Source organism: Microbacterium sp. NPDC087591, assembly GCF_044743625.1.
GTDB lineage: Bacteria > Actinomycetota > Actinomycetes > Actinomycetales > Microbacteriaceae > Microbacterium.
On the sequence record NZ_JBIUWU010000001.1, the window covers coordinates 112,882 to 168,308 of the forward strand.

56 protein-coding genes and 1 pseudogene (1 of these 57 running past the window's edge) are annotated in these 55,427 nt (G+C 68.9%); 27 read left to right on the forward strand and 30 right to left on the reverse strand.

The annotated features are described in order from the left end of the window. Positions 1-11: 11 nt before the first annotated feature. The gene (locus ACIOVG_RS00520) at positions 12-416 is read left to right on the forward strand and encodes a hypothetical protein (RefSeq protein ID WP_400868007.1); all 405 of its coding nucleotides are present in this window, start codon (positions 12-14) and stop codon (positions 414-416) included. On the opposite strand, the gene ACIOVG_RS00525 is transcribed toward ACIOVG_RS00520, so the two are convergent. After that, positions 393-2,831 carry an HAD-IC family P-type ATPase gene (locus ACIOVG_RS00525; protein ID WP_400868008.1) on the reverse strand — a complete coding sequence of 813 codons (2,439 nt, stop codon included), beginning with the start codon at positions 2,829-2,831 and terminating at the stop codon, positions 393-395. The two genes, ACIOVG_RS00520 and ACIOVG_RS00525, sit on opposite strands and share 24 nt — an antisense overlap. Before the next feature lie 100 nt (positions 2,832-2,931). Between ACIOVG_RS00525 and ACIOVG_RS00530 the strand changes: the two genes are divergently transcribed. The 4 genes from ACIOVG_RS00530 to ACIOVG_RS00545 all read left to right on the forward strand — a co-directional run bounded on the left by ACIOVG_RS00530 (position 2,932) and on the right by ACIOVG_RS00545 (position 5,366). Continuing rightward, on the forward strand, positions 2,932-3,402 hold the full coding sequence (locus ACIOVG_RS00530; RefSeq protein ID WP_400868010.1) for a MarR family winged helix-turn-helix transcriptional regulator: 471 nt from the start codon (positions 2,932-2,934) through the stop codon (positions 3,400-3,402). 26 nt (positions 3,403-3,428) lie between these two features. Further along, a complete protein-coding gene (locus tag ACIOVG_RS00535; protein ID WP_400868012.1) occupies positions 3,429-3,851 on the forward strand; it encodes an organic hydroperoxide resistance protein in 423 nt (140 codons plus the stop codon). Between the two features lie 25 nt (positions 3,852-3,876). Then, a complete protein-coding gene (locus tag ACIOVG_RS00540; protein ID WP_400868014.1) occupies positions 3,877-4,854 on the forward strand; it encodes a zinc-binding dehydrogenase in 978 nt (325 codons plus the stop codon). A gap of 110 nt (positions 4,855-4,964) precedes the next feature. Continuing rightward, positions 4,965-5,366 carry a RidA family protein gene (locus ACIOVG_RS00545; RefSeq protein WP_400868016.1) on the forward strand — a complete coding sequence of 134 codons (402 nt, stop codon included), beginning with the start codon at positions 4,965-4,967 and terminating at the stop codon, positions 5,364-5,366. 13 nt (positions 5,367-5,379) lie between these two features. Here ACIOVG_RS00545 and ACIOVG_RS00550 read toward each other — a convergent pair whose 3' ends face one another. From ACIOVG_RS00550 to ACIOVG_RS00565, 4 genes are all read right to left on the reverse strand, one after another. Continuing rightward, positions 5,380-5,772 carry a DUF1304 domain-containing protein gene (locus tag ACIOVG_RS00550; protein ID WP_363552933.1) on the reverse strand — a complete coding sequence of 131 codons (393 nt, stop codon included), beginning with the start codon at positions 5,770-5,772 and terminating at the stop codon, positions 5,380-5,382. 71 nt (positions 5,773-5,843) lie between these two features. Beyond that, entirely contained in the window at positions 5,844-6,677 is an 834-nt protein-coding gene (locus tag ACIOVG_RS00555) for a CPBP family intramembrane glutamic endopeptidase (RefSeq protein ID WP_400868018.1), read from the reverse strand. After that, positions 6,674-7,399 carry a tRNA (guanosine(46)-N7)-methyltransferase TrmB gene (gene trmB, locus ACIOVG_RS00560; RefSeq protein WP_400868020.1) on the reverse strand — a complete coding sequence of 242 codons (726 nt, stop codon included), beginning with the start codon at positions 7,397-7,399 and terminating at the stop codon, positions 6,674-6,676. The genes ACIOVG_RS00555 and trmB overlap by 4 nt, the downstream gene beginning before the upstream one ends. 46 nt (positions 7,400-7,445) lie before the next feature. Beyond that, on the reverse strand, positions 7,446-8,285 hold the full coding sequence (locus ACIOVG_RS00565; RefSeq protein ID WP_400868022.1) for a DUF3097 domain-containing protein: 840 nt from the start codon (positions 8,283-8,285) through the stop codon (positions 7,446-7,448). A gap of 122 nt (positions 8,286-8,407) precedes the next feature. Here ACIOVG_RS00565 and ACIOVG_RS00570 point away from each other — a divergent pair, with 122 nt between their 5' ends. From ACIOVG_RS00570 to ACIOVG_RS00585, 4 genes are all read left to right on the forward strand, one after another. Continuing rightward, a complete protein-coding gene (locus ACIOVG_RS00570) occupies positions 8,408-10,450 on the forward strand; it encodes a TPM domain-containing protein (protein WP_400868024.1) in 2,043 nt (680 codons plus the stop codon). Between the two features lie 55 nt (positions 10,451-10,505). After that, positions 10,506-11,249: a PspA/IM30 family protein gene (locus ACIOVG_RS00575; RefSeq protein ID WP_400868026.1), complete on the forward strand. Its 744-nt coding sequence runs from the start codon at positions 10,506-10,508 to the stop codon at positions 11,247-11,249. A 73-nt stretch (positions 11,250-11,322) separates the two neighbouring features. Beyond that, complete coding sequence (locus tag ACIOVG_RS00580; RefSeq protein WP_400868028.1) at positions 11,323-12,126, forward strand: arginase family protein; 804 nt, start codon at positions 11,323-11,325, stop codon at positions 12,124-12,126. Beyond that, entirely contained in the window at positions 12,123-12,560 is a 438-nt protein-coding gene (locus ACIOVG_RS00585) for a Fe-S oxidoreductase (protein ID WP_400868030.1), read from the forward strand. The genes ACIOVG_RS00580 and ACIOVG_RS00585 overlap by 4 nt, the downstream gene beginning before the upstream one ends. A gap of 4 nt (positions 12,561-12,564) precedes the next feature. On the opposite strand, the gene ACIOVG_RS00590 is transcribed toward ACIOVG_RS00585, so the two are convergent. From ACIOVG_RS00590 to ACIOVG_RS00600, 3 genes are read right to left on the reverse strand one after another with little or no spacing between them, the layout of a single operon-like run. After that, on the reverse strand, positions 12,565-13,041 hold the full coding sequence (locus ACIOVG_RS00590; protein WP_400868032.1) for an SIP domain-containing protein: 477 nt from the start codon (positions 13,039-13,041) through the stop codon (positions 12,565-12,567). A gap of 51 nt (positions 13,042-13,092) precedes the next feature. After that, positions 13,093-13,818: a tyrosine-protein phosphatase gene (locus ACIOVG_RS00595; protein ID WP_400868034.1), complete on the reverse strand. Its 726-nt coding sequence runs from the start codon at positions 13,816-13,818 to the stop codon at positions 13,093-13,095. Beyond that, on the reverse strand, positions 13,815-14,291 hold the full coding sequence (locus tag ACIOVG_RS00600) for a carboxymuconolactone decarboxylase family protein (RefSeq protein WP_400868036.1): 477 nt from the start codon (positions 14,289-14,291) through the stop codon (positions 13,815-13,817). The genes ACIOVG_RS00595 and ACIOVG_RS00600 overlap by 4 nt, the downstream gene beginning before the upstream one ends. A gap of 171 nt (positions 14,292-14,462) precedes the next feature. Between ACIOVG_RS00600 and ACIOVG_RS00605 the strand changes: the two genes are divergently transcribed. The 6 genes from ACIOVG_RS00605 (at position 14,463) to ACIOVG_RS00630 (ending at position 20,422) form a co-directional block, all read left to right on the forward strand. Then, a complete protein-coding gene (locus ACIOVG_RS00605; protein ID WP_400872621.1) occupies positions 14,463-15,389 on the forward strand; it encodes an alpha/beta fold hydrolase in 927 nt (308 codons plus the stop codon). 93 nt (positions 15,390-15,482) lie between these two features. Continuing rightward, positions 15,483-16,994, forward strand: a complete 1,512-nt coding sequence (locus tag ACIOVG_RS00610; RefSeq protein ID WP_400868038.1) for an ABC transporter substrate-binding protein — start codon at positions 15,483-15,485, stop codon at positions 16,992-16,994. A gap of 17 nt (positions 16,995-17,011) precedes the next feature. Next, positions 17,012-17,962 (forward strand): ABC transporter permease, encoded by a 951-nt coding sequence (locus ACIOVG_RS00615; protein ID WP_400868040.1) that lies wholly within the window; start codon positions 17,012-17,014, stop codon positions 17,960-17,962. Beyond that, the gene (locus tag ACIOVG_RS00620; protein WP_400868042.1) at positions 17,959-18,828 is read left to right on the forward strand and encodes an ABC transporter permease; all 870 of its coding nucleotides are present in this window, start codon (positions 17,959-17,961) and stop codon (positions 18,826-18,828) included. The genes ACIOVG_RS00615 and ACIOVG_RS00620 overlap by 4 nt, the downstream gene beginning before the upstream one ends. Further along, positions 18,825-19,616, forward strand: coding sequence for an ATP-binding cassette domain-containing protein (locus ACIOVG_RS00625; RefSeq protein ID WP_400868044.1), 792 nt, complete (start codon positions 18,825-18,827; stop codon positions 19,614-19,616). The genes ACIOVG_RS00620 and ACIOVG_RS00625 overlap by 4 nt, the downstream gene beginning before the upstream one ends. Then, entirely contained in the window at positions 19,613-20,422 is an 810-nt protein-coding gene (locus tag ACIOVG_RS00630; RefSeq protein WP_400868046.1) for an ABC transporter ATP-binding protein, read from the forward strand. The genes ACIOVG_RS00625 and ACIOVG_RS00630 overlap by 4 nt, the downstream gene beginning before the upstream one ends. On the opposite strand, the gene ACIOVG_RS00635 is transcribed toward ACIOVG_RS00630, so the two are convergent. The 3 genes from ACIOVG_RS00635 to ACIOVG_RS00645 are packed head-to-tail and all read right to left on the reverse strand — an operon-like array spanning position 20,419 to position 22,559. Then, positions 20,419-21,039: a GNAT family N-acetyltransferase gene (locus ACIOVG_RS00635; protein ID WP_400868048.1), complete on the reverse strand. Its 621-nt coding sequence runs from the start codon at positions 21,037-21,039 to the stop codon at positions 20,419-20,421. The two genes, ACIOVG_RS00630 and ACIOVG_RS00635, sit on opposite strands and share 4 nt — an antisense overlap. 9 nt (positions 21,040-21,048) lie before the next feature. After that, complete coding sequence (locus ACIOVG_RS00640; RefSeq protein ID WP_400868050.1) at positions 21,049-21,774, reverse strand: uracil-DNA glycosylase; 726 nt, start codon at positions 21,772-21,774, stop codon at positions 21,049-21,051. Positions 21,775-21,776: 2 nt separating this feature from the next. Then, positions 21,777-22,559 carry an SDR family oxidoreductase gene (locus ACIOVG_RS00645; protein WP_400868052.1) on the reverse strand — a complete coding sequence of 261 codons (783 nt, stop codon included), beginning with the start codon at positions 22,557-22,559 and terminating at the stop codon, positions 21,777-21,779. Positions 22,560-22,706: 147 nt separating this feature from the next. Here ACIOVG_RS00645 and ACIOVG_RS00650 point away from each other — a divergent pair, with 147 nt between their 5' ends. After that, positions 22,707-24,029, forward strand: a complete 1,323-nt coding sequence (locus tag ACIOVG_RS00650; protein ID WP_400868054.1) for a bifunctional o-acetylhomoserine/o-acetylserine sulfhydrylase — start codon at positions 22,707-22,709, stop codon at positions 24,027-24,029. A 124-nt stretch (positions 24,030-24,153) separates the two neighbouring features. Continuing rightward, positions 24,154-25,116: an endonuclease/exonuclease/phosphatase family protein gene (locus ACIOVG_RS00655; protein WP_400868056.1), complete on the forward strand. Its 963-nt coding sequence runs from the start codon at positions 24,154-24,156 to the stop codon at positions 25,114-25,116. Between the two features lie 24 nt (positions 25,117-25,140). Here ACIOVG_RS00655 and ACIOVG_RS00660 read toward each other — a convergent pair whose 3' ends face one another. Continuing rightward, complete coding sequence (locus ACIOVG_RS00660; protein ID WP_400868058.1) at positions 25,141-25,617, reverse strand: hypothetical protein; 477 nt, start codon at positions 25,615-25,617, stop codon at positions 25,141-25,143. Between the two features lie 175 nt (positions 25,618-25,792). Between ACIOVG_RS00660 and ACIOVG_RS00665 the strand changes: the two genes are divergently transcribed. Continuing rightward, the gene (locus ACIOVG_RS00665; RefSeq protein WP_400868060.1) at positions 25,793-27,001 is read left to right on the forward strand and encodes a homoserine O-acetyltransferase; all 1,209 of its coding nucleotides are present in this window, start codon (positions 25,793-25,795) and stop codon (positions 26,999-27,001) included. Between the two features lie 18 nt (positions 27,002-27,019). Here the strand turns inward: ACIOVG_RS00665 and ACIOVG_RS00670 are convergent, their stop codons facing one another. The 6 genes from ACIOVG_RS00670 to ACIOVG_RS00695 are packed head-to-tail and all read right to left on the reverse strand — an operon-like array spanning position 27,020 to position 32,529. Continuing rightward, entirely contained in the window at positions 27,020-27,625 is a 606-nt protein-coding gene (locus ACIOVG_RS00670) for an NUDIX hydrolase (RefSeq protein ID WP_400868062.1), read from the reverse strand. A 9-nt stretch (positions 27,626-27,634) separates the two neighbouring features. Further along, positions 27,635-28,864, reverse strand: coding sequence for an MFS transporter (locus ACIOVG_RS00675; protein WP_400868064.1), 1,230 nt, complete (start codon positions 28,862-28,864; stop codon positions 27,635-27,637). Between the two features lie 9 nt (positions 28,865-28,873). Then, entirely contained in the window at positions 28,874-30,067 is a 1,194-nt protein-coding gene (locus ACIOVG_RS00680) for a hypothetical protein (protein ID WP_400868066.1), read from the reverse strand. Between the two features lie 38 nt (positions 30,068-30,105). Further along, the gene (locus ACIOVG_RS00685) at positions 30,106-30,441 is read right to left on the reverse strand and encodes an MTH1187 family thiamine-binding protein (protein WP_400868068.1); all 336 of its coding nucleotides are present in this window, start codon (positions 30,439-30,441) and stop codon (positions 30,106-30,108) included. Between the two features lie 4 nt (positions 30,442-30,445). Beyond that, positions 30,446-31,684, reverse strand: a complete 1,239-nt coding sequence (locus ACIOVG_RS00690) for a hypothetical protein (protein ID WP_400868070.1) — start codon at positions 31,682-31,684, stop codon at positions 30,446-30,448. Continuing rightward, on the reverse strand, positions 31,681-32,529 hold the full coding sequence (locus tag ACIOVG_RS00695; protein WP_400868072.1) for an NAD(P)H-hydrate dehydratase: 849 nt from the start codon (positions 32,527-32,529) through the stop codon (positions 31,681-31,683). The genes ACIOVG_RS00690 and ACIOVG_RS00695 overlap by 4 nt, the downstream gene beginning before the upstream one ends. A 56-nt stretch (positions 32,530-32,585) precedes the next feature. Between ACIOVG_RS00695 and ACIOVG_RS00700 the strand changes: the two genes are divergently transcribed. Next, complete coding sequence (locus ACIOVG_RS00700; RefSeq protein WP_400868074.1) at positions 32,586-33,653, forward strand: NADH:flavin oxidoreductase/NADH oxidase; 1,068 nt, start codon at positions 32,586-32,588, stop codon at positions 33,651-33,653. 66 nt (positions 33,654-33,719) lie between these two features. Here ACIOVG_RS00700 and ACIOVG_RS00705 read toward each other — a convergent pair whose 3' ends face one another. The 3 genes from ACIOVG_RS00705 to ACIOVG_RS00715 form a co-directional block, all read right to left on the reverse strand. Beyond that, entirely contained in the window at positions 33,720-34,781 is a 1,062-nt protein-coding gene (locus ACIOVG_RS00705) for a hemolysin family protein (protein WP_400868076.1), read from the reverse strand. After that, positions 34,778-36,094: a hemolysin family protein gene (locus ACIOVG_RS00710; protein WP_400868078.1), complete on the reverse strand. Its 1,317-nt coding sequence runs from the start codon at positions 36,092-36,094 to the stop codon at positions 34,778-34,780. Before ACIOVG_RS00710 ends, ACIOVG_RS00705 begins: the two co-directional genes overlap by 4 nt. A 112-nt stretch (positions 36,095-36,206) precedes the next feature. Then, positions 36,207-37,661: a GuaB1 family IMP dehydrogenase-related protein gene (locus tag ACIOVG_RS00715; RefSeq protein WP_400868079.1), complete on the reverse strand. Its 1,455-nt coding sequence runs from the start codon at positions 37,659-37,661 to the stop codon at positions 36,207-36,209. 161 nt (positions 37,662-37,822) lie between these two features. On the opposite strand from ACIOVG_RS00715, the gene ACIOVG_RS00720 reads away from it, so the two are divergent. After that, positions 37,823-41,491 (forward strand): multifunctional oxoglutarate decarboxylase/oxoglutarate dehydrogenase thiamine pyrophosphate-binding subunit/dihydrolipoyllysine-residue succinyltransferase subunit, encoded by a 3,669-nt coding sequence (locus ACIOVG_RS00720; protein ID WP_400868081.1) that lies wholly within the window; start codon positions 37,823-37,825, stop codon positions 41,489-41,491. A gap of 71 nt (positions 41,492-41,562) precedes the next feature. On the opposite strand, the gene ACIOVG_RS00725 is transcribed toward ACIOVG_RS00720, so the two are convergent. From ACIOVG_RS00725 to ACIOVG_RS00735, 3 genes are read right to left on the reverse strand one after another with little or no spacing between them, the layout of a single operon-like run. After that, positions 41,563-42,867, reverse strand: a complete 1,305-nt coding sequence (locus ACIOVG_RS00725; RefSeq protein ID WP_400868083.1) for a GNAT family N-acetyltransferase — start codon at positions 42,865-42,867, stop codon at positions 41,563-41,565. 40 nt (positions 42,868-42,907) lie between these two features. Continuing rightward, entirely contained in the window at positions 42,908-43,153 is a 246-nt protein-coding gene (locus ACIOVG_RS00730) for a zf-HC2 domain-containing protein (RefSeq protein WP_141872448.1), read from the reverse strand. After that, positions 43,150-43,812 carry a sigma-70 family RNA polymerase sigma factor gene (locus tag ACIOVG_RS00735; protein WP_141872449.1) on the reverse strand — a complete coding sequence of 221 codons (663 nt, stop codon included), beginning with the start codon at positions 43,810-43,812 and terminating at the stop codon, positions 43,150-43,152. The genes ACIOVG_RS00730 and ACIOVG_RS00735 overlap by 4 nt, the downstream gene beginning before the upstream one ends. 49 nt (positions 43,813-43,861) lie before the next feature. On the opposite strand from ACIOVG_RS00735, the gene aroA reads away from it, so the two are divergent. The 3 genes and pseudogenes from aroA to bcp all read left to right on the forward strand — a co-directional run bounded on the left by aroA (position 43,862) and on the right by bcp (position 46,733). Beyond that, on the forward strand, positions 43,862-45,187 hold the full coding sequence (gene aroA, locus ACIOVG_RS00740) for a 3-phosphoshikimate 1-carboxyvinyltransferase (protein WP_400868086.1): 1,326 nt from the start codon (positions 43,862-43,864) through the stop codon (positions 45,185-45,187). Beyond that, positions 45,184-46,254, forward strand: a complete 1,071-nt coding sequence (rsgA, locus tag ACIOVG_RS00745) for a ribosome small subunit-dependent GTPase A (RefSeq protein ID WP_400868088.1) — start codon at positions 45,184-45,186, stop codon at positions 46,252-46,254. Before aroA ends, rsgA begins: the two co-directional genes overlap by 4 nt. Positions 46,255-46,263: 9 nt before the next feature. Further along, a pseudogene (gene bcp, locus ACIOVG_RS00750) lies at positions 46,264-46,733 on the forward strand (thioredoxin-dependent thiol peroxidase). A 12-nt stretch (positions 46,734-46,745) separates the two neighbouring features. On the opposite strand, the gene ACIOVG_RS00755 reads toward bcp, so the two are convergent. After that, positions 46,746-47,132 carry a hypothetical protein gene (locus ACIOVG_RS00755; protein ID WP_400868090.1) on the reverse strand — a complete coding sequence of 129 codons (387 nt, stop codon included), beginning with the start codon at positions 47,130-47,132 and terminating at the stop codon, positions 46,746-46,748. 232 nt (positions 47,133-47,364) lie between these two features. On the opposite strand from ACIOVG_RS00755, the gene ACIOVG_RS00760 reads away from it, so the two are divergent. After that, complete coding sequence (locus ACIOVG_RS00760) at positions 47,365-47,613, forward strand: WhiB family transcriptional regulator (RefSeq protein ID WP_028503730.1); 249 nt, start codon at positions 47,365-47,367, stop codon at positions 47,611-47,613. Between the two features lie 113 nt (positions 47,614-47,726). On the opposite strand, the gene ACIOVG_RS00765 is transcribed toward ACIOVG_RS00760, so the two are convergent. Both ACIOVG_RS00765 and ACIOVG_RS00770 read right to left on the reverse strand, forming a co-directional pair. Further along, positions 47,727-49,214 carry a sensor histidine kinase gene (locus tag ACIOVG_RS00765; protein WP_400868092.1) on the reverse strand — a complete coding sequence of 496 codons (1,488 nt, stop codon included), beginning with the start codon at positions 49,212-49,214 and terminating at the stop codon, positions 47,727-47,729. Positions 49,215-49,238: 24 nt separating this feature from the next. After that, positions 49,239-49,625, reverse strand: a complete 387-nt coding sequence (locus tag ACIOVG_RS00770) for an Rv3235 family protein (RefSeq protein ID WP_400872624.1) — start codon at positions 49,623-49,625, stop codon at positions 49,239-49,241. A gap of 127 nt (positions 49,626-49,752) precedes the next feature. Here ACIOVG_RS00770 and ACIOVG_RS00775 point away from each other — a divergent pair, with 127 nt between their 5' ends. Next, positions 49,753-50,364 carry a hypothetical protein gene (locus tag ACIOVG_RS00775; RefSeq protein WP_400868094.1) on the forward strand — a complete coding sequence of 204 codons (612 nt, stop codon included), beginning with the start codon at positions 49,753-49,755 and terminating at the stop codon, positions 50,362-50,364. Here ACIOVG_RS00775 and ACIOVG_RS00780 read toward each other — a convergent pair. Next, complete coding sequence (locus ACIOVG_RS00780) at positions 50,352-50,630, reverse strand: helix-turn-helix domain-containing protein (RefSeq protein WP_400868095.1); 279 nt, start codon at positions 50,628-50,630, stop codon at positions 50,352-50,354. The genes ACIOVG_RS00775 and ACIOVG_RS00780 overlap by 13 nt on opposite strands. A 98-nt stretch (positions 50,631-50,728) precedes the next feature. On the opposite strand from ACIOVG_RS00780, the gene ACIOVG_RS00785 reads away from it, so the two are divergent. Both ACIOVG_RS00785 and ACIOVG_RS00790 read left to right on the forward strand, forming a co-directional pair. Continuing rightward, on the forward strand, positions 50,729-51,349 hold the full coding sequence (locus ACIOVG_RS00785) for an SAF domain-containing protein (protein WP_400868097.1): 621 nt from the start codon (positions 50,729-50,731) through the stop codon (positions 51,347-51,349). Continuing rightward, positions 51,346-52,596: a CpaE family protein gene (locus ACIOVG_RS00790; RefSeq protein ID WP_400868099.1), complete on the forward strand. Its 1,251-nt coding sequence runs from the start codon at positions 51,346-51,348 to the stop codon at positions 52,594-52,596. Before ACIOVG_RS00785 ends, ACIOVG_RS00790 begins: the two co-directional genes overlap by 4 nt. Here the strand turns inward: ACIOVG_RS00790 and ACIOVG_RS00795 are convergent. Together ACIOVG_RS00795 and secA are read right to left on the reverse strand one after the other, a co-directional pair. After that, complete coding sequence (locus ACIOVG_RS00795; RefSeq protein WP_400868101.1) at positions 52,520-53,746, reverse strand: pyridoxal phosphate-dependent aminotransferase; 1,227 nt, start codon at positions 53,744-53,746, stop codon at positions 52,520-52,522. The genes ACIOVG_RS00790 and ACIOVG_RS00795 overlap by 77 nt on opposite strands. Before the next feature lie 197 nt (positions 53,747-53,943). After that, positions 53,944-55,427, reverse strand: the 3' portion of a protein-coding gene (secA, locus tag ACIOVG_RS00800) for a preprotein translocase subunit SecA (protein ID WP_400868103.1). 1,327 nt of this gene lie beyond the right edge of the window; 1,484 of the gene's 2,811 nt are visible here — the last part of the coding sequence; its start codon lies off the right edge, out of view; it ends in the stop codon at positions 53,944-53,946.

Below are 55,427 nucleotides of genomic sequence, written 5' to 3' on the forward strand. Positions count from 1 at the left end.
ACAGTGAGCGCGTGGACCTCGCGACCGAACAGCTCCCGCGGAAACGGCCCGTCGTCATCACCGTCGTCATGATCCTGGTGGTGCTGAGCGGCCTGTCGAACGCACTGCTCGGCATCGTCGTGCTCCTCAGCCGATATCAGGTCCCTGATGCGGACGTCCTGCCGGTCTCCCTCATCGGCGCCGCCGTGATCCTGTTCGGGCTGCTCACGCTCGCCGTCGCCGCCGCGGTCGGTCGAGGCAGCCGTCTGGCCCGACTGCTCCTCACGATCTACCTCACCATCCAGCTCGTGCTGCACGCCGTGACGGCCGCCACGACCGACTGGGATTGGGCGGTCTTCGCACAGGCAGCGGTCGAGGCCCTGCTGCTGGTGGCGCTGTGGGCGCCGCCGGGCTCACGCCACTTCGCCGACCGCTGACTTCGCGAGCACGCGGCGGTGAACCAGCCGCACGACCTCGATCGCCAGCACCGTGAGGACGGCGATGATCGCGATCAGGTAGGCGGCCTCTTCGCCCGGATCGATGAGCTGGAAGAACGCGGTCGAGAGCGGCACCGTGAACAGCGTCGCCAGCGCGATGAACATCGCCCCCACCACCAGCACCTTGTAGCGGTTGAGCGGACGCGCCAGCACCGCGAGCACCCAGATCCCGACGATAGCGAGGATGATCGTGGAGCCGGTCCGCAACTGCGGCTCGCTGACGCCGAGCGACATCGCCGTCCGCGTGTACACCGTGAGAGCGATGGCGATCACCAGGCCAGCCGGGATCGCGAACGTCAACGAACGGCGGAGGAACCCCGGCACGTATCGCTGGGTGTTGGGCATCAGCGCGAGGAAGAAGGCCGGGATGCCGATCGTCAACCCATCGGTGATCGACAGCTGCCTCGGCAGGAACGGGAACTCCAGCACCATGATGCCGAACAGCACCGCGAGCGTCGTCGCGTAGATCGTCTTGGTGAGGAACAGCATCGAGACGCGCTCGATGTTCGCAATCACCTGTCGTCCCTCCGCGACGACATCGGGGAGGTGGGAGAACTGGCCGTCCAGCAGCACGAGTCGGGCGACGGCCTTCGTCGCGGGAGAACCGGAGTTCATCGCGATGCCGATGTCGGCCGTCTTGATCGCGAGCGCGTCGTTCACGCCGTCACCGGTCATCGCGACCGTGTGCCCACGGCCTTGCAGGGCGATCACCATCCGCTTCTTCTGCTCCGGTGTCACCCTGCCGAACACCGTATGCGATTCCAGGACGTCGCTCAGCTCGACTTCGTCCTCGGGGAGACGGTGGGCGTCGTAGCCGTCGCCGACCTCGAGGCCCACCTGACGGGCGATCGCGGCGACCGTGCGCGGGTTGTCCCCGGAGATCACCCGCACCCCCACGCCCTGCTCCCGGAAGTAAGAGAGTGTCTGCGCCGCGTCGGGTCGCACCTTCTCGCTGAAGGTGATCACGGCGACCGGCGCGAGATCGTCCGGCAGGGATTCCGCCTTCTGGGCGGCCACCGAATACGGCACTCGGCTGACGGCGAGCACGAGCGTGCGAAGCCCCTCCGCCGCGAGCCGCGTGACCGCCTCCCCGACCGCGGTACCGGCATCCGTCGCGACGTCGCCCAGCACCATCTCCGGCGCGCCGAGCACCCAGACCTCGCCGGGGACCTCCTCGAGCGCGAGGGCGCTCCATTTCCGCGCGGACGAGAAGGAGATGTACACGGAGGCCTCGCGCGGTGCCGACACCGGATACGGCGAGCGCAGGCACCGGGCCGTGGCATTCGCGTCCGGCGCGGCACCGAACCACGCGAGTGCGTCGTCCCACCCTGCGGCATCCTGATCGAGGCGCTCGAGGTCGCGGTAGGCCAGCTCACCCTCGGTGAGAGTACCGGTCTTGTCGAGGCAGATGACGTCGACGCGAGCGAGGCCCTCGACCGCGGGCAGCTCGTTCACGAGCACCTGCCTGCTCGCGAGGCGTGCGGCACCGACGGCGAACGCGATCGAGGTCATCAGCACGAGCCCGAGCGGGATCATCGCAGTCAGGGCCGAGATCGTGTTGACGATCGCCTGGGTCCAGGTCCCGCTCCGCCAGGCCGACACCCACCCTCCCGCGACCATCATCTGCGCGTTGAGCACGAGGAGTCCGATCGGACCGATCCCCCAGCCGACCCACTTCAGCACGCGGTCGACCGAGGTGCGCAGTTCCGAGGCCACCAGTGAGAACCGCTTCGCCTCCGCCGCGAACTTGTTGGCGTAGGAGTCCGCACCGACTCGGATCGCCCGGGCGACGCCATCGCCCGCCACGACGATCGAGCCGGACAGCGCGTCAGCGCCTTCCTCCTTGTCGACCGCGTCCGATTCACCGGTGAGCATCGACTCGTCGATCTGGAGCGCGCGGTGCTCCAGCACCACGGCGTCGGCGGTGACCTGGTCCCCGGCCCGCAGGATCAGGATGTCGCCGCGCACGACCTCCGCCGGGGCGATCTCGATCTCCTGCCCCTCTCGCCGCACCCGTGCGCGGGGGGCGTTCAGCAGCGCCAGACGGTCGAGGGACGCCTTGGCACGGAACTCCTGCCAGCACCCGATGATCGCATTGCCGAACGCGGCGAGACCGAACAGCGCATCCTGCCAGCGTCCGAGGAGCAACAGCACGAGGAAACAGGCTCCGACGATGCCGTTGAAGAGGGTGAAGACGTTCGCGCGGACGATGTTCCAGGCGCTTCTGCTGGAGTCGCCCGTGAATGCGTTCGTCTCTCCCGCCGCGGTCAGTCGAGCGACCTGAGCGGAGGAGAGCCCGGTGCGAGGGTCGGCATCCGTCTCGTCTTCATCCGTCACCGACACTGTGGCCTCCATGCGCTCACTGTATCGACGCGTCCGGCCGGCGCACCAGCAGAGCCGTCCGGAAGAATTCAATTAAATTGTGCACAACTCAATCGCGTGCAATACTTAACTCATGGCCGTGACCGATGAGATGGTGTGTTTCTCGCTGTACTCCGCCGCCCGCGCCACCACGCAGGCGTATCGCGCCCTGCTCGCCCCCTGGGGACTGACGTATCCGCAGTACCTGGTGCTCGCCATCCTGTGGCACGAGGGCGAGCAGACGATCGGCTCTCTGGGGGACGCCATGCAGCTCGACTCCGGAACGCTCTCCCCTCTTGTGCGCCGCCTCGAGCAGGCGGGCCTGGTGGCCAAGACGCGCAGCCCCCAGGATGAGCGGGTCGTCATGGTGCAGCTCACGGCAGCCGGCCAGGCGCTCCGCACCGACCTGGCGAAGATCCCCGCACAGATCGCGCTGCTCTCCGGCATCCGCGATGATGCGCACCGCCGACGGCTCATCACAGAACTCCACGAACTGACCGCTCTGCTCCAGAGCGGCACCTCGACGTCCGTCGCCGGCGCCACCGCGCCGCGCGCCGGCGAATGACCACCCTCCCGGAAGGAAATCCCTCAATGGAAGCTCTCTACACCGCAGAAGCCCTCGCCACCGGCGCCGGCCGCAACGGACACGTCGCCACGGACGACGGTCGCGTCGAGTTCGATCTCGCGATCCCGAAGGAGATGGGCGGCAGCGGCGACGGGGCGAACCCCGAGCAGCTCTTCGCCGCCGGATATGCCGCATGCTTCCACTCCGCACTGCAGTCCGTCGCTCGCGCACAGAAGGTGAAGATCGACCACAGCTCGGTCGGCGCCCGCGTGCAGATCGGGTCGAACGGCGCCGGCGGATTCGGACTCGCGGTCGAGCTCGAGGTGGTCATCCCCGAGCTTCCGCACGAGCAGGCGCAGGCGCTCGCCGACGCCGCGCACCAGGTGTGCCCGTACTCGAACGCGACGCGCGGCAACATCGACGTCGCGATCACCGTGTCAGACGACTGATCTCGCGAAGGATAGGAACCTCATCATGCGTGCACTCATCCATTCCCGGTTCGGCGAAGCCGAAGACGTCCTTGCGGTCGAGGAGCGCCCCGTTCCGGAACCCGGAGCAGGGCAGGTCCGCCTGCGTATCGTCCTCTCCCCCATCCACAACCATGACATCTGGACCGTCCGCGGCACCTACGGCTACAAGCCCGAGCTCCCGGCGGCCTCCGGCACCGAGGCGCTCGGCATCGTCGACGCACTCGGCGAGGGCGTCGAACACCTCACCGTCGGGCAGCGCGTCGCGACCGGCGGCACCTTCGGCGCCTGGGCTGAGTACATCGTGGCGAACGCTGCCGGACTCATCCCGGTCCCGGACGCGCTCTCCGATGAGAGCGCTGCCCAGCTCGTCTCGATGCCGTTCAGCACGATCAGCCTGCTGCAGTTCCTCGACGTGAACGAGGGCGACTGGATCGTCCAGAACGCAGCGAACGGCGCCGTCGGACGTATGCTCGCGCAGCTCGGCGCCGCCCGCGGTGTCCACGTCCTCGGACTGGTACGCCGCGCCGAGGGCGTCGAAGAGCTGCGCGCCCAGGGCATCGAGAACGTCATCTCGACCGATCAGGACGACTGGCGCGAGCAGGCCGCACGTCTGACAGGCGGCGCACCGATCGTCGCCGGCGTGGACTCGGTCGGCGGCTCGGCCTCCGGCGACGTGCTCTCGCTGCTCAGCGAGGGTGGCACACTCGTCGCCTTCGGAGCGATGAACTCTCCCGTCATGGAGATCGCCTCCTCCGATGTGATCTTCAAGCAGACCATCGTCAAGGGCTTCTGGGGCAGCAAGGTCATCCAGCAGCTCGATGCCGCCACGCGGGGAGCCCTGTTCGGAGAACTGATCCAGCGCGTCACCGACGGGACGCTGACGCTACCGGTCGCCGGGGTGTTCGACGCCGCAGACATCGCCGACGCCGTGCGTCTCAGCAAGACGCCTGGTCGCGTCGGCAAGGTGCTCGTGCGGTTCTGATCGTGTGATCGGAAGGGCCGTCCGTACGCGGGCGGCCCTTTTCTTCTGCGTGCTCGGCGGGGCACACGCGGTCGCTTGCGGATGTCCGAGGCCCGGCGCACACTCTCCGCATGGATATCGCACTCATGCAACCGCCAGGGCTCGTCGTCAGTCCCGCGTTCAGCCACGTCGCGGTCGTTCCTCCCGGCGCGACCACCATCTATGTCGGCGGGCAGAACGGCATCGATGACAACGGCGCCCTCATCTCCGACGATGCGGCGGAGCAGTCGCTTCGCGCCGTCGAGAACGCCAGAGTCGCACTCGACGCCGTCGGGGCGGGGCTCGACGACGTGATCAGCTGGACGGTGCTGATCCATCAGGATGCCGACCTGCGTGCGGCTTACGGCGCGGTGGCGTCGACGCTCGCCCGCGAGGGAGCGCCGCCGCTGGTGACGACCGCACTCGTCGCCGGGCTGGCCGTGCCCGGCGCGCTGATCGAGGTGAGCGCGGTCGCCGCGGTGATCCGCGACTGAGCGCCCGGAGCGTTCAGCCGATCGCGACGCCGACAGCGGTCGCGATGACCGCGAGCAGCGGCAGCGTTCCCTGCATCGCGGCGGCGCGGAGCTTGGTGGGGTCGGACAGCACGAGCACCAGGGCTGCGGCGACCATCATGCCGGTGCCGGCGAAGACGAGGGTCAGACCCACGGTCGCGAAGCCGACGATCGTCAGACCGATGCCGAGCAGGGCAGTCAATGCGAGGAACAGGTTGTAGAAGCCCTGATTGAAGGCGAGAGCCTTCATCGTCACGGCATCCGCTTCGCTCGCGACGCCGAAGATCTTCCTCGTCTCCGGCTCGGTCCATTTCAGCGACTCGAGCGCGAAGATGAACACGTGGAACGCGGCAGCAGCCGCGGCGAGGACGAGACCGACGATGAGCATGTGCTGATTGTCCCGCGCCGACGTGCTGCACAGCAAACCTGGATGCGCGCGGCGCGTCCGGAGCGACCGACCTAGACCAGGAAGATCGGCAGCAGGCCGGGATTGTGGGCGTGCACCAGCACGGCGAAGACGACCGCATCGAACAGCAGATGCACGGTGACCACATAGGCCAGCGAATGTGTGCGCAGGAAGATGAACCCCTGCAGCAGCGCGAACGGGATCGTCAGCAGTGGTCCCCACTCCCGGTAGCCGAGCTCCCAGAGGAACGACACGAAGACGATCGCCTGCAGCACGTTCGCGAGCGCATCCGGGAAGTGCCGACGCAGCAGCGCGAAGACGGTGCAGATGAAGAACAGCTCATCCCAGATGCCGACCGCTCCCACTCCCACGAACAGGCGGGCGATCAGGTCCGGGGTGTCGACGACCGGCCAGTTCTGGTAGACCCCGCTGGTGATGAAGTAGAAGGGCAGGATCAGCCAGCCCAGCAGCAGGACGGCCACCAGCCATCCCCACTGCAGACGCCCCCAACGACGGTGGGTACGCCACGGGAAGCCGATGGCACGGTCGCGGTACAGGTACCGGGACACTACGTAGGGCACGGCGACCGCTCCCCCGAGCGCGAGCGTGAAGCGCAGCATCGCCAGGTTGTCGAGCTCGGCCGCCAGCGGGATCACGCTCACGATCAGCAGACCGATCGCGATCAAGGAGAGGTCGCGGGTCAGCGAAGGACCGGGCGCCCTCACACGTCCGCGCTCCATCCACCAGGCCGCCGCGATGCCGAGCGCCAGCAGCGCCCACCCGAGCCAGGGGATCTCCAGCACGAAGAACGCGGGCGCCGCGGCGCACACGAGGATCGCGGGAGCGATGCCCGGCCAGACCGCCGTCGCGCTGCGCACGTCGTTCATGCGCGCGGGCGGCGCCGGTAGGTCAGATCGCGGATGTCTCGACCTTTCGCGATGCCCTTGCGCTCGAACGCGGTCATCACGCGACCGTCGAACCGCTCCGCCCATTCGCCGTCGAAGGCCCGCTCGAACAGCGGATCCGCGTCGAGCACGTCGCGCATCTGCAGCGCATAGTCCTCCCAGTCGGTGGCGAGGCGCAACAGCCCGCCGTCGCGCAACGCCCGCGCGGCGGTGGCCCCGAAGCCGGACCGCACGAGCCGGCGCTTGGTGTGCTTCTTCTTGTGCCACGGGTCGGGGAAGAAGATCCAGACTTCGCGGGCCGCAGCCTCCGGCAGGTACGACGAGAGCACCTCGGGGGCGTTCGCCTCGACCACGCGCAGGTTGCGTGCTCCTTCGCGATCGGCATCGAGCATGGTGCGAGCGAGGCCCGCACGGAAGACCTCGACCGCGAGGAAGTCGTCATCCGGCCGCGAGGTCGCGGCAGCAACGATCGCGTGCCCCTGACCGGAACCGATCTCGACATACAGGTCGGCGTCGCGGGCGTACTCCGCGGCGGGATCGAGTCGCGCCTCCGGGTGCACCGACGTCCAGGCGACGTCGCGCGGGACGTCGAGGAGGTAGTGCGGGGCGAGCTCGGTGAAGGCGCGCTCCTGCGCCTCGGACATCCGGCCGCTCCGGCGCACGAAGGACACCGGTTCGTCACGGAAGGTGCGGGGTTCGGGCATGTCTCCAGGGTAGCCGGGGACGCCGCAGCGTCCGCGCCACCGCCGGTCAGGCCTGCGGTTCCGTCACGAAGTCGATGAGCTCCTCGACGCGACCGAGCAGCGCAGGCTCCAGGTCGCGGTACGTGTGCACCTTGCTCAGGATGTGCTGCCACGCCCGCCCGGTGTCGGCCTGCGTCTCGTGCGGCCAGCCGAAGGCACGGCAGATCCCCGTCTTCCAGTCCGTCCCGCGCGGGATCTCCGGCCAGCGTGCCACCCCGAGCGCCCGCGGCGTGACGCACTGCCAGACGTCGACGAACGGATGGCCGACGATGCGCACGTGCCGTCCGTGCGGACCGCGCGCGACGGCGTCGGCGATGCGCGACTCCTTCGAGCCGGGCACGAGGTGATCGACCAGCACCCCGTAGCGGCGCTTCGCGCTCGGGGGCTCGGCATCGAGCAGTTCGTCGAGCAGGTCGACGCCCTGCAGGAACTCGACGACGACGCCCTCGACGCGCAGGTCAGCACCCCACACCTTCTCGACGAGCTCCGCGTCGTGCTTGCCCTCGACCAGGATGCGGCTGGGCAACGCCACGCGGGCGCGCTGGTCCGCGACCACGAACGATCCGGAGGCCGTACGACGCGTGCCCTGCGGTGCCGCGGCAGGAACCGTCAGGCGCACGGCCGCGCCGTCGATCAGGAAGCCGCCACCGAGGGGGAACAGGCGCTTACGGCCGAGGCGGTCCTCCAACTCCACGGTGCCGCCTTGCACCCGGGTCACCGCTCCACAGAAGCCGTCGTCCGCGACCTCCACCACGAGATCGATCTCGGCGGGCACCTGCGGCACCGGCTTCGCGGCGCGCTCGCGCCATCCCGCTGCCAGCACATCCGATCCGTACCTGTCGTCCATGCCTTCCAGCGTATGTGCCTCCGCTGAGGGCGAACGGCGATCCGCCGCGGGAAGCTGTCGCGTGTCGGGGTCTGTGCATAGACTCGGCACATGGGGTACGGCGGTCAGTCGGAGGGAACACGATGAGGTCTCGGTGGCTGGCAGCGGCTGCGGTCGTGACAGCAGTGTTCGCGGGAACGATGAGCGCCACCGCCGCTTCGGCCACGGACCCGCTGACGCTCGACTCCGGGTACGTCACCGACAGCGCGGGCGTCCTGAGCGCAGACGAGACGACGGCCGTCGAGGCACGGCTCCAGGAGCTCACCGAGAACTCCACATCGGACCTGTTCGTGGTGCTCGTCGACGAATTCGCCTCTCCGAGCGATCGGATCGAGTGGGCCGACACGGTCGCGGAGAACAACAACCTCGGCCCCGAGCAGTATCTGCTGGCCATCGCGGTCGATCAACGCAGCTACTACATCTCCGCGGCGGAGGGCGGACCGCTCAGCGGGAGCAAGCTCGACGACGTCGAGCAGAAGATCCAGCCGCTGCTCGCGCAGAACGACTGGTCAGGGGCCATCATCCTCGCGGCGGATGAGATCCAGGGCGATGGCGGCGCCGGTGCCCTGCAGGTGTTCCTGATCATCCTCGCGATCATCGCCCTCGCACTCCTGCTCTGGGTGATCATCGCCCTGGTGCGCCGTCGACGTCGTGCGGCCGAGATCCGCAAGCGCGGAGCCATGCCCGAGACCCCCGACCCGAACGACCCGTTCTCCACGCTCACCGACGACCAGGTGGCGACGCAGGCCGGTCTTGCGCTCGTGCAGGCCGACGACGCGATCACGTCCAGCCGTGAGGAGCTCGGGTTCGCGATCGCCCAGTTCGGCGACGCCGCGACCGCCGAGTTCACGCATGTCGTGGAGGCGGCGAAGACGAAGATGTCGGAGGCGTTCGACCTCAAGCAGAAGCTCGACGACGAGATCGAGGACACGGTCCAGGATCGGCGCGCCTGGCACATCCGCATCATCCGGATCGCTGAGGAGATCGACGACGTCCTCGACGACAACACCGAGGCGTTCGACGAGCTCCGCAAGCTGGAGCAGAACGCTCCGCAAGAGCTGGAGCGGGTAAGGGCCGAGCGCGCAGCGCTGCAGCCCCTCCTCGCCAGCGCACCCGCCGCGTTCGCGACACTGGTCGCCGCCTACGATCCCGCGGCCCTGACCACGGTGGCCGACAATCCCGCGCAGGCGCAGGAGCGCGCTGCCCTCGCGGATCGGTCGATCGACGCCGCAGCACAGGCCATCGCCGCGGGGAAGTCCGGTGAGGCTGCCTTCGCGATCCGCACCGCCGAGCAGTCGGTCGCCCAGGCCACCCAGCTCGTGCAGGCGATCTCCGCACTGGGAGCAGACCTTGCGGCCATCGAGGCGCAGGCTCAGGCGCTCGTCGCCGAACTGCAGACCGACGTCGCGGCCGCGCAGCAGCTTCCCGATGTCCAGGGCTCCCTGGCCGCCGCCGCGTCATCCACGCTCCAGCAACTCCAACGGGCGCAGTCCGACCTCACCGTGGCGCCCCGGAATCCACAGCGGGCCTTCGATGCCCTGACCGCGGCCAACACGCAGATCGATGCGGCCATCGCCCAGGGGCGCGAGAGTGTCGACCGGGCGCGCCGGGCGCAGCAGATGCTCGAGCAGACCCTGGCCCAGGCGGGGTCCGAGATCCGCACGGGACGGGAGTTCATCGAGACGCGCCGCGGCACGGTGGGGTCGACCGCCCGCACGCGTCTCTCCCAGGCCGACGCGAGTCTCACCCAGGCGCTGAGCCTGCGTGAGACCTCTCCCGAGGCTGCTCTGACCGAGGCGACGAGGGCGCTCGACCTCGCCCGACAGGCGATCGCTGCCGCGTCCGCGGACGTCTCCGCATACAACTCGCGCGGCTATGACGACAGCGGCTGGGGCACGGGCCCGTTCGGCGGAGGGTCCAGCTCGGGCGGATCCGGCATCGGCGGCGACATCCTGGGCGGCATCATCGGCGGACTCCTCTCCGGCGGCGGAGGCGGCGGTCGCTCCTCGTCGCGCAGCAGCAGCTGGCGTTCGAGCGGTGGCGGCGGTTTCCGCAGCTCCGGCTTCGGCGGAGGGGGCCGGTCCGGCGGAGGCCGCAGCGGCCGTTCCGGAGGGGGACGCTTCTGAACTTCATAGACACATCACGCAGACTTCGACTCAGACCATCTGAAAGGAATCACCCATGACCAAGCAGTCCATCTTCGGGCGTATCTCCACGCTCGTCCGAGCGAACATCAACTCCCTTCTGGACTCTGCGGAGGACCCGCAGAAGATGATCGACCAGCTCGTTCGCGACTACACGAACAGCATCGCCGACGCCGAGTCCGCGATCGCCGAGACGATCGGCAACCTGCGTCTGCTCGAGCGCGACCACGAGGAAGACGTGCAGTCCGCGACCGAATGGGGCAACAAGGCGCTGGCCGCCAGCCGCAAGGCCGACGAGATGCGCAAGAGCGGCGACACCGTCGACGCGGACAAGTTCGACAACCTCGCCAAGATCGCTCTGCAGCGCCAGATCAGCGCTGAGCGCGAGGCGACCAGCGCCGAGCCGCAGATCGCCGCGCAGACCGAGATCGTCGACAAGCTCAAGAGCGGCCTCAACGGCATGAAGGACAAGCTGGTCGAGCTCAAGAACAAGCGCAGCGAGCTCCTCGCCCGTGCCAAGGTCGCCGAGGCGCAGACCAAGGTGCAGGATGCTGTCGGCTCGATCAACGTGCTCGACCCCACCAGCGAGCTGGGCCGTTTCGAAGACAAGGTCCGGCGCCAGGAGGCCATCGCCCAGGGCAAGATCGAGCTCGCGGCGTCGAGCCTCGATGCCCAGTTCGAGAGCCTGGAGGACCTCGGCGAACTGACCGAGGTCGAGGCCCGTCTGGCCGAGCTGAAGGCCGGCAGCACCGCGCCGCGCACGGCCATCGAAGGTTCCTGACCCCCCTGCCGATGCCCCGGACCCGGCGTCCGGGGCATCAGCGCTTCCCCCCCCCCCCCCCCCGGAGGCACCCATGGTGCGATTCCTCGTCGTCCCGCAGTGGCAGGGCTCACCGGCGCCGCGCGCAATGCTCCTCGTCGACGGCGCGTCCGCCATCGCCGGCGATCTCCCCCGCGCGGCGACGACCGTTCTCGATGTGCCGGTCGAGGCCGGCGAATCGCTCGGCACCGGCGTCCGCCGCCTCAGCGCGCTGCTGCGCACGCGGGAGGAGATCGCGTCTCACATCACGACCGACACGGTCGTCATCGGCGGCGACTGCAGCGTGACGGTCGCGGCGCTCGATACGCTCCCCGGCGGCACCGACGACCTCGCGGTGGTGTCGTGCGATGCGCACGCCGACATGCACACCCCTGACACCTCACCCTCCGGCGCGTTCTCCGGGATGGCACTGCGTGCGCTCCTGGGCGACGGAGAGGAGCAGCTCGCGCTCTCTCCGGGGGTCGGCCGCGGGCGGATCGTGACCGTGGGCATGCGCACCCTCGACGACGCCGAAGTCGAGCAGATCGCCTCATTCACCAACCTCTCCGTCTCGGATCTCGACGACCCCGGCGCCCTCGCCACCGCCGTGCGCGCGACCGGCGCCAGCCGTGTCTGGGTGCACATCGACGTCGATGTGCTCGATCCCGCCGACTTCTCGGGGGTCTCCTCCCCCGCACCCTTCGGCCTGTCCCCGTCAGCCCTGAGCGCGGCCATCCGGCGTCTGCGCGAAGAGGTCCCGCTCGCCGGCGCGACGATCGCCGGTTTCGCCCCCCGTTCTCCCGTCGACGCAGTGGACGACCTCGGCGCGCTCCTGCGCCTCGTCGGGGCTGTCGCGTGAGCGTGGACTGGCGCCCGGCAGCCGACGAAGCCCTGGCACGCGGTCGACGATTCGACCGTCGCATCCCGTCCTTCCTGCTGCGCTCACCCCTCAGCCGCGTCGGCTACTGGTGGGGAACGTCCGTCGGATGGATCTGGGGCGCGATCTGGTCGACCGGTCCGGTGGAGCGCCGGGCGGGACTCTGGGTGTTCCGAGGCATGCCGGAGTGGACCTTCAATCGCGGAGGCGTCTGCGTCGGCGGCTGCTTCCTCACCGGCGATGCGCAACCGACCGATGCCGTGCTGCGCCATGAGGCCGTGCACAAGGCGCAGTGGCTGCGCTACGGCTTCCTGATGCCGGTGCTGTATCTGTTCGCCGGACGCGACCCGCTTCGCAACCGTTTCGAGATCGAAGCGGGACTGGAGGACGGCAACTACGTGCGTCGCACGCGCTGAGGACTCAGCGCTCCGACGGCAGCAGCCCGAAGCGCTCCGGCGCGTGGATGGTTCCGGCCTCGATGCCGAGCGTCGAGGTCAGATGGTCGACGATGTCGGCCGTTCCCAGGTATCCGCCCAGGAGCGTGACGTGCGTCTCGGTGCCGTCTTCGTCGTCGCACAGCATCTCGTCGGCCCAGGCGCAGGTCGCGCGGGCGAGAGCCTCTCCCGGTGCGCAGGAGCGACCGGACCCCGGAGCGCCGCTGCGGGCCGAGCGAGCGAGCCAGGTCACCGTCATGCGCCCCGGCGCGTCGATCACGCCGATGTCGCCGGCCTCGGGAACCTCGATGAAGATCCGTCCGGATGCGCACAACGGCAGAGTCGCCAGGAAGACCTCGAGCTCGGCGAGCGAGTGCTCATCGGCCGTCACCAGGTGGTGAGCACGTCGACGAGCGGCACGGCGCTCAGCGCGCGTGCTGCGGACATCGAGAGAGGTTTCCATGGTGCAACCATCGTACACCAAGTGAAGGCTTGCCTAACCTTGGTGAGCGGGTCAGCGCTGTGAATCCTCTGCAGGCTCGACCAGGGTCGCGGTGAGGGCATCCAGCTCGTCCTGACGCAGCCCGTGCGCGAGCAGGTAGCCGGCGGCCGAGCCCCATCGCTCATCGACCTGCTCCAGCAGACGCCGCATCACCGGAGCAGGCGACTGCGTCGCGAGTGCGACGGCATGCACGGCATCCGGATGCTGCGTCCGAAGGTACTCGACGATGCGCTGCGACCGCTGCGCAGGGAGCTGCGATTCGGTGAGGGCGTAGTCGGCGATCACCGCTTCCCGCTCGGCCCCCACCGCCGAGAGGGCTAGAGCGACGGTCACGCCGGTGCGATCCTTGCCCACCGTGCAGTGCACGAGGGTCGGCTCCCCCGCCGCGATGATGCGGATCGCATCGACGAGGCGCTCGCTGCTCTCCTCGAGCAGGTGCAGGTAGAGGTCATCGAGACTCGTGTCCGACTCGAAGAACGACCGGACCGATCCGAGGAACAGCGGCAAGTGCGTGGTATCGGGGCCATCGATCTCCGACGGCTCGGCGGCGACCTCCTCCCCGTCGCGCAGATCGACGATGTGGCGCACGCGGGCGCGCAACTCGGCGGCACCTGCCGTCGTCGCACCGGAGAGCTGGCCGGAGCGCAACAGCACTCCGGAACGGATCCGCCCGTCGGCCGCGGGGATTCCGCCGACGTCTCGGACGTTGGTGACACCGCCGACGTCGAGGATCGTCATGCCTGCGCCTGCGGCGTGCGCGGCGGAACCGGGTACCGTCCCGCGATGACGATGCGGTTGAACGCATTGATCGAGACGCAGGCCCAGCTCAGCGCGGCGTACTCCTTCTCGGTGAAGACGCTCCCGACCCTGTCGTACACCTCGTCGGATACGCCCTCGTCGGCGATGAACGTGAACGCCTCGGCGAGCTCCAGCGCCGCGCGCTCGCGTTCGCTGAACACCCCGCTCTCCCGCCACGTCGGAACCTGGGTGAGGGTGTCGGTGTCGACACCGGCGGCGAGCGCGCGATCCACATGGATCCGAGCACAGAACGCGCATCCGTTCAGCTGGGAGCAGTGGATCATCACCAGCTCCTTGAGACGCTCATCGATCCCGTTCGCCGCGCAGATCTCCCCGACGGTGCGCGAGAAAGCGTCGAGCGCCTGGTACGCGGTCGGCTCGGTCTTGGACAGGTGCACTCGCGTCTCGCTCATGTCTCCATGATATTCGCCGCGTCAGCGCCCTGAGGCGGATGCGCCCGTTGCGGAAAAATGCAGAATGCGAGCTTGAAACTCACTCGAGTAATCATCACGCAAAGAAACAGGCCGTAATCAATTGTCACATTGCTCCCGCATTTCCGACCCGGCGGGAAACGGGCGCAGAATATCCACGTGGCGATCGACATCACTGAGTTCAGCTATCTTCCCGCACAGGCCGACGCGTTGGGCGTTCCCGTGCCCCCGGTCGAGCGACTGACTCTCTCCCTCCCGGATGGACGGAGCCTGAGCGCTCTGCGTTTCGGCACGGACGCTCCGCGTGTCACCCTCCTCCACGGGGCCGGACTCAACGCCCACACCTGGGACACCACGGCGCTCGCCGCGCAGCAGCCGCTCCTCGCGATCGACCTCGCGGGCCACGGCGACTCCTCATGGCGCGACGACCTCGACTACACCCCGCGCGCGCTGGCTGCCGACGTCGCCCGCGCCCTCGACACGTGGACGACCGCACCGCAGCTCGTCGTCGGACAGTCCCTCGGCGGGCTCACCGGCGCCGCCCTCGCGTCCGCCCGCCCTGACCTCGTCGCCGAGCTCGTGGTGGTCGACATCACCCCGGGCATCGACACCTCGGCCGGACCCGCTGCACTGCGAGAGTTCTACGCCGGTCCGACCGACTTCGCGACGCGCGACGAGCTCGTCGACCGGGCCATCTCGCTCGGCTTCGGCGGCACGCGGCCGGACACCGAGCGCGGCGTCTTCCTGAACACCCGCGTGCGCCCCGACGGCCGGGTGGAATGGAAGCACCACTTCGCCCACCTCGCCGCGCAGGCGCTCTCCGCGCACGCCCCCGGTTCCGAGGCTGCCCCGTCCGTGCTGCACGAGACCGGCTGGGATGACCTCGCCGGTGTGACTGCTCCGCTCACCCTGGTGCGCGCAACGCGCGGCTTCGTGAACGAAACAGATGCCGCGGAGCTGCAGCAGCGTCTGCCGGCCGCTCACGTCATCGTCATCGACGCGACGCACAACGTGCAGGAGACCGCACCGCGGGAGCTGGCGGCACTCATCGCAACCGCGTCAGCGCGCTCCGCTTTGTGACGTTCCATTCCATCGTCTGCTCTCCCCCCGCCCACTGATCCCTAGGCTCGACCCACCGGCACACAGCACCTGCCGCACCGAGAGGAAATGTCCATGTTCCGACGCACCCGTCGTCTCGCGCTGATCTCCGCGCTCGCGGCCACAGCCGTGATCCTGAGCGCCTGCTCCGGTACCCCTGAGCCGGCCGCCACGTCCACCGGCACCCCCGACCCCGACGCCACTCTGCAGGTCGGCCTCGTGCTCGAGCCCACCAACCTCGACATCCGCCACACCAGCGGGGCAGCGATCGAGCAGATCCTGATCGACAACATCTACGAGGGCCTGGTCACCCGCACGCAGGAGAACGAGATCGAGGGGCGCCTGGCCTCCGACTACACGGTCTCCGACGACGGCCTCACCTACACCTTCACCCTCAACGACGGCATCACGTTCCACGACGGCAGCCCGCTGACGTCTGCCGATGTCGTCTCGTCCTACGAGGCCGTGCGCACCGACGAGACCGTGCAGGGCAACGCGGAGTTCGCGTCCGTCACCTCGATCACGGCCCCGGATGCGACGACGGTCGAGATCGAGCTCTCCGAGCCGAACCAGAACTTCCTGTTCGCGCTGACCGGCCCCGCCGGGCTCGTGTTCAAGACCGACGACGCCACCGACCTCAAGACGGCGGAGAACGGCACCGGCCCCTTCACGCTCACGCGCTGGAACAAGGGCAGCACGATCACCTTCGCGCGCAACGACGACTACTGGGGCGAGAAGGCCGGCGTTGCCGAGGTCGAGTTCCAGTACATCCCTGACTTCACCGCGGGCGTGAACGCCGCGCTGGCCGGGGATGTGCAGGTGCTCACCGCCGTCGACCCGAACCTCGCCTCCCAGCTCGAGGGCGACTTCACCCTGACCAAGGGCCGCACGACCGACAAGGCGACGCTGGCTTTCAACAACAAGAAGGCTCCGCTCGACGACGTCCGCGTGCGCGAGGCGCTCCGACTGGCGATCGACCACGACGCACTGATCGAGGCGGTCGGCGCGGGAACCCCGCTGTACGGCCCGATCCCCGAGCTCGACCCTGGGTACGAAGACCTCTCGGACGTCATCTCGTACGACCCCGAGAAGGCCAAGGAGCTGCTGGCCGAGGCCGGACAGGAAGACCTCGAGCTCACCCTGACCATCCCGTCGTTCTACGGGACGACCGTGCCGAAGGTGCTCATCTCCGACTTCAACAAGGTCGGAGTGACGCTCAAGGTCGACTCGGTCGAGTTCCCGACCTGGCTCGAAGACGTCTACACGAACCACGACTACGACCTGAGCTTCGTGCTGCACGTCGAGCCGCGCGACTTCGGGAACTTCGCCAACCCGGACTACTACTTCGGCTACGACAACGCCGAGGTGCAGGACCTGTACTCGCAGGCGCAGGCGGAGGTGGACCCCGACAAGTCCGCCGATCTCCTCGAGAAGGCCGCTCGCATCGTCTCCGAGGACCACGCCGCCGACTGGCTGTACAACGGCGAGACCATCACGGCCGTCGACCCCACGGTCTCCGGATTCCCGAAGGACTCGATCAACTCGCGCATCAACCTCGCCGACGTCACCGTGTCGGCCGAGAAGTAAGCAGCGGTCGCCACTTCGTGATCCGCTATGCGCTCGTCCGAGGAGCCCTGCTCATTGCAGGGCTCCTCGTGTCGAGCGTGCTCATCTTCCTCACCCTCCGCGTGTTCCCCGGCGATGTCGCGCAGCTGATCGCCGGCACGCAGGCCTCCCCCGCCGAAGTCGAGGCGCTGCGGGAATCGCTGGGTCTGAACCAGCCGCTGCTCGCGCAGTACACCGACTGGATCAGCGGCATCCTCCGCGGTGACCTCGGCACCTCGCTCCTCTCCGGCGCGTCGGTCGGCGAGGAGCTGTTCCTCAAAGCGCAGGTCACGGTGCCGCTCGGCATCATGTCGCTGCTCATCGCCGTGCTGATCGCGGTGCCGTTCGGCGTCCTCGCCGCGATCCTGCGCGGCCGCCGCGGGGGTACCGCCCTCAGCGTCGGCGCGCAGGCACTGGCCGCCGTACCGGTCGTCTGGGCGGGAATGATGCTGATCGTCGTGTTCTCCGTCTGGTTGGGCTGGTTGCCACCACAGGGATTCCCGCGCACCGGATGGTCGACTCCGGGCAAGGCCATCGAATCGCTGCTGCTGCCGGCGCTGACCATCGGCATCGTCGAGGGCGCCATGCTCATGCGCTTCGTGCGCAGCGCCACGCTGCAGGCGGCAGGGCAGGACTTCGTGCGCACCGCCGCCGCGAAGGGACTCACTCGCACACGCGCCCTCATCCAGCACGGCATCCCCGCGGTGGGACTCTCCATCATCACGGTGCTGGGACTGCAGGTCGCCGGCATCATCGTCGGCTCCGTCGTGATCGAACAGCTGTTCACGCTCCCGGGCATCGGGCGGATGCTGGTCGCCGACGTCGGCACCCGCGACCTGATCAAGGTGCAGAGCGAGCTACTTGTGCTGACCGGCTTCGTCCTCGTGGTGGGATTCCTCGTGGACCTGCTGCACCGGACGATCGATCCCCGACAGAGGGAGGCCGCATGACCCCCCTCTGGCTCCGCCGACTCTGGCAGACCGCCACCGGCCGATTCGGGCTCATCGTCGTCGCCGTGATCGCGGTGACCGCGATCGTGTCGGCGTTCTGGACGCCGTTCGATCCGCAGTCCTCCGACATCGGCGATCGCTGGCTTCCCCCGAGCTGGCCGCATCTGCTGGGCACCGATGACACCGGGCGCGACATCCTCAGCCTCATCATGGCCGGCTCTCGCACGGCCGTGTTCGTCAGCGTCGGCGCCGGCATCGTCGCCACCGTGATCGGCATCGCCCTGGCTGCGCTCGGCGCCCTCACCGTCCGGTGGATCCGTGAGACGGTCGCGGTCTTCGTCGACATCCTCATCGCCTTCCCCGTCCTGCTGATCGCCATGATGATCTCCTCGGTCTGGGGCGGATCGCTGTGGGTCGTCATCTGGGCTGTCGGCATCGGGTTCGGCGTGAACATCGCCCGTGTCACGCGACCCGAGCTGCGCCGCGTGCAGCAGAGCGACTTCGTGCTGGCGGCGAAGGCCTCGGGGCTCACTCCCACACAGAGCCTCCTGCGGCACCTGCTGCCGAACGTGGCCCCCGTGTTCATCGTGCAGCTGTCGTGGTCGATGGCGGTGGCCGTGCTGGCAGAGGCTGGACTGTCGTACCTCGGCTTCGGGGCATCCGTGGTCGAGCCGAGCTGGGGAATCCTGCTCGCCGACCTGCAGCGCTACATCGGCGTGCATCCGCTGTCGGTGATCTGGCCCGGCCTCACGATCACGATCACGGTGCTCGCATTGAACCTGCTCGGCGACGGGCTGCGCGAGGCGACCGACCCGACGCTGCGCCACCGCGCCGCCGAGACCCACATCCCGGCGGTGGTCGCATGACGCTCTCCGTGCAGGATCTGGTCATCGAGATCGACGGACGCCCTGTCGTCGACGGCATCTCCTTCGATGTGCCGGACGGCGCCCGCGTCGGCCTGATCGGTGAATCCGGATCGGGCAAGTCACTCACGGCGTTGGCCGTGCTCGGCCTGCTGCCCGACGGTGCGACCGCGAGCGGGAGCATCACCTGGAACGGCACCGAGCTGATCGGCCTTCCCGACCGCGAGCTGGCCCGACTGCGCGGGGATGACATCGGCATCGTGTTCCAGGAGCCGCGGACGGCCCTCAACCCGATCAGGACTGTGGGCCGTCAGATCGCGGAGTCCATCCGCATCCACGAGCGGATCGGTCGACGCGAGGCACGCGAACGCGCGATCGCCGAGGCAGCACGCGTGCGTCTCCCCGATCCCGCGTCGATCGTGGACCGCTACCCCCACCAGCTCTCCGGGGGGCAGCGACAGCGCGTGGCGATCGCGATGGCGCTCGCGTGCCGTCCGAAACTGCTGATCGCCGACGAACCCACCACGGCGCTCGACGTGACCATCCAGGCGGAGATCCTCTCGCTGCTGCTCTCGCTCGTCGAGGAGGAGGGGATGTCGCTGGTGTTCATCACTCACGACCTCGCCGTGCTCGCCCAGGTCGCCATCGAGGGCGTCGTGCTGGAGCACGGACGGGTGGTCGAAGCCGCCTCCGTGCAGCGGCTGCTCACGGCTCCCACGTCGCCGATCACGCAGGGGCTGCTGCGCGATGCGACGGCGACGCTCTGGCGTCCGGAAGGAGGTGAGCCGTGAGCCTGATCGAGGCACGCGGGCTGAGCCGCGACTTCTTCGTGCCGAAGCGATCGACCTTCGAGCGCACCCGTACGCAGACCGCCCTCGCGCCGACCGACCTGGATGTCATCGAAGGCTCGTCGGTCGGCATCATCGGCGAATCCGGATCCGGCAAGTCCACACTGATCCGTCTACTGCTGGGGCTCGACCGTCCGACCGCGGGCACGGTGAGCATCGATAGCCGAACGGTGGATGCGTCCGCCTCCGCGAAGTCGCTGCATTGGCTGCGCCGAGAGACGGGGCTGGTGTTCCAGGATCCCTACGCGTCCCTCGATCCCCGCATGTCGGCGGGACAGATCGTCGGCGAGCCCCTGTGGGCACTCGGCATCGAGGGCGACCACCGAGCCCGCGTGCGCGAGGTGATCGCGCAGGTGGGTCTCGAGCCCGACATGGCGGACCGCTACCCCCACGAGTTCTCCGGCGGGCAGCGCCAGCGGATCGCACTCGCCCGCGCCATCGTGCACCGCCCGCGCATCCTGATCGGCGACGAGCCGCTCTCTGCGCTCGACGTCACGGTGCGCGCGCAGATCCTGGAGCTGTTGATCGAACTGCGCCGCACCACCGACCTCACCCTGGTGCTCGTGTCGCATGACATCGGCGTGGTGCAGAACCTGTGCGACACGGTGGTCGTGATGAAGGACGGCGCGATCGTCGAGCGCGGATCCACGCACGATGTGCTGCTGCGCCCCCGGCACGACTACACCAAGGCCCTGCTCTCGGCGATCCCCGTGATCCCGTCGGGCGACTCGGGCGACGCCGCGGACTAGCGGCCGCGACTCGAGGAGAAGAGCCCGCGGCGCCGGCCGCTCGGACGCAGTGCACGCCGCATGTAGACCGTGCCGAGTTCGCGACCGAACTTGAAGCCGACGCGACCCATGCGCCCTGCCTCTTCGAAGCCGAGCTTGGCGTGCAGGCGGATCGACGCCTCCGCGCCGCTGTCGCTGATGACGGCGACCATCTCACGGATGCCGATCTGCGCGCATGCGTCGATCAACGCCTGCAGCAGGGCGGCTCCGAGCCCCTTGCCCCCCGCACCAGGGCCGAGGTAGATCGAGTCCTCCACGGTGTAGCGGTAGGCGTTCTTCCCCGCCCAGGGCTGTGCGAGCGCGTATCCCAGCACCACGCCGCCCGGTGAGACCGCGACGAGGAACGGCAGATTCAGCTTGGTGAGCAGAGCGAACTTCTCCCGCCAGTACGGGATGCTGCTGCGCCGCTCGTCGAGCGTCACCGCGGAGTTGCTCACGAAGTGGTTGTAGATCTCGCGCACATGCGGGAGGTCTGTGGCTCTGACCGGGCGGATCGTGTACGAGAAGACCTCGACCGGAGCAGCAGGGCGCAGATGACGTGGCAGCACGCGGCGTCGGTCCCCCGGTTCGAACTGCATGCGCCCAGCTTAGGGAACGAGCCGCTCTGAGGGAACGAGGGGCTCGCCCTCCACCCGCCAGTCCACCGGCGCCGCGCCCCTGCCCTCGAGCAACGCATTCGCACGCGAGAACGGGCGGGAGCCGAAGAACCCGCGGCGGGCCGACAGCGGAGACGGATGCGCCGAGGCGATCACCGGAGTGTCGCCGAGGAGCGGCTGCAGGTTCGCCGCATCCTTGCCCCACAGGATCGCGACCAGCGGTTGATCGCGCGCCACGAGGGTGCGGATCGCGAGCTCGGTCACCTTCTCCCAGCCCCAGCCGCGGTGAGCGCCCGCGACTCCGGGCTGCACCGTGAGCACGCGGTTCAGCAGGAGCACGCCCTGGTCGCTCCACGCCGTGAGGTCGCCATGCGGAGCGGGCGGGATGCCGAGGTCGGTCTCGCGCTCCTTGTAGATGTTGCCGAGACTGCGCGGCAGGGGTCGCACCTCTCGGTCGACCGCGAACGACAGCCCGATCGGATGCCCTGGCGTCGGATACGGGTCCTGTCCGGTGATGAGCACCCGCACATCCGCGAGCGGCCGCTGGAACGCGCGCAGCACGTGACGCCCTTCGGGGAGGTAGCCGCGGCCCGCTTCCTGCTCGCCCCGCAGCCGTTCCCCCAGGGCGGTGATGTCGTCCTGCACGGGAGCCAGGGCCTGCGCCCACCCGACGTCGATCAGCCCGTCGTCGGCGAGCTCCGCGAGAGTCCGCGCCATCGTCAGTCGATGGAGCGCACGCGCAGCGGCCCGCGCGCAAGGAGGTGCTGTGCCGACTGGGCGACCGGGCGCATCGTGATCAGGTCGAGGTTCACGTGACCGGGTGATTCCAGCGCGTAGCGGATGACGTCGGCCACGTCGTCGGCGAGAAGAGGTGCGTCGACACCGGCGTAGACGGCCTCGGCCGCCACCGCGTCTCCTCCCAGGCGGTTGAGCGTGAACTCCTCGGTGTGCACCATGCCGGGGGCGACCTCGACGACGCGGATCGGCTCGCCGTTCAACTCCTGGCGGAGCACTCGAACCAGCATCGCCTCCGCCGCCTTCGCCGCGTTGTACCCCGCACCCCCGGCGTACGCGGACTGCGCGGCCGTGGAGGTGACGAAGATCGTGTCGGCGTGACCGTCCGCCTCGGCGGCACGGCGCAACGACGGCAGCAGGCCCGCCACCAGACGCTGGGTCGCCAACACGTTGGCGTCGAACATCCACTGCCAGTCCTCGATCGATGCGTCCTCGACGCGATCGGTGCCGCGCGCACCACCGGCGACCTGCACGAGCGCGTGCACGGGGCCGGACTTCTCGAGCTCGGCGATGAGCGCGTCGACCGCGTCGGGGTCGGTCAGGTCGCAGGCGATCGCCGATGCGCCGGTCTCCGCGGCGAGCGCCGCCAGCCGATCCTGTCGTCGCGCGACGCCGACGACGTCCCATCCGCTGGATCGGAGAGCGCGCACCGTCGCCGCACCGATTCCCGAGCTCGCACCTGTCACCACTGCACGTCTGTTGGCCATGCCTCCACCGTACGATGTTCCGCGTCTTTTCGGCGGCTCCCACTGTTACGTCACATTTCCCACTCGTTGTTGACAGGAGGGAATATTCCGTACTCTCACTGAAACGGCATCTGCCATCGACCTTCCACGAGTTCCAGGGGGAACAACATGTCCGCACCCGAGACCTGGCGTTTCGAGACCAAGCAGATCCACTCGGGCGCTGCTCCCGACCCGGTCACGAAGGCTCGCGCCACGCCGATCTACCAGACCACCTCCTATGTGTTCGACAGCGCGGACCACGCGGCGAACCTCTTCGCCCTCGCAGAGTTCGGCAACATCTACACCCGTATCCAGAACCCGACGCAGGACGTCCTGGAGCAGCGCCTCGCCGCTCTGGAGGGAGGCACTGGCGCCCTCGTCCTCGCCAGCGGTCAGGCCGCCTCGACCTTCGCGGTGCTGAACATCGCCGAGGCCGGCGACCACTTCGTCGCCTCCAGCTCCATCTACGGCGGCACGTACAACCTGTTCAAGTACACGCTCGCGAAGCTCGGCATCGAGGTCACGTTCGTCGAGAACCAGGACGACCCCGAGGAATGGCGTCGCGCCGTCCGGCCGAACACGAAGCTGTTCTTCGCTGAGACCATCGGCAACCCGCAGATCAACATCCTCGACATCCGCACGGTCGCCGACGTCGCTCACGAATCCGGCGTGCCGCTCATCGTCGACAACACGATCGCGACCCCGTACCTGATCCGTCCGTTCGAGTTCGGCGCCGACATCGTCGTCCACTCGGTCACGAAGTTCCTCGGCGGTCACGGCACCACCATCGGTGGCGCGATCATCGACGGCGGCTCGTTCGAATGGTCGAAGAACGTCGACAAGTTCCCCGGCCTCACGGTTCCGGACCCCTCGTACCACGGCGCCAGCTACACCGCAGCTGTCGGCGACCCGCTCGCCTACATCATCAAGGCCCGCGTGCAGCTGCTGCGCGACCTCGGCTCCGCGATCGCTCCGCAGAGCGCCTGGAACCTCATCCAGGGCATCGAGACGCTGTCGCTGCGCATCGAGCGCCACGTGCAGAACGCGCAGGAGATCGCCGAGTGGCTCGACAACCGTGACGATGTCGCGACGGTCAACTACTCCGGTCTGCCCTCGTCTCCCTGGTACGCGAAGGCGAACGAGTACGCCCCCAAGGGCGTCGGCGCCGTGCTGTCGTTCGAGCTCAAGGGCGGCGTGGAGGCCGGTCGCGAGTTCGTCAACAGCCTCTCGCTGTTCAGCCACCTCGCCAACATCGGCGACGTGCGCTCGCTCGTCATCCACCCGGCGTCCACCACGCACGCCCAGCTGACCCCGGAGCAGCAGCTCACCGCGGGCGTCACGCCTGGACTCGTGCGTCTCTCGGTGGGTATCGAGAACATCGAAGACCTCAAGGCCGACCTCGACCAGGCTCTCGCCGCGGCTCGCCGCGTCACGGAGGCCGCTCGCGCCTGAGTCTCCTCCTCAGAGAGCAGAGATGCCCCGGACCTTCGCGGTCCGGGGCATCTCTGCGTCGCGGCCTTTGTCCGCGCCGCGCGATGCCGCCCGTTCGGCTGTCGCTCAGCCGATCTCGTCGACAATGGAGGCTCACCATGAGGAGAGCACGATCGACACGCACCTGCAGCAGCGCTCCCCGAGACGGCTGAAGACACGGCGCGCGCGGCAGCTGGCGGTCGCCGCCATGATCCTGCTCCTCGCTGTCGTATGCAGCTGGATCCCCGGCGTGATCGGCACCGCCGGCGCCGCCATCCTCCCCTGGCTCGGACTGGGCCTGCTTGCCGTGCTGGTCACCGCCGTGTTCCTCGCTCGCCGCGTCATCGTCCTGGTGCTCGTCCCCGTCGTCGTCTGGACCCTGGCGATGGCGCCGACTCTCGCCGCGCTTCCCGTCTCGGGCGCGGAGGGAACGGCCCCGATCATGGTGACGAGTCAGAACGTGCGCGCACAATCCGGCGGTGCCGCAGCCTCCGCTGCCGAACTCGCACGTAGCGGTGCCGACGTGATCGCGCTCACCGAGCTCGATGGCGAGAGCCTCTCCGCTGCCCGCGACACCCTCGCCGCCGACTACCCGTACTCCTCCGCCGTGGGCACGGTGGCGATCTGGAGCAAGTATCCGATCACCGACGCCGAGCCGCTGTTCCTCGGCCTCGGCTGGAAACGCGCACTGCGCGTGGACGTGCGGACCCCGGCCACGCCGCTCGCCGTCTATGTCCTCCATGCCGCCTCCGTGCGCCCCGGACACCAGCACGATCGCGACACCATGCTGTCCGGCCTCGCCGAAGCGGTCGCGGCCGACCCCGCCTCGGCGCTGATCGCCGTCGGGGACTTCAACGCGACCTCCGCCGACCCTGCGTTGTCGGCGATCCGAGCGCAGGCCGACTGGGTACGCCCCACCGACGGAACCCTGGGATTCACGTGGCCGGCGGCGTTCCCGCTCGCGCGCATCGATCAGGTCTTCGTACGCGGACTCTCCGTGCTCTCATCGACCACCGCCCCTGCCGGGAACAGCGACCATCTGGCCACGATGACGTCGATCACGCCCTGACGGTTCTCGGCCCGGCCGCGCGGCTCAGGATGTGACGCGCGCGGCGACCGAGATGCGATATGCGCCGGGTTCGCCGGCGCTGTCCAGCCCGACCGTGAAACCGGGCTCCGTGGTCGTCACGTCGAATGACACGCTCCCCGGACAGTGCAGCCGACTCGTCGTGTCCCGGAGATGATCCGCCTGCTCGAAACGGATGTCGATCCCGGCGGAGCCAGCGCATTCGACAGTGACGATGTATGCGCCGGGCGCCGCGCTCGCGTGCGACCAGCCGACGGGTGCGATGTCCCGGCCCACGCCGAACGAGCCCCACATGGCGCCCACCGAGTCATCGTCGGAGACCGGTGACGCGATCGCGTCGTAGTAGCCGTCGTACTCGTCCTCGATGACGGCCGCGACGGGGGCGCGCGACTCACGAGGCTCCGGGGAGGCGTCGAACGGAGAGCATCCCGTCACGGCGACGGTCGCGCAGACCATCGCCGCGGCGGCGGTTGCCTTCGTCATCCGTCGCATGGCCTGAGCATAACGGACGCCCGTGCGCCCCTGACCGCAGGAAACGCCCGGGTCAGCTGCGGAACGACCGAGGTTTTCCGCTTCTGACCGGGCAACTCCGCGACATCGCGCGACCCCGCGCCGTAACCTTCGGCGGACCGTCGTCCGGTCAGGCGAGAATGGAGACATGGACTGGCAGACGACCTCCGAGGACACGGTGCCATCGGCGCCCGTGACGGAGGCCGATGTGCGCCTGCTGCGTGCACGTCCTCCCGCCACCGGAGCCTGGCGTGACGGTGACCCGGTCGGCGGACGGCAGTTCGCCTCGTTCGGGGCGTTTCGCACCGAGAGTGGTGCAGAGCTCCCCGGCATCCGCCTCGCCTATGAGACGTGGGGCGAGCTGAACGCGGCGCGCGACAACGCGGTGCTCGTGCTGCACGCCCTCACCGGTGACAGCCACGTACGCGGTCCCGCCGGTGCCGGGCACCCCACGGCCGGCTGGTGGGAGGAGCTCACGGGTCCCGGAGCTCCCCTCGACACCGACCGCTGGTTCCTGATCGCCCCCAACATGCTCGGCGGATGCCAGGGCTCCACCGGACCGGCCAGCGTCGCCCCCGACGGCTACGAGTGGGCCTCGCGGTTCCCCTACCTGACGATCCGCGATCAGGTGGCCGCCCAGGTGCGTCTCGCCGACGCGCTGGGGATCGACAGCTGGGCCGCCGTGATCGGCGGCTCGATGGGGGGCATGCACGCACTGGAGTGGGCGACCACACACCCGGAGCGGGTCGAGCGTCTCGCGGTGCTCTCGTCTCCCCCGGTGACGACAGCCGACCAGATCGCGCTGAACACCGTGCAGATCGGCACGATCCGCATGGACCCGCGGTTCCAGGGCGGTGAGTACTACGACCTCAGCGACGGAGAGGGTCCGCACCGCGGCCTGGCCCTCGCCCGGCGCATGGCGCTTTTGAACTACCGCAGCCCGATCGAGCTCAACCAGCGCTTCCAGCGCTCGTGGCAGTCGGATGTCTCGCCTCTCGGTCACGGCGGACGGTTCGCGGTCGAGTCCTACCTCGATTTCCACGGCAACAAGTTCACGCGCCGCTTCGACGCGAACAGCTACATCACGCTCGTCGAGGCGATGAACTCGCACGATGTCGGACGCGACCGCGGCGGCGTCGAGGAGGCGCTGCGTTCGGTCACCGCCACCACGCTCGTGCTCGGCATCGACAGCGATCGGCTCTTCCCCGTCGACGGGCAGCACCGTATCGCCCGCAGCATCCCGAACACCCTCGACGGCAACGAGGCCGTGGTGCTCGCGAGCGACTTCGGCCACGACGGCTTCCTGATCGAGAGCGAAGCGGTCGGCACGCACCTGCGTCGACTGCTCGCAAGCTGACCGTCCCTCCGGTCGGCGTCAGTCGGGCGCGAACGTCCAGGGCAGACGGGTGGCGTCGAGCCGCCCCTGCGCCCATGCGAACACGCGACCCGCGTCCTGCACCCGCGTCTGGAACAGTTCCGCGGTCCCTGCCGAGGCGAGAGCGGACTCGACGTCGTCGAACACGGTGAGCCGGTGCAGAGTCATCCACGTCGGCGGGAACAGCGTCCATGCACCGAACCCGTGCCGTTCGAGGGCGTCCGCGGGGCTGACCCACTCGATCTCGCTCACCTCGTCCGCCGAGAGCGACGGCTGCTGATCCGGGGCTGCCGCCAGGAAGAACCAGGTGCGGATGCGCGTCGGCGCCTCACGCGGCGGCTGCCACTGCGACAGGGCCACGAGCTCGTCGACGTCGAGGCCGACCTCCTCGAAGGTCTCGCGGATGCCGGCGCGGCGCGCATCCTCGCTCTCGGGCGCTCCTGGTCTGCGGTCGACGTCCTCCACCTTGCCGCCGGGGAAGACCCATGCTCCGGCGAACGATCCTCTGTCGGGTCGGCGCATCACGAGCACCTCGACTCCCGCCGCCGCAGGGCGCAGCAGCACGACAGTACCGGCGACGGGCAGAGACTCTTCGGGGTCGCTCACCCCGTCACTCTACGACGCGACCAGCACCGGCACCGCAGGTCGACGCGCTTCGATCCGGTATGACAGCAGCGCGATCAGCAGTCCCGCGATCGCCAGAGCTGCGCCTGTCCAGGCGGGAGCGGTGAACCCCCATCCGAGAGCGATCACGACGCCGCCCAGGAACGCACCGAGGCTGTTGCCGATGTTGAGTGCGGAGTGGTTCATCGCGCTCGCGATCGACTGGTTGTCGCCGGCGACGTCCATGAGCCTTGTCTGGATCGTCGGGCTGAGCACCGACGAGACGAACCCGACGATCAGCACGATGAGGCTCAGACTCACGATCCAGAACGACAGCAGAGCGAGCATCGCGAAGACCAGCGCCATCGCCGCGAGCCCATACAGGAGGGTGCGGCGCAGATCGATGTCGGCCAGGTGTCCGCCGACCAGGTTTCCCGCCGTCATCCCGAGGCCCATGAGCACGAGCACGATCGGGACCACCCACGCAGGCGATCCGGCGACCTCGGTCACGAGAGGTGCGATGTAGCTGTAGACGGCGAAGAAACCGCCGAAGCCGATCGCACCGACACCCAGCGTGAACCACACCTGGCGGATGCGGAACACCCCGAGCTCCTGACGCATGGTGCGTCCGGGCTCGCCAGGGTGCTTCGGCACGAAGAACGTGATGCAGAGCGTGGCGAGAGCGAACACGAGGGCGACGACGGCGAAGGCCGCGCGCCAGCCGAACTCCTGGCCGAGGTACGTGCCCAACGGCACGCCGACCACGTTCGCGACCGTGAGTCCGGTGAGGATGAAGGCCACGCCCTTGGCGCGGTTGCCGGGGCCCATCACGTCGGCGGCGACCAGCGCTCCGATGCCGAAGTACGCACCGTGCGGCAACCCGGCGAGGAACCGAGAGATCCCGACCAGTTCGAACGTCGGGAGGACCACGGTGAGCGCGTTGAAGACGGTCAGCGCGAGAGCGAGCACGATCATCACGCGGTGCCGCGGATAGCGTGCCACGAAACCGGCGATCGTGGGTGCGCCGATCACGACGCCGAGCGCGTACAGCGAGATCAACCAGCCGGCCTGGCTGATCGCATCCTCCTGGCTGGTCGCCGAGAGAGCAGGGAGCAGGTCGGATGCGATGTCGGGCAGCAGACCCATGATCACGAACTCGGTCATGCCGATTCCGAAGCTGCCGATGGCGAGAGAGAGGAGCGCCCTCTTCGCCGCACCCCTCGATTCAGTCGAGGGATTCACCTGACCATGCTACCGGTCGCCGGCACTCGCGAGCGGCGGCCGGAATCCGTCCAGCAGCCCGGGATGAAGCTCCCTCCACAATTCGAACACCCGGGTCCAGTCGATGAGTTGTCCCCGTGACCGCTCAGACAAGAGCATCATCGCCGTGGCCGCCCGCCCACTGAAACCGGGGATCTGCGGATCCACCCTTTCTTCCACAGCGAGCTGCATCAGATCGCTGTATCCGCGAGGATCGAATGTGGAACTCGCGTCGTCACCGTTCCCCATCGAGCTGTCCGAATAGCCCAGCACAAGATTCAGAACGAACGTCAGACGGAGCAGGTCGCTGCTCAGCTCATACGGATCGACGCTGTGGTGCGAGTCCCGCGTGACGTAGGGCTGGAATCTCTCTGACCCTCCTGAAGATTCCTGCTCGATACGGAGCAGGTCCATGATCGTCACCCCTGATCCCTCCAACATCGGCTTCAGGAAGCGCCGTACGGCGCTGACGAGGAAGACGTTCTCCCGAGCCTCTCCCAGTTCCGACGACGTTCCGACGACCTGGCTCGAACCCAGATCGATGACCTTGATCCGGTGCGGCGTCAGTTCCCCGGCGCCCTTGTCTGAGGAGTACGGCCGAAGGCTCCAGCGTTCGGCGAGTGATGACTCCCCCTCAATCAGAAGGTTCCCGGTGTTCAGGTCCCCATGAATGACGCCTCTGCTGTGCAGAGTGATCACCGAGATGAGATAACCCGACAAGGCGTTCAAGTGCTCCTGCAGCATCGTCGTGCGGATCAGTTCCCGCGTCTCTGCGCTGTTGAACCCCTCCTCCTCGGCATGGCGGTCGAGCACGCGCCGCCACTCCTCACTCGCTTCGAACCACTGTCGCAGCGTCTCGATCGAGGCAACGCTCTCCATTACTGAGAATGCGATCGGCCTGGGGTAGCGAAAGGTGCCCGAGTCGTGGACGAGCGCGACCACGTCTCGGACGTCGGGATTGGCGTTCTTGGAGGCCTCAAGCCGGGCCTTTCGCGTCACCGATTCGTCGCCCGGGATGTACAGCTTGACGACCTGAGCGGTGGAGAGCACACGATGCATCGCCCGAAAGACCACACCGTTGGCTCCCGCTCCCAAGGGAGCATCATCGAAGATGAGCCGGGGAAGAACCGGGCGTCCATCTTCATCGAGAACAGGCTCTCCGGCGTAGTAGACGCGCCCGCCCAACGTCGAGAACCCTCCGGCGGTACCTTCTCCCGGAGCTGTCAACTCGACGTCTCCGCACCCTCGATCGCCGCTTCCAGCCGCTCGATCTTCGCGTCGAGCTCACCTGTGTACCCGGGACGGATGTCGGCCTTGAGTACCAGCGACACCCGCGAACCGAACGGCATCACGGCCTCGGTCGCGCGCTTGACGACATCCATCACGGTGTCCCAGTCGGGGCCCTCGATCTCGGTGAACATGCTCGTGGTGCGGTGAGCCAGACCTGACTCGCGCACGACCTTGACGGCCGCGGCGACGGCATCGTGCACGGAGTCGCCTGTGCGTTCCTGCCCTTCGGCAGGGGTTCCACTGGGGGCGACGGAGAAGGCGATCAGCATGGTTTCACTCCTGATGGTTCGATGTGCGGGTGGTGGGCACACGCAGCAGTGCGCGGATGCCGACGATGAGGAGGACGATGAGCAGCAGGTTGCGCAGTGTCAGGACGAGGACGGGCAGCAGGTCCGCGGCCAACAGAGCGTCGTAGCTGAGCGGGTACACGAGGCATGTGAGCGCGCAGAGCACGAGCACCAGCACGGCGGGCACCCGCGCTCTGGCCGAGTCCAGCACCAGCCAGATGACCACCGGAGCGATCAGCCAGGTCTGGAACTGCGGAGAACCGACCTTGTTCGCGACGATCAGCACCGCGACGAGCGACAGCGCCAGCGGCGGGAACAGTCGGTGGAACGAGGCGCCGCGCAGCGCCTTGACCGCTCCGAGCGCGGTGATCGCGATCACCGTGACCACCATCAGTGGCGTGAGCAGCGCCTGTACGGGCTCCACCCCGTCCGCCGAGATCTGGAAGGTGAGGATCTCGAAGCTGTACTCGATGCGCGCGGTGCCGGCGACCGCGAGCCAGAGGAACGGAGTCGCCGCGACGGCCTCGATCTGCAGGCCTCGACCGGTCTGCTCCGTGAGGAAGCCGAGGATCTCGTTGTCAGCGCCCAGGAGCACGAGCAGCACCATGACGCCAGCCGTCACCGCCGCGGCGGCGATAACCACCCGCAGTCGTGCCCGCACTGCGACGGCGGCGGCGATGACCAGGGCGCCCGGCCAGATCTTGATCCACGCTCCGATCGTCAGCAGCGCGGCGGCGAGAGTGGGCCTCGACGACAGCCAGAGTCCGCCGACGACGGCGATGGGCACCGTGATCGCGTCGATCCGGTACAGCGCGATCGGACCGAGGAGCAGTAGGGCCGCGCTCCAGAACCAGGCCGCCGTGATGCGCGGCCGTGACGGGGACCGCCCGAGCAGCGCGGCGAAGGCGAGAGCGTCGAGGGCGGTCACCATAACGGCCCACGCGATCAGGTACGCCCCCGACACCCCGAGCAGAGACACGAGCGGCGCCGACAGCGCCTTGGCGAGCAGCATCGGCACGAGAGCGAGCTGCGGATACACCCAGGTCTCGGTGACCCCCACGATCGCGCCGCCGCCCAGTGCCGAGGAGGCCCAGGGCTCGTACACGAGCACGACATCGCCCATGGGTTGACTGGGGTAGATCCACCCGACCCAGGCGGTGAGCAGGTGCACGGAGAGGAAGACGGTCCACAGCGCCGCGAGACGTGCGGTGTTCAGGCGCGTCATGTGAGCAGGTCCGCGACCGCCCTCGGCAGGGCCTCCGCGACGTCCATGGCGACGATCGGGTGCCCTGGTCCGGGGCGTTCCCCGGCTCCGGCCGTATCAGCCGCCAGACGACCGGCATACCCGTGCAACCAGGCCGCAGCAGCGGTCGCTTCGGCGAGTGGTGCGTCCTGATTCGCCGCGAGCAGTGCCCCGAGCACTCCGCCGAGCACATCCCCGCTGCCGGCGGTCGCCAGCCAGCCGGTGCCGGCGGAGACCTCGATCACGCGTCCCTCGGGATCGGCGACCAGCGTCCGCGCGCCTTTGAGCAGCACCACACCGCCCAGCCGCGCAGCGACCTCGACGGCAGCCTCTGCGCGCTGTGCGTCGTCCGATGGTGTGAGGCGCAGCTCAGCCCGCAGTCGCGCGAACTCCCCCGCGTGCGGGGTCACCACGAACGGCGCTGCGCTGCCGGCGGCGAGGTCGAGCGCGCCGGCATCCACGACGACGCGTGCGGTCCCGGCGAGGATCTGCCGCAGCGCCGCGGTCTCGTCGTCGGTGCGCGTCGCGGCGTCCGTGCCGGAGCCGATCACCCAGGCGTCGATCCGCGTGCGCCCTGTGTCGGCGGCGACGACCGTCTCCGGGCGCCGGGCGATCACGGCATCCGCCGCACGCCCCTCGCCCACGTAGCGGACGAATCCCGCACCTGCGCGCCATGCCGCCTCGGTACCCAGCACTGCTGCGCCGGGATACTGGGCCGACCCCGTGCGCAGGGCCACGACACCGCGCGAGTACTTGTCATCACCCGACGACGGCACCCGCAGGAGTCGTGCGGTATCGCTGCGGGACCACTCGCGCACCTCGACCATGACTCCACGTTAGCCGGACGGCCCGCGTGACACTCACCGCGGAGTACCGTCGAACGGTGAGCATCCTCTTCTCCCCGCTGCGCATCCGATCCGTCACCTTCCGCAACCGCCTGTGGGTCTCCCCCATGTGCATGTACAGCGCCGTGGACGGCGTCGTACAAGAGTGGCATCACACCCACCTCGCCCAGTTCGCCTCGGGCGGCGCCGGGCTCATCATCGCCGAGGCGACGGCGGTCGTGCCGGAAGGGCGCATCTCCCCGCGAGACGTCGGCCTGTGGAACGACGAGCAGCGCGACGCCTGGGTCCCCGTCGTGCAGGCGATCCACGACCGCGGCGCGGTCGCCGGGGTGCAGCTCGCGCATGCCGGCCGCAAGGCGTCGACGTGGTGGCCCTGGGCCCAGGACTCGGGTTCGGTGCCCGCTGCCGAGGGCGGCTGGACGACGACAGCTCCCTCCGACATCGCCTACGAGGGCTTCGCCGCACCGGTCGCGCTCGACGCCGACGGCATCGAGCGGATCGTCGACGCGTTCGCCGCCGCCGCCCGCCGCGCCCTCGACGCCGGGTTCGACGTGCTCGAGCTGCACGGCGCGCACGGGTACCTCCTGCACCAGTTCCTCTCTCCGCTGTCGAACCTCCGCGAGGACGAGTACGGCGGCCCCCTCGAGAACCGCGCCCGACTGCTTCTGCGCGTCGTGGACGCCGTGCGCGCGACAGCCGGCGACGACGTACCCCTGTTCGTGCGCATCTCCGCCACCGACCATGCCGAGGGCGGCTTCACGCCCGAGGAAGCCGCCACCGTCGGCGCCTGGGCCGAGGAGCACGGCGCCGACCTCATCGACGTCTCCAGCGGAGGTCTGGTCGCCCACCAGCAGATCAGCGTGTTCCCCGGATATCAGGTGCCGCTCGCCGCGACCGTGCGCCAGGGCGGCAGGATCCCGGTGTCGGCCGTCGGCCTGATCACCGCAGCGGCCCAGGCCGAGCAGGTGCTGGCCGAAGGCGCGGCGGATGCGATCTTCGCGGGGCGCGAGTGGTTGCGCGACCCGCACTTCGCGCTCCGCGCCGCCCACGAACTCGGTGCCGAGGTGGCCTGGCCGCCGCAGTACGAGCGCGCGCACTGGCGCTGACCTCGCCCCACACCGCGTCAGACCGCCGACCCGCAGGGAGCCGACGGCCTGACGCGCGGAAGAAGGTCAGTGTCCGCGCACGCGACGCGTCGCGTCCTGCACCTCTCCGACGAGCTCCTCCAGGATGTCCTCGAGGAACAGCACAGCCGTCGTCTGACCCGCGGCATCGCGCACCTTCGCCAAGTGGCGTCCGGCCCGGCGCATGACCGCGAGCGCGTCCTCCAGGTCCGTGTCCTCCTGGACGGGCACCATGTGGTGGATGCGCTTGGACGGGATCGGCTCGATCATCTTGGTCTCGGCATCCGGCCCCTCAGAGGCGCGCAGGATGTCCTTCAGATGCACGTAGCCGATCGGGACCGCATCGTCGTCGACGATCACGTAGCGCGAGAACCCGTACCGCGCCACCGCCTTCTCGATATCGTCCGGCGTGGTCGACTGCGGCAGCGTCACGAGGTCGCTCAGCGGAACCGCGACGTCCCGCGCCTTCTTGTCGGTGAACTCGACCGCCGCAGCCACGGTGCCGGCCGTGTCCATCAGCACACCCTCCCGGCGGGACTGGTTGACGATGGTCGCCACCTCGTCGAGCGTGAACGTCGACGCCGCCTCGTTCTTCGGCTCCACGCGGAAGAGTCGCAACACGCCGTTCGCCGCCGCGTTGAGCGCCCAGATCACCGGCATGAACACCTTCGACACCCACACGAGCGGTGTCGCGAGGATCAGTACAGCGCGGTCGGGCACCGAGAACGCGAGGTTCTTCGGCACCATCTCGCCGAACACCACGTGCAGGAACGAGACGATCAGCAGAGCGATCACGAACGACACGGCATCCACCGCGCCGTCGGGCCAGCCGAACGCGTGCAGCGGCACGGCGAGCAGGTGGTGGATCGCGGGTTCGGAGACGTTCAGGATCAGCAGCGAGCAGATCGTGATGCCCAACTGCGAGGTCGCGAGCATCAGCGTCGCATGCTCCATCGCGTACAGGGCGGTCTTGGCCGCACGCGAGCCTTGCTCGGCGCGCGGTTCGATCTGCGAACGCCGCGCGGAGATCACCGCGAACTCGGCGCCGACGAAGAAGGCGTTGGCCACGAGCAGCACGACCAACCAGGCGAGTCCTCCCCAATCGCTCATCGGGGGGCCACCTCTCCTGGCTGATTCGGACTCGGGACGTAGCGGATACGGTCGACCCGCCTGCCGTCCATGCGGACGACCTGCAGTACGCCGCTGTCGACGGAGACCTCGTCGCCGACGGCGGGAACGCGCTCCAGGACACTCATGACGTAGCCGCCGACCGTGTCGTAGACCTCGCCCTCCGGCACATCGACCCCTGCCCGCTGGCGCAGCTCGTCCGGGCGCAGCTCGCCGGGGAACGTGACACCGTCGCGTCCGCGGATCACGCCGGCGCGCGTGCGGTCGTGCTCGTCGGCGACCTCGCCCACGAGCTCTTCCACCAGGTCCTCGAGGGTCACCAGTCCGGCCGTCCCGCCGTACTCATCGACGACGACGGCCAGCTGATAGCCGCGAGCCCGGAGTTCCGAGATGAGGGCGTCGACGTGCACCGTCTCCGGAACGCGCAGCGGCTCGGTCGACAGAGCGCCGACCGGCACCTCGGTGCGGCGCTCGCGCGGCACCGAGATGGCGGCCTTGAGATGCACGACACCGGTGATGTCATCGAGGTCGTCGTCGTACACGGGGAAGCGGCTGTGACCGGTCCGCCTGGCGAGCTGGATGACATCGTCGGCGGAGTCCCCCGCCCCGATGGCGTGCATGCTCGGGCGGGCGGTCATGACATCGGCTGCGGTGAGCCGGGCGAAGGTCAGCGTGCGGTCGAGCAGCGTGGCCGTATCGGCTTCGAGCAGCCCGGCGTTCGCCGAGCGGCGCACCAGTGAGGACAGCTCCTCGGCACTGCGTGCACCGGAGAGCTCCTCCTTCGGCTCGATGCCCATGCTCCGCAGCACGCCGTTGGCGCTCCCGTTGAGCACGACCACGGCCGGCTTGAAGATCGTGGTGAAGGCGATCTGGAACGGGATGACCAGCTTCGCGGTGGCCAGCGGCAGCGCGAGGGCGAAGTTCTTCGGGACGAGTTCACCGAGAATCATCGACAGCACGGTCGCGACCAGCATCGCCACGACCGTCGCGATGGGTGAGACCGCCGCCTCCGGGATGTTCCAGGCGATCAGCGTCGGGCGCAGCAGGTTCGACAGCGCCGGCTCCATCGTGTAACCCGTGAGCAGCGTGGTCAGCGTGATGCCGAGCTGCGCAGACGACAGGTGCGTGGAAGTGTGCTTGAGTGCGCTGATGGTGAGTGCGAGTCGGGATTCCCCGCGTGACTGCCGCGCCTCGAGTTCCGCGCGGTCGAGATTGACCAGCGCGAACTCGCTCGCGACGAAGAGGCCGGTGCCGACCGTGAGCAGGAGCCCCACGCCCAACATGATGTAGTCCATCAGTGGTTCCTCTCCGGTGAGAGAGGCGGACGGTGGGGCGAGGTACTGCAACTGGGAGGGTCGTCCATGGTGACGACGATTCTACCGAAATCCTCGGAAAGCGCGACGCGGCTCACCAGCTGACCGGCAGCGCCTTGCCCTCCTCGTATCCCGCAGCCGACTGGAGGCCGACCAGCGCGCGCTCGTGGAACTCGGGAACCGAGGAGGCCCCGGCGTAGGTGAACGAGGACCGCACGCCGGAGGTGATCATGTCGAGCAGATCCTCCACACCGGGGCGCAACGGGTCCAGGTAGATCTTCGACGACGAGATACCCTCGGCGAAGAGCTCCTTGCGCGCCCGCTCATAGGCGTCGAGACGCTCGAAGCGGGCCTGGACGGCTTTGGTCGACGCCATCCCCCACGATTCCTTGAAGATGCGCCCATCGCCGTCGCGCTGCAGCGCCCCCGGCGCCTCGATGGTGCCGGCGAACCACGAGCCGATCATGACGGATGCCGCGCCCGCGGCGAGCGCGAGGGCCACGTCGCGCGGGTAGCGCACTCCCCCGTCCGCCCAGACATGGGCACCGAGCTCCCGCGCCGCCTGCGCGGTCTCGAGGACCGCGGAGAACTGCGGCCGACCGACGGCCGTCATCATGCGCGTCGTGCACATCGCTCCGGGCCCGACTCCGACCTTGAGGATCGTCGCGCCCGCGTCCACCAAGTCGTTCACCCCGTCGGCGGTGACGATGTTGCCTGCGACGATGGGAATGTCGAGGCCGAGCTCGGCGACAGCGCGGAGGGCGCGCAGCATCCCCTCCTGGTGGCCGTGCGCGGTGTCGACCACGAGCACGTCGACCCCGGCGGCGGCGAGCGCCCTGGCCTTCGACGCGACGTCACCGTTGATCCCCACGGCCGCGGCGACGGCGAGACGGCCGTCGCGGTCGAGAGCAGGCCTGTACAGCGTCGACCGCAGAGCGCTGCGGGCGCTCAGCGTGCCGACAAGGTGCCCATGGTGGACGACCGTGACCATCTCGACCCCGGCGTCGGTGATGACGTCGAACGCGTGACGCTCGGAGCCGATGTCGTCCGCGTCGAGCGACGGCGTGCCCGTGCGCACCAGATCGCCCAGCTGCGCGTCGGGCAGTGCCGTGGCCAGCCGCGTCGCGGGCAGGATGCCGAGGATCTGGTCGACCTCGATCTCGCCTTTGCCGTGCGCGACGACGATGCCGTGGCCGGCCGTCGCCGGCAGCAGGCGGAGCGCGTCGGCGACGGGAGCGTCCGGTGGGAGCACGAGGGGCGTGTCCCACAGCACCGGTTGAGCCTTCACGTCGCGGATCGCCTGATCGAGATCCTGCAGCGGCATGTCCTGCGGCAGCACTCCGATGCCTCCGCGCCGGGCGAGCACGGCGGCCAACCGTGGTCCGGTCACGGAGTTCATGTTCGACGCCACCAGCGGCAGGGTCGCCGGCGTACCGTCCTGAGGGGCGAGATCGACCTGCAGACGACTGGTGACCGCGGATCTGCGCGGCACCAGGAACACATCTGAGTAGGTCAGATCGACGGTCGGCTGCTCACCAGAGAAGTCCATGTCTCCACGCTACTCAGATCGTGGGGATCTGGGCGCATGGGTTCGACGATTCCCAGAGGGAAACACGTTAGGCTTGTTGGTCGAGAGTGTGCGAGCCCGAGCGCATCTTTGCGCGGCGTGCCAACACAGTGAGATTCAGTGATGAAAGAGGGCGATCGAGCGTGTCGAACCAGGTGACCGGCGTCGGGGGCGACGGGGGGTTCGGAGCCAATTCCTGGCTCGTCGAAGAGCTCTACGAACAGTTCAAGGTGAACCGCGACTCCGTGGACAAGGAGTGGTGGCCGATCCTCGAGAAGTACCACTCCGACACCACCGGTGCCGCAGCTCCCGCCGAGTCCGCAGCGCATCCGGCGCACCCGGTCACCGCCCCCATCCCGGTGATCGGCTCCCAGCCTGTCGCACGCACGACCACCAAGCCGGCCGCTGCCGCTCCCATCCCCGCCCAGGCGCCGAAGCCCGCTGCGAAGGAAGCCGCCGAGTCCGCCGAGGAGGACAAGGTCACCCCGCTGCGCGGTCTCCCCAAGACCCTCGCCGCGAACATGGACGAGTCACTGACCGTTCCGACCGCGACCAGCGTGCGCACGGTCCCGGCCAAGCTGATGATCGACAACCGCATCGTCATCAACAACCACATGGCGCGCACGCGCGGTGGCAAGGTCAGCTTCACCCACCTCATCGGCTGGGCGCTCATCCGCACGCTCGACGAGTTCCGCAGCCAGAACGTGTTCTACGCCGAGATCGACGGGAAGGCATCGGTCGTCGCCCCGGCCCACGTGAACCTCGGCATCGCGATCGACCTCCCGAAGCCCGACGGCACCCGCGCGCTCATGGTGCCGAGCATCAAGCGCGCCGACACCATGACGTTCACGGAGTACCTGGTCGCCTACGAGGACCTCGTCACCCGCGCGCGCAACAACAAGCTGACCGCCGCCGACTTCCAGGGCACCACGGTGTCGCTGACGAACCCCGGCGGCATCGGCACGGTGCACTCGGTCCCCCGCCTGATGAAGGGCCAGGGCTGCATCATCGGCGCCGGCGCCCTCGAGTACCCCGCCGAGTTCCAGGGCGCGAGCGAGAAGACGCTGAACGAGCTGGCGATCGGCAAGACGATCACACTCACCAGCACCTACGACCACCGTGTGATCCAGGGCGCCGGCTCCGGCGAGTTCCTCAAGAAGGTGCACGAGCTGCTCATCGGGCAGCGCGGCTTCTACGACGACATCTTCGCCGCTCTCCGCATCCCGTACGCCCCTATCCGCTGGAACCCCGACATCGCGGTCGACCTGGCCGAGCGCGTCGACAAGCAGTCCCGCGTGCAGGAGCTCATCAACTCCTTCCGCGTGCGCGGTCACCTGATGGCCGACATCGACCCGCTCGAGTACGTCCAGCGCTCGCACCCCGACCTCGAGATCGAGAGCCACGGGCTGACGTTCTGGGACCTCGACCGCGAGTTCGTCACCGGCGGCTTCGGCGGGCGTCGCGTCGCCAAGCTGCGTGACATCCTCGGCGTGCTCCGCGACTCCTACTGCCGCACGCTCGGCATCGAGTACATGCACATCCAGGACCCGGAACAGCGCCGCTGGTTCCAGGAGAAGGTCGAGCTCAAGTACCAGAAGCCCGGCCACGACGAGCAGCTGCGCGTGCTGCGCAAGCTGAACGAGGCCGAGGCGTTCGAGACGTTCCTGCAGACGAAGTTCGTCGGCCAGAAGCGCTTCTCGCTCGAGGGCGGCGAGTCGCTGATCCCCCTCCTCGACGAGATCCTCCAGGGCGCGGCGACCGCCGGCCTCGAGGGCGCCGCGATCGGCATGGCCCACCGTGGCCGTCTGAACGTGCTCACCAACATCGCCGGCAAGACGTACGGCCAGGTGTTCCGCGAGTTCGAGGGAACCCAGACGCCGGGCAACCAGCGCGGCTCCGGCGACGTGAAGTACCACCTCGGCACCGAGGGCACGTTCGTCGCCGACGACAAGTCGGAGCTTCCGGTCTACCTCGCGGCGAACCCCTCGCACCTGGAGACGGTCGACGGCGTGCTCGAGGGCATCGTCCGCGCCAAGCAGGACCGCAAGCCGATCGGCACGTTCGCCTGGCTGCCCATCCTCGTGCACGGTGACGCCGCCTTCGCCGGCCAGGGCGTGGTGGTCGAGACGCTGCAGATGTCTCAGCTGCGCGGCTACCGCACCGGCGGCACGATCCACGTGGTCGTGAACAACCAGGTCGGTTTCACCACCACCCCGAACGACGGCCGCACCTCGGTGTATTCCACCGATGTCGCCAAGACCATCCAGGCCCCGGTCTTCCATGTGAACGGCGACGACCCCGAAGCGGTCATCCACGTCGCGCAGCTCGCGTTCGAGTACCGCGAGCGTTTCCACCGCGACGTCGTGATCGACCTCGTCTGCTACCGCCGCCGCGGGCACAACGAGGGAGACGACCCCTCGATGACGCAGCCGCTGATGACGGATCTGATCCAGGCCAAGCGCTCGGTCCGCCGTCTGTACACCGAGTCGCTCGTCGGCCGCGGTGACATCACCGAGCAGGAGTACGACGAGGCGAAGGCCGACTTCCAGAACCGCCTGGAGATCGCGTTCGCCGAGACGCACGCCGCCGAGACCGGCGCGCTGCCGGTCGCTCCCGAGGCGCTCCCCGTCGAGGACCAGGTCGGCGCCCCCGACGTGACCGGTGTGCCGAGCGAGGTCATCCGGCTCATCGGAGACGCTTTCGTGAACAAGCCCGAGGGCTTCACCGTGCACCCGAAGATCCAGCAGCTGCTCGAGAAGCGCCTCGACATGAGCCGCAACGGCAACATCGACTGGGGCTTCGGCGAACTGCTGGCGTTCGGATCGCTGCTGGTCGAGGGCACCCCGGTGCGCTTCGCCGGCCAGGATGCGCGACGGGGTACCTTCGTGCAGCGCCACGCCACCCTGCATGACCGTGCGAACGGCCAGGAGTGGCTGCCGCTGTCGAACCTGTCCGATGCACAGGGCCGCTTCTTCATCTACGACTCGCTGCTCAGCGAGTACGCGGCGCTCGGCTTCGAGTACGGATACTCCGTCGAGGCACCCGAGGCGCTCGTGCTGTGGGAGGCGCAGTTCGGCGACTTCGTCAACGGCGCCCAGTCCGTCATCGACGAGTACATCTCCGCCGCCGAGCAGAAGTGGGGCCAGCAGTCGAGCGTCACGCTGCTGCTTCCCCACGGCTACGAGGGCCAGGGACCGGATCACTCCTCGGCACGCATCGAGCGGTTCCTGCAGCTGTGCGCCCAGGAGAACATGATCGTCTCGCGTCCGTCGACGCCGGCGTCGTACTTCCACCTGCTGCGCCGCCAGGCCTATGCACGTCCGCGCAAGCCGCTGATCGTCTTCACGCCCAAGGCCATGCTGCGACTGCGCGGAGCGACGAGCCCCGTCGAGGCGTTCACACAGGGTCGCTTCGAACCGGTGCTCGACGACGACCGCGGTCTCGACCGCAGCGCCGTGAAGCGCGTGCTGGTGCATTCGGGCAAGGTGCACTGGGATCTGCGCGCCGAGCTCGAGAAGAAGCCGAACCCCGAGATCGCCCTCGTCCGGCTCGAGCAGCTGTACCCGACGCCGATCGACGAGCTCAAGGCGATCACGGACTCCTACCCGAACGCCGAGCTGGTGTGGGTGCAGGAGGAGCCGGAGAACCAGGGTGCCTGGCCGTTCCTGGCGCTGGCTTTCGCCGACGTCCCCGGCGACCGCTCGTTCCGTCCGGTTGCCCGTACGGCATCGGCATCGCCCGCCACCGGTTCCTCGAAGGTGCACGCCGCCGAGCAGGCCACTCTGCTGCGCGAGGCGCTCACCATCGACTGATGCCGTGAGAACGAGGAGAGGTCCCTGACGCGATGTCAGGGACCTCTCCTCGTTCCGGGGCGCGTGCGCGATCAGTACCAGATGTCGAGCGAGGGCGCGGGGAAGGCGATGAACGCCCTGTCGAGCTTCTCGACCGTCGCCGCGTCTGCGTCGATCAGTCCCGCTCCTCGCAGCGAGCCGGCGCGCACTCCCCCGGCGTACAGCGAAGAGAGCGCGGCGACGCCGAGGCGCGCATCGACCGCCTGACCGTCTGCACGGTCCACGGTCGCGACGCCCTGGGCGTCGACCTGCAGCCGCCACTGCCCCTCGGCGAAGCCGAGCGGGTCGTCGATGCCGAGCACGACGTCGATCGGCGCGGAGAAGCGCCGGGCGCTCAGCGCGGTGGGAACGTCGAGCACACGCAGCCACCCGTGGTCGTGCACCTCCTGCGTCACTGCGCGCGGGTCGGCGACGAGCCACGGCAGCGGGTCGTCGAGCGGGCGCAGGTCGGCTGTGACCTGATCGACCAGGTCGTGCTGCATGGCGAAGCGCCACAGGGCGGCAACCGCATCGGCCGTCTCACCCACGAGCAGTCGCACCTGGAGGGCGGAGCGGAACGTGCCGGTGATCTCGTTGAGCGTGTAGACCAGGACCCCGCGGATCTCGCCCGCCTCGTCGCGGTAGCGCACACCACGGACCTTCTCGCGGTCGGAATCACCCGCGGCCAGGCCGGCGTACCCGTCCCAGCGCCCCTTCCAGCCGGGGATGCGTCCGGCACGCGACCGGCGCGCGCGCTCGTGCACGGCGCCGAGATCGGCGGCCAGCTCCTCGCGCTCGACGTACTCGACGCTGCCGGCCGGCACATGACCTGCCCATCCGGCGCGGCGGGTGTCGACCGTGAACCGGGCAGCAGGAACGGCCGCGCCGAAGCCGTACCGCCCGTAGATGGTCGCCTCCGATACGGTGAGGCCCGCGATGGGCACACCGGCAGACACCGCAGCACGCAGCTCGCCCTCGAGAAGCGCTCGCGCGATGCCCCGACGGCGATGGGTGCCGGCGACCGTCACCACGCTGATCGCCCACATCCCGAGCTCGTCGCCACCGGGCAGGGTGAGCGGCGTCACCCAGGAGTCGACGGTCGCGACCGGCAGTGCGTCGGCGGCAGCCGCACGGTCATAGACTCCCGTGTTGCGGCGTTCAGCGAACGTCGCCCGCTCAGCGGACAACGCCTCCGCCGTGGGTTCGCCTCCGAGGAAGCCGCGAGCGACGGCACGCTGATACGCCGCAGCCTGCGCATCGTCCTGGAAGTCGACGAGGCGATAGTCGAGCCCGTTCCCGGCGAGCCGGTCGACGGAGGTCTGGTCAGCGGGGATCCCGCGCGCATCGATGAAGGCCATGACTACAGCCTAGGGTCGGAGTCCGACAGCGCGACCCGGATCAGTGCTGGCTGGCCTGGACCTCGCGCAGTCGAGCGAATACCTGGTCTCGCAGCTCCTCCGGAGCGGTCTCCTTGCACGCCCGCGCCACGACCTCGGTGAGCGTGGTGGCGACCAGCGCCTCGTCCCGGCAGGACGGGCAGTTCTCCAGGTGCTCACGGATCTCGGTGTGCTCGGTGTTGCAGACCTCGTTGCGGAGGTACTCCTCCAGATCCTGACGGGCTTTGTCGCAGCCGCAGTCGCTCATTTCCTGCTCCTCGTGTCGGCCGCGGCGATGCCCCGCTCCGCGGCGTAATCTGCCAGCAGCTCCCGCAACATGCGCCTGCCCCGATGCAGGCGGCTCATCACGGTGCCGATGGGCGTCTTCATGATGTCGGCGATCTCCTGGTAGGCGAACCCCTCGACATCAGCGAGGTACACCGCCAGCCGGAAGTCCTCCGGCACGGCCTGCAGAGCATCCTTCACCACCGACGCCGGCATGCGATCGATCGCCTCGGCCTCCGCGGAGCGGCTGTGCGACGCCGTGGTCGACTCCGCACCGCCCAGCTGCCAGTCCTCGAGCTCGTCGATCGTGCCCTGGAACGGCTCGCGCTGCTTCTTGCGATAGATGTTGATGTACGTGTTGGTCAGGATCCGGTACAGCCAGGCTTTGAGGTTCGTGCCCTGAGAGAAGGTCGACCAGGAGCCGTACGCCTTCACGAAGGTCTCCTGCACGAGGTCGGCTGCGTCGGCGGGATTGCGCGTCATACGCATCGCTGCGGCGTAGAGCTGATCCATGAAAGGGATCGCCTGCTCCTCGAACTCGCGCCGAGGGTCGCCGACGATGTCTGCGGTTGCGGTGTCATCCATCACCGGCCAGTCTAGGCCGCTGATGTCCACAGATCCGCGCTCCAACGTCGCGATCATGCTCTCTCCTTCTCGGCGTGTGCGTCGCCGTTCACTAAGGTGGAAACCGATGAGCGTCAACAGGTATTCCCCTCCCCCTGTCCAGGGCGCCTACATCGCGCCCACCGCCGACCAGGCGGTGCACGCCTCACTCACCATCCCGGGTTCGAAATCGCTGACGAACCGGGAACTGATCATCGCTGCCATCGCCGATGGACCGGGCCGGCTGGTGGCGCCGCTGCACTCCGACGACTCCCGCCGCATGATCGATGCCCTCCGCGCGATCGGCGTCGGCATCGAAGAGGTCGATGCCGGCGGCGAGTTCGGTCCCGACCTGGTCGTGACTCCCGCGAAACTCACCGGCGGGGTGACGGTCGACTGCGGTCAGGCCGGCACCGTCATGCGCTTCATCGCCCCGCTGGCCGGGCTCGCCGCGCAGGACGTGCATCTGACCGCGCACGAGACCGCCCTGCACCGCCCGATGGGTGGGCTCATCAGTGCCCTGCGCGACCTCGGCGTCGACATCGACGACGAGGGAACCTGGTCGCTGCCGTTCACGATCCGCGGTCACGGGCGCATCCGCGGGGGTCGCGTCGAGATCGACGCCTCCGCATCGAGCCAGTTCGTCTCCGGGCTCCTCCTCGCCGCGCCCCGCTTCGACGTCGGGCTCCACCTCGTCCACACCGGTGAGCATCTGCCGAGCCTGCCGCACATCGACATGACGATCGAGTCGCTGAGCCGACGCGGCATCCGCATCGAACGTCCCGCAGTGGGCGAATGGCTCGTCGAGGCCGGCGTGCCCCGGGCCAAGGAGATCGCGATCGAGCCCGATCTCTCCAACGCCGCCCCGTTCCTCGCGGCAGCACTCGTCACGGGCGGATCCGTGTCGATCACCGGCTGGCCCGCGCACTCGACGCAACCCGGTGCGCTGCTCCCCGAGATCCTCCAGGCGATGGGCGCCCACACGAGTCGACACGGCGGCGCGCTCACGGTGCGCGCAAGCAGCGGCATCCGAGGACTCGACCTCGATCTGTCGGCAGCGAGCGAGCTGACCCCGACGATCGTCGGGCTCGCCGCCTTCGCGGAGTCGCCCACCACGATCCGCGGCATCGGCCATATCCGTCTCCACGAGACCGATCGCATCGCCGCCCTCATCGGCAACATCCGCGCCCTCGGCGGCGAGGCGGAGGAGCTCTCCGATGGCCTGCGCATCATCCCCCGGCCGCTGCACGGCGGCGGATGGGCGGCGCACCACGATCACCGCATGGCGACCACCGGTGCCCTGATCGGTCTGCGCGTCCCCGGCGTCGAGATCGACGACATCGGCACCACGGCGAAGACGCTCCCCGAGTTCACCCTGCTCTGGGAACGGATGCTGCGAGGCGCTGGCGCGTGAGCTGGCTAGACGGCCCCGACGACCTCGACGACGACTTCGAGGACTACGACGAGAGCGCGATCCGCACTCGACCGAATCCCAAGGCCAACCGCCCGCGGACCAAGCGCCGCCCCGCTCACGACGACGCGGTGGTCGGGCGCGTTCTCGGTGTGGACCGCGGGCGCTACACCGTCCTGCTGGACGAGGGGACGGAAGACGAGCACCTCGTCTCGGCGACCAGGGCCAGGGAGCTCCGGCGCATGCCGATCGTGACGGGAGACCAGGCGCGCGTGGTCGGCGACACCTCGGGCGCTGAGGGCACGCTCAGCCGCATCGTCGGCATCGTGGAGCGCACCTCCCTCCTCCGCCGCAGCGCCGACGACACCGACCAGGTGGAACGCGTGATCGTCGCGAACGCCGACCAGATGCTGATCGTCGTCGCCGCCGCCGATCCGGAGCCCCGCGCTCGCCTGGTCGACCGCTACCTCGTGGCAGCGCTCGACGCCGGCATCCGGCCGCTGCTCGTGGTGACCAAGACCGATCTCGCCGATCCGACGGCGTTCCTCTCGCACTTCGACGGGCTGGACCTGCGCGTCTTCACCAGCGCCCGCGACGAGATGCCGACCGAGGAGATCGGTGCGGCCCTGGTCGGCCACTCGACCGTCTTCGTCGGCCACTCCGGCGTCGGCAAGTCGACCCTGGTGAACGAGCTCGTCCCCAGCGCGAAGAGAGCGACCGGCCATGTGAATCAGGTGACCGGCCGCGGACGCCACACCTCGTCGTCGACGGTCTCGCTCCGCTACGAAGGCGCAGAGGGCTCCGGGTGGGTCATCGACACCCCCGGCGTGCGATCGTTCGGGCTCGGACATGTGGACCCGGCCAACATCCTGGCGGCCTTCACGGAACTCGCCCTCATCGCCGAGAACTGTCCCCGCGGCTGCACGCATCTCGCCGACGCCCCGGACTGCGCCCTGATCGAGGCCGAGGAACGCGGAGAGCTCAGCGAGGCCGAGAGCGCTCGGCTGGACTCGCTCCAGCGGCTCCTGCAGACCTTCGCCGACAAGGCCGAGCAGACACCGGGACGATAGGCTGGACGGGTGACTGAGCGCCTGGAAACCGGATCCCCCGCCCCCGACTTCGCCCTCCTGGACCAGGACGGTGCCACCGTGCGCCTGTCCGACCTCCACGGCCAGAAGACGGTCCCTTCTACCCCGCGGCCATGACGCCGGGGTGCACCACGCAGGCCTGCGACTTCCGCGACAGCATCTCGTCGCTGCAGGGTGCGGGCTACCGGGTCATCGGCGTCTCTCGCGACGAGCCGACGAAGCTCGCCGAGTTCCGTGAGCGCGACGGTCTCACCTTCACGCTGCTCAGCGACCCCGACCACGCCGTGCACGACGCCTATGGCGCGTGGGGCGAGAAGATGAACTACGGCAAGGTCGTCGAGGGCGTCCTCCGCTCCACGTTCGTGCTCGATGAGAACGGCGTCATCACACTCGCTCAGTACAACGTCAAGGCGACCGGACACGTCGCACGGCTCCGCAAGCTCCTCGGCATCGACGCCTGACGAGCGAGGTGCTCACTCCGCCGCGGAGCTCTCGCTCTCACGACGGGCGCTGGCGATGAGCAGCACGAAGCCGACGATGCCCGGCGCGCCGACTCCCACCGTGAACGCCCACGGGATGGGCTGCAGCGTGAGGGACGCGAGAGCGAGGGCGACGGCGAGGACCTGGAAGACGACACCTCCGGACCGAGCCCAGGATCGTCCGTTGCGGGCACCGACGGCGAAGGCGAACAGCGCCGCCGCCCCGATCAACGTCAGCACGATGAGCGCGATGGCGGTGGGCAGCGAGGCGGCATCTCCTGCGCCCAGCCCCATGAGCTCGATGATCGCGAACACGACGAGGGCCGCCCCCTCGAGCGCGAGTACGGCTGCGGCCGCGGTGGCGAGTCCTGGTGCACGCACGATGTCTCCTGAGAATCGAATGAGAAGGATGAAAACCCTTGATTTCGCAGGTTTCATGTAACAGAATAGACAGCGTCATGTGCTCCCACAGCGGCGTGGGGCGGGCGATTCGCTCGCATCACAATTCGCGGGCATCCGTCCGCATCTGAACAGGGTAGCGGAACCCGAGCCGCCGCCCGAATCGAGTCGTCGCGTCGCGACATCTCTTGAAATCCCATACCGAGGAGCCCCCATGGATTGGCGCGATAAGGCCGCCTGCTTGACCGTCGACCCCGAGCTGTTCTTCCCTGTCGGGAACACCGGTCCGGCCGTCGATCAGATCGAGAAGGCGAAGACCGTCTGCGCCACCTGCACGGTCACCGAGATCTGCCTGCAGTACGCCCTCGAGTCCAGCCAGGATTCCGGCGTCTGGGGAGGTCTCTCCGAAGACGAGCGCCGCGCGCTGAAGCGCCGCGCCGCTCGCGCCCGCCGCGCCTCCTGACCCGAGGCCCGCGTCCACGCGGAACGAGCTCGCCGGACCTCACTGGAGGCCCCGTCGACCCGGTCCACTGATACCGCCGGACGATGTCGCATCGCGACTTCGTCCGGCTTTCGTCATTTGGTCAGCCAGCGCAGCGGGATGTCGATGATCACCTCGGTGCCATCGCCCTCGCTGCCGTGCCATTCGATCGTCCCGCCGAGCTCGCCCTGGATGAGCGTGCGGATGATCTGAGTGCCGAGTCCCTGACCGATGCGCCCCTCGGGAAGACCGTGTCCGGTGTCCTTCACCGTCACCCGGAGGCTCTCCTCGGTGCGGGCCGCGTCGATCGCGATGACGCCCTCCTGACCGGCGAGACCGTGCTCGACCGCGTTCGTGACGACCTCGGTGAGGGCGAGCGCGAGCGGAGTGGCGTACTCGCTCGGCAGTACGCCGAAGCGCCCGGTGAGCTGAGTCTGCGCTCGTGTGTTCGGAGCGGAGGCGACCTCGGCCACGAGCTTGAGCACCCGATGGAAGACCTCGTCGAAGTCGACCTTCTGCGTCAGCCCCTGCGCGAGCGTGTCGTGAACGACCGCGATCGAGTCCACCCGGCGCATGGCCTGGGTGAGCGCGTCGCGAGCCTCGTCGGAGTGGGTGCGGCGAGCCTGGATCCGCAGCAGGGACGCGACCGTCTGCAGGTTGTTCTTCACACGATGATGGATCTCGCGGATCGTCGCGTCCTTGGTGATGAGCTCCTGCTCCTGGTGGCGCAGCTCGGAGACGTCGCGGCACAGCACGATCGCTCCGATCCGGGTGCCGTGATCCTTCAGCGGGATGGCACGCAGCGACACCGTCACGCCGCGGGCCTCGATGTCGGTGCGCCACGGTGCGCGCCCCGTCACCACGACCGGGAGGGATTCGTCGACCTGCCGGGACGGAGGCACCAGACGCGTCGTGACCTCGGCGAGGGACTCCCCCTCCAGCTCATCGTCGAACCCCATGCGGTTGAAGGCGGAGAGAGCATTGGGGCTGGCGAATGTCGTGATGCCGTCCACGTCGATGCGGATGAGCCCGTCCGAGGCACGCGGCGCGCCGCGTCGAGGGGACGTGGGTGCGGCGAGATCGGGGAAGCTGCCGTCGGCGATCATGCGGAACAGGTCGTTCGCACATTCGTCGAACGTGATCTGCTGGCGCGACGGCGTGCGCACCTCCCCCAGGTTCGTGTGCCGGGTGACGACGCCGATGGCCGTCGGCGCGGTGGCACCCGCTCCCGTGCGACCGACCACGATGGGCACGGCTCTGACCCTGGTCGGCGTCTCCTCGAACCAGTCGGGCGAAGAGGAGTCGACGATCTCAGCCGAGTCGAACGCCCCCTGAACCTGTGTGCGCCATTGCGGCCGGACCCGCTCGCCGACGATGTCGCGGTAGAAGAGCGTCGCCGCCCCGCTCGGCCGCGCATGCGCGACGGCGATGAACGAACCGTCATCGGTCTGGATCCACACGACGATGTCGGCCGAAGCGAGGTCGGCGAGCAACTGCCCGTCTCCCGCGAGGCGGTGAAGCCATTCGACGTCGTTGTCGGTCAGGCGGCCCTGCGCATGGGCGAGATCACTAAGCGTTGACACTCCCCCAGCCTACGGCGAGTTCGGTCAGAGCACCGCCAGCGAGGTCGCCCGCCACCGGCGGTCCAGCCCTTCCAGACGGATCGCCACCGCGCGAGTCCGTCCCGGACCTGCGACGACGGCCACCGCCTCGATGACGCCGTCGAGCGGCTCGGACACCCTGATCGAGCGGACCTCGAAGGTGGGCCTGGTCGGCGCGACGCCCCGCGCGCTGCGCGCCCTGGCCGACAGGTTCGCTCGACTCACGAGATTGCGATACGCATCCTCGCTGAACCAGCGCGCGAGTTGATCGACCTCTCGCACCCCCGCCAGCGCCTCCAGCACCCCCTGCGTGAGACTGCGCAACAGCGGCGCGGGATCCGGCAGCTCGGCTGTCGGCGTCGGTTGGGGGGCGAAGTACTCGTGCACACTCATCATCGATTTCTCTCCTGGGGAAGACGAAGGCCCAGTCGAGCACGCGCCGGGTGCCGCCGACGGGGGTTTCGCGAAGGAATGTGGATAACTCGTATACGGCACCCGCCGCTCACCTACGCTCGGATCCGTGCATTGGGATCGCCTATTCGAAGACCTCGAAGGTCAGCTGGCTGCGGAGTGGGAGACGGAGCGTGCTGTGCTCAGCGCGGAGTCGGAGCGGCTGCGCATCTCGCGTCTGGACCTTCGGAGCCGCCTCCGGCAACTCTGCGAGGCAGGCGCGGGCGTGACAGTCGAGCTCGCCGACGGACGCCGGCTCCCGGTCACGCTGCGCGCCCTCGGCGCCGATTGGGTGGCAGCGGAATCAGCGCCGGGAGACGATCTGCTCGTCGGGAGATCGACCAGGATCATCCCGCTGCACGCCATCCACGCGATCCGCGCCGATCACGGCAGTGTGCTGGCGAGTCTCGAAGACGCCGTCGAGCCCGTGAGCGCCCTCCGGGAGCGGATGAGCCTGGGATTCGTCCTGCGGGATCTCGCGCGTCGCCGCGTTCCGGTGCACCTCAGCCTGACGGTCGGCGACGACGTGCACGGGACGATCGATCGCGCCGGCTCCGACCATCTCGACCTCGCCGTCCATGATGCCGGCAGCGCACGGCTGGCGGCCGCCGTTCAGGGGTTCCGGATCATCCCGCTCACGGCGCTCATCGCGCTGCGAACGGTGGGAGATCACCTCCTCTGAGTCGTCGACGCTCCCCAGACCTCGGGGAAGCTGGCGACCTGCGACTGCCGCCACAGCGCCATCCGCCGGGAGTGCTCCACCTGCGCCGCGAGGTACTCCTCCACGCTCGTCTCCTCGACCCGCCAGCGCGTCGGCACCCCCACCTGGACGCCCCTGAGCTCGCCTTCGTGCACGAGGTCGATGATCTCATCGACACCGATCTGCAGCAGCTCCGCCACCTGCGCGGGCGCGAGGAAGCGCGGGGCTGCGGGGGACGACTCAGGCATGAGCCCATTCTCTCCCACGTGCCGACCCAGCCCCGATCCCCGATGCTCCTGTGGATAACTCGACCGCCTCGAACCCGATCTCTGTGACGATGTTCGCCATGACCATTCCCTCCCGTCCTCGGCGCGCCTTCTGGGGAGATGTCCGATTCCTCGTCGGCATCGCCCTGATCGCGCTGTCCATCACCGGCGTCTGGCTCATCGTGTCGTCCTCCGACCACACCGCTCCCGCGCTCCAGGCGACGCGGACGATCACGCAGGGTGAAGCACTGGTGTCGGGGGACTTCCAGGTGGTCGAGGTCGGCCTCGGCACCCTCACCGAGGACTACCTGTCGCCGCAGGAGCTGACCCCGGGACGAGTCGCGGCACGGACTGTGGCCGAGGGCGAGCTGATTCCGGTCTCGGCCGTCGGCGACGCCGATGACAGCCGCACCACCACGATCGTCGTCGAGAGCGCAACGGCGGTCCCCGACGAGGTGGCCGCGGGGGCCGTCGTGGAGCTCTGGTACGCGCCGCCACGAGACGACGGGCGCACCTTCGACGTGCCCCGCATCCTGGTCGCAGACGTCGTCGTGCGTGATGTGCGGGAGCCGGACGGCATGCTCGCGGAGTCGGGCGTCGCCGTCGAGGTGGTGATCGACCGCGCGGATGTCGCGGATGTGCTCGCCGCGGTCACCGGCGGCTCCGCGCTCTCCGTGGTGCCGGTGGGATCGAGCTCGTGACGCGGGTCCTGCTCGCGATCGCCGAGCCGCGTGCGCGGGAGCTGGCCTCCGAGCTGGAGCTGGAGGGGGTCACGGTGGTCGCCATCGCCGCGCCGGTGTTCGAGGGCATCCGTCCTCGGCTCCCTGACATCGAGGCGCTCGTGGTTCCCGCGGCGCGCTCGGTCCTCACCCCCGACCTGATCTCCGCCTGCGATCGCGCCGGCGTCCGCATCCTGGCCCTCGGCGAGACGGACAGCCGCGCGCTCGGCCGCCTCGGGATCGGGGCGGCCCTTCCGGCCGAGGCGCGCGGGTGGGAGGTCGCCGCGTCGCTGCTCCAGGATCTGCCGGCATCACCGCGTCCGGCAGCGGCGCACCGCGCGCCTCGGGTGATCGCGGTGTGGGGACCGCATGGTGCGCCCGGGCGCTCGTTCGTCGCCGTGCAGCTGGCCGTCGAGATCGCGCGCTCCGGGCGCCGGACAGCACTCGTCGACGCCGACACGGTCGCCCCGTCGCTTGCGCTTCTGCTGGGGATCGGCGACGACGCCCCCGGGATCGCGGCAGCCTGCCGGCGGGCCGAACTCGGCGGACTCGACGCGGGAGAGCTCACGCGGCTGGCGAGCACTGTCGAGACCAGCGGTGGCGATATCGATGTGCTTCCGGGGATCAACCGGCCGACGCGGTGGCCCGAGCTGTCGGCTGCGCGGCTGACGGCCGCGCTGCAGGCCTGTCGGCTCTGGGCGGAGGAGACCGTCGTCGACGTCGGCGCCGCGTTCGACGCGGACGATGAGGCCACCTACGATATGGCCGGTCCCCGCCGTCATGCAGCGACGGCGGCTTCGCTGCGCGAGGCGGATGAGATCATCGCGGTCGCCGCAGCCGACCCGGTCGGCATCAGCCGTTTCCTCCGCGACCACGCCGAGCTGCGCCGTCTCGCCGGACCGACTCCCACCCGTGTCGCGATCAACCGCGTACGGTCCGGGCCACTCGGTATCGATGCGCGCGGTCAGATCCGCCGCACGCTCGAGCGGTTCGCGGGCATCACAGACGTCACCTTCCTGCCATTCGATCAGCGCGCGGCCGATGCCGCTCTGCTCCATGCACGACCGATGTCGGACGTCACTCCACGATCGGCGCTGGTGGCGTCCATCCGCGGATTGGCCGCGTCCATGGAGCCGCCCCCGGCGCCGGGGGCTACTGACGGTAGCTCGCGAGGAAGTTCCCGAGGCGCTCGACGGCTTCGCTCAGCACGCGCGGCTCAGGGAGCGTGACGAGGCGGAGATGATCGGGCGTGGGCCAGTTGAACCCCGTGCCCTGCACCAACAGCATGTGCTCGGAGACCAGCAGATCGTAGACCAGCTTCGCGTCGTCGCGGATCTCATGAACCTCGGGATCGAGTCGCGGGAAGGCGTAGAGCGCCCCCTCCGGCTTGACGCACGACACTCCGGGAATCCGCTCCAGCCCCTCCCAGGCGATGTCCCGCTGCTCGTGCAGACGCCCCGTGGGAGCGATGAGGGCGTCGATCGACTGCACGCCCGACAGCGCGGCCTGCACTGCGTGCTGCGAGGGTACGTTGGGGCACAGTCTCGTCGAAGCCAGCAGGGTGATCCCCTCGATGAACCCCTTGGCGTGCGTCTGAGGCCCGGTGATCACGAGCCAGCCGGAACGATAGCCGGCGACACGATATGTCTTGGACAGGCCGTTGAACGTCAGGCAGAGCAGGTCGGGAGCCAGGGTCGCGGTCGGAATGTGCACGGCCCCGTCGAAGAGGATGCGATCGTAGATCTCGTCCGAGAGCAGGAGCAGCTGGTGCTCCCGCGCGATCTGCACCAGCCCTTCGAGGACCTCCCGCGAGTAGACCACTCCCGTCGGGTTGTTGGGGTTGATGATGACAAGCGCCTTGGTGCGCGGCGTGATCTTCGAGCGGATGTCCTCGAGGTCGGGCTGCCATGCATCTTCCTCGTCGCAGAGGTAGTGCACGGGCGTACCACCGGCGAGGCTCGTCATCGCGGTCCACAGCGGGTAGTCCGGTGCCGGGATGAGGACCTCGTCGCCCTCGTCGAGGAGCGCCTGCATGGTCATCGTGATGAGCTCGGACACGCCGTTGCCGAGGTAGACGTCGTCTGGTCCGAAGCGCGGGAAATCCTCGATCTCCTCGTAGCGGCTGACCACCGCGCGGCGTGCGGAGACGATGCCCTTGCTGTCGCTGTAGCCGTGCGCCGTCGGCAGCGCGGCCAGCATGTCGTGGACGATCTGCTGGGGCGCATCGAAGCCGAAGATCGCGGGGTTCCCGGTGTTCAGTTTGAGGATCTTGTGACCCTCCGCTTCCAGACGCGCCGCCTCGACGAGGGCGTTTCCGCGAATCTCGTACAGGACGTTCTTGAGCTTCGACGACTGGTCGAAGGTGCGCGATGGTGTCATCGAGCAAGCCTACAACCGTCGCGAGGGGCCCTCGTGCACCGTTGCCGCGCTGATCGTCTCCTCATCGAGATCGGTCAGATCCGTGGCGCCGGTCGGTGACCATGGTGACTCTTGTGACTCGAGAACGCACCCGTCCGTGTACCGGGGCAGGAAGAAGGGGCCGATCCTTCAGGATCGGCCCCTTCTCTCCGGTGCTGCTACTTCTTCTTCTTGCCCTGAGCGCGACGCTGCTCGCGATTGCCGGCGGCCGGCTGTGCCGGCGCGTCCGTCCGCTGACCGAACGCGCCGCGCGCCGTCTGCTCCGGCTCGGCGGCCGGTTCTGCGGCGTCGCGTGCCACCGCGGCCTGGCGCAGGCGATCGGTCGCTGCCTGCTGCACCTGGCCGCGGTCGTTGCGTACCTCGACCTCGCCTGCGTCGTTGGGTGCCGAGTACTCGAGGCGCTGATCGCCTCCGTCGGTGGCCAGACCCTTTGCCTCGACCTCCGCGGTCTCGGCATCGCCGGCGCGACGCACCTCGACCTCGAGGTTGTAGAGGTAGCCGACCGACTCCTCCTTGATCTGCCCCATCATCGACTGGAACATCGCGTAGCCTTCGCGCTGATACTCGATCAGCGGATCGCGCTGCGCCATCGCCCGCAGGCCGATGCCGTCCTTGAGATAGTCCATCTCGTACAAGTGGTCGCGCCAGCGGCGGTCCAGCACCTGGAGGACCACGCGACGCTCGAGTTCGCGGGTCGCAGCGTCTCCGAGCGACTCCTCGCGCTTCTCATACGCGATCTTCGCGTCCGAGAGGAGCTCACGCGTGAGTCCGTCGGCAGAGATGCCGCCCTTGCGCCCACCGGCCTCGGCGACGACCTCGTCGATCGTGACACCCACGGGGTAGAGCGTCTTCAGCTCCGTCCACAGGGCGTCGAAGTCCCAGCTCTCGTTGTGGCCTTCGCCTGTGTGATCGTTCACGACACCCGTGATCGCGTCTTCGATGAAGTGCTGGACGCGGTCTGCGATGTCGTCGCCGTGCAGGATGTGGCGCCGGTCGGTGTAGATCGCCTCGCGCTGACGGTTGAGCACGTCGTCGTACTTGAGCACGTTCTTGCGCATCTCCGCGTTGCGCGACTCGACCTGCGACTGCGCACTGCGGATGGCCCGCGAGACGAGCCCGGACTCGATCGGCACGTCGTCGGGGAAGTTCGTGCGCGACAGGATCGCCTCAGCGGCACCGGACTGGAACAGTCGCATGAGGTCGTCGGTGAGGCTCAGGTAGAAGCGGCTCTCACCGGGGTCGCCCTGACGGCCGGAGCGTCCTCGGAGCTGGTTGTCGATGCGACGCGACTCGTGGCGCTCGGTGCCGAGGACGTAGAGTCCACCGGCCTCGATGACCTTCTCGGCCTCACCGGCGACGGCGGCCTTCATGGCTTCGTAGGTCTCGTCCCAGGCGACCTCGTACTCCTCCGGCGTCTCGACCGGGTCGAGTCCCTTGGCCTTGAGGTCCTGAACGGCCAGGAACTCCGCGTTCCCACCGAGCATGATGTCGGTGCCTCGACCGGCCATGTTGGTAGCCACGGTGACGGCGCCGAGGCGTCCGGCCCTGGCGACGATCTCCGCTTCACGTGCGTGGTTCTTCGCGTTGAGGACCTCGTGCTTGACGCCCTTCTTCGCGAGAAGACGCGAGAGGTACTCGCTCT

Bases quoted from the DNA above. Each gene is read 5' to 3' on its own strand.
- ACIOVG_RS00655 (WP_400868056.1), top strand. From the start codon at position 24,154: ATGGAGGCTCACCATGAGGAGAGCACGATCGACACGCACCTGCAGCAG.
- ACIOVG_RS00645 (WP_400868052.1), bottom strand. From the start codon at position 22,559: ATGGCCAACAGACGTGCAGTGGTGACAGGTGCGAGCTCGGGAATCGGT.
- ACIOVG_RS00610 (WP_400868038.1), top strand. From the start codon at position 15,483: ATGTTCCGACGCACCCGTCGTCTCGCGCTGATCTCCGCGCTCGCGGCC.
- ACIOVG_RS00715 (WP_400868079.1), bottom strand. From the start codon at position 37,661: ATGGACTTCTCTGGTGAGCAGCCGACCGTCGATCTGACCTACTCAGAT.
- ACIOVG_RS00690 (WP_400868070.1), bottom strand. From the start codon at position 31,684: ATGACGCGCCTGAACACCGCACGTCTCGCGGCGCTGTGGACCGTCTTC.
- ACIOVG_RS00695 (WP_400868072.1), bottom strand. From the start codon at position 32,529: ATGGTCGAGGTGCGCGAGTGGTCCCGCAGCGATACCGCACGACTCCTG.
- ACIOVG_RS00550 (WP_363552933.1), bottom strand. From the start codon at position 5,772: ATGCTCATCGTCGGTCTCGTCCTCGCCGCGGCTGCTGCCGCGTTCCAC.
- ACIOVG_RS00545 (WP_400868016.1), top strand. From the start codon at position 4,965: ATGGATATCGCACTCATGCAACCGCCAGGGCTCGTCGTCAGTCCCGCG.
- ACIOVG_RS00590 (WP_400868032.1), bottom strand. From the start codon at position 13,041: ATGGAAACCTCTCTCGATGTCCGCAGCACGCGCGCTGAGCGCCGTGCC.
- ACIOVG_RS00620 (WP_400868042.1), top strand. From the start codon at position 17,959: ATGACCCCCCTCTGGCTCCGCCGACTCTGGCAGACCGCCACCGGCCGA.
- ACIOVG_RS00730 (WP_141872448.1), bottom strand. From the start codon at position 43,153: ATGAGCGACTGCGGCTGCGACAAAGCCCGTCAGGATCTGGAGGAGTAC.
- ACIOVG_RS00580 (WP_400868028.1), top strand. From the start codon at position 11,323: ATGGTGCGATTCCTCGTCGTCCCGCAGTGGCAGGGCTCACCGGCGCCG.
- ACIOVG_RS00660 (WP_400868058.1), bottom strand. From the start codon at position 25,617: ATGACGAAGGCAACCGCCGCCGCGGCGATGGTCTGCGCGACCGTCGCC.
- aroA (WP_400868086.1), top strand. From the start codon at position 43,862: ATGAGCGTCAACAGGTATTCCCCTCCCCCTGTCCAGGGCGCCTACATC.
- ACIOVG_RS00555 (WP_400868018.1), bottom strand. From the start codon at position 6,677: ATGAACGACGTGCGCAGCGCGACGGCGGTCTGGCCGGGCATCGCTCCC.
- ACIOVG_RS00565 (WP_400868022.1), bottom strand. From the start codon at position 8,285: ATGGACGACAGGTACGGATCGGATGTGCTGGCAGCGGGATGGCGCGAG.
- ACIOVG_RS00735 (WP_141872449.1), bottom strand. From the start codon at position 43,812: ATGATCGCGACGTTGGAGCGCGGATCTGTGGACATCAGCGGCCTAGAC.
- ACIOVG_RS00685 (WP_400868068.1), bottom strand. From the start codon at position 30,441: ATGCTGATCGCCTTCTCCGTCGCCCCCAGTGGAACCCCTGCCGAAGGG.
- ACIOVG_RS00650 (WP_400868054.1), top strand. From the start codon at position 22,707: ATGTCCGCACCCGAGACCTGGCGTTTCGAGACCAAGCAGATCCACTCG.
- ACIOVG_RS00525 (WP_400868008.1), bottom strand. From the start codon at position 2,831: ATGGAGGCCACAGTGTCGGTGACGGATGAAGACGAGACGGATGCCGAC.
- ACIOVG_RS00530 (WP_400868010.1), top strand. From the start codon at position 2,932: ATGGCCGTGACCGATGAGATGGTGTGTTTCTCGCTGTACTCCGCCGCC.
- trmB (WP_400868020.1), bottom strand. From the start codon at position 7,399: ATGCCCGAACCCCGCACCTTCCGTGACGAACCGGTGTCCTTCGTGCGC.
- ACIOVG_RS00635 (WP_400868048.1), bottom strand. From the start codon at position 21,039: ATGCAGTTCGAACCGGGGGACCGACGCCGCGTGCTGCCACGTCATCTG.
- ACIOVG_RS00625 (WP_400868044.1), top strand. From the start codon at position 18,825: ATGACGCTCTCCGTGCAGGATCTGGTCATCGAGATCGACGGACGCCCT.
- ACIOVG_RS00725 (WP_400868083.1), bottom strand. From the start codon at position 42,867: ATGGCCTTCATCGATGCGCGCGGGATCCCCGCTGACCAGACCTCCGTC.
- ACIOVG_RS00795 (WP_400868101.1), bottom strand. From the start codon at position 53,746: ATGACACCATCGCGCACCTTCGACCAGTCGTCGAAGCTCAAGAACGTC.
- ACIOVG_RS00780 (WP_400868095.1), bottom strand. From the start codon at position 50,630: ATGCCTGAGTCGTCCCCCGCAGCCCCGCGCTTCCTCGCGCCCGCGCAG.
- ACIOVG_RS00595 (WP_400868034.1), bottom strand. From the start codon at position 13,818: ATGACGATCCTCGACGTCGGCGGTGTCACCAACGTCCGAGACGTCGGC.
- ACIOVG_RS00600 (WP_400868036.1), bottom strand. From the start codon at position 14,291: ATGAGCGAGACGCGAGTGCACCTGTCCAAGACCGAGCCGACCGCGTAC.
- ACIOVG_RS00785 (WP_400868097.1), top strand. From the start codon at position 50,729: ATGACCATTCCCTCCCGTCCTCGGCGCGCCTTCTGGGGAGATGTCCGA.
- ACIOVG_RS00665 (WP_400868060.1), top strand. From the start codon at position 25,793: ATGGACTGGCAGACGACCTCCGAGGACACGGTGCCATCGGCGCCCGTG.
- ACIOVG_RS00760 (WP_028503730.1), top strand. From the start codon at position 47,365: ATGGATTGGCGCGATAAGGCCGCCTGCTTGACCGTCGACCCCGAGCTG.
- ACIOVG_RS00640 (WP_400868050.1), bottom strand. From the start codon at position 21,774: ATGGCGCGGACTCTCGCGGAGCTCGCCGACGACGGGCTGATCGACGTC.
- ACIOVG_RS00540 (WP_400868014.1), top strand. From the start codon at position 3,877: ATGCGTGCACTCATCCATTCCCGGTTCGGCGAAGCCGAAGACGTCCTT.
- ACIOVG_RS00535 (WP_400868012.1), top strand. From the start codon at position 3,429: ATGGAAGCTCTCTACACCGCAGAAGCCCTCGCCACCGGCGCCGGCCGC.
- ACIOVG_RS00570 (WP_400868024.1), top strand. From the start codon at position 8,408: ATGAGGTCTCGGTGGCTGGCAGCGGCTGCGGTCGTGACAGCAGTGTTC.
- ACIOVG_RS00575 (WP_400868026.1), top strand. From the start codon at position 10,506: ATGACCAAGCAGTCCATCTTCGGGCGTATCTCCACGCTCGTCCGAGCG.
- ACIOVG_RS00710 (WP_400868078.1), bottom strand. From the start codon at position 36,094: ATGGACTACATCATGTTGGGCGTGGGGCTCCTGCTCACGGTCGGCACC.
- ACIOVG_RS00770 (WP_400872624.1), bottom strand. From the start codon at position 49,625: ATGAGTGTGCACGAGTACTTCGCCCCCCAACCGACGCCGACAGCCGAG.
- ACIOVG_RS00705 (WP_400868076.1), bottom strand. From the start codon at position 34,781: ATGAGCGATTGGGGAGGACTCGCCTGGTTGGTCGTGCTGCTCGTGGCC.